Origin of the sequence: Bacillus sp. NMTD17, from assembly GCF_002998735.1 — a bacterium.
In the GTDB taxonomy this organism is placed as follows: domain Bacteria; phylum Bacillota; class Bacilli; order Bacillales; family Bacillaceae; genus Bacillus.
Genome location: NZ_PVRH01000001.1, coordinates 746,009 through 803,679 on the forward strand (window position 1 = coordinate 746,009; position 57,671 = coordinate 803,679).

The 57,671-nt window shown below is 42.2% G+C and carries 63 protein-coding genes and 2 riboswitches (2 of these 65 running past the window's edge); of the genes, 47 read left to right on the top strand and 16 right to left on the bottom strand.

What is annotated here, in order from left to right; translation table 11 throughout:
* From modB to C6347_RS03805, 4 genes are all read right to left on the bottom strand, one after another.
* Positions 1-474, bottom strand: the 5' portion of a protein-coding gene (gene modB, locus C6347_RS03790) for a molybdate ABC transporter permease subunit (RefSeq protein ID WP_066030416.1). The gene continues 192 nt to the left of window position 1, outside the view; 474 of the gene's 666 nt are visible here — the first part of the coding sequence; its start codon is at positions 472-474; its stop codon lies off the left edge, out of view.
* The gene (gene modA, locus C6347_RS03795; RefSeq protein ID WP_060597294.1) at positions 474-1,250 is read right to left on the bottom strand and encodes a molybdate ABC transporter substrate-binding protein; all 777 of its coding nucleotides are present in this window, start codon (positions 1,248-1,250) and stop codon (positions 474-476) included. The genes modB and modA overlap by 1 nt, the downstream gene beginning before the upstream one ends.
* A gap of 151 nt (positions 1,251-1,401) precedes the next feature.
* Positions 1,402-3,252, bottom strand: coding sequence for an LTA synthase family protein (locus C6347_RS03800; RefSeq protein ID WP_066030417.1), 1,851 nt, complete (start codon positions 3,250-3,252; stop codon positions 1,402-1,404).
* Positions 3,253-3,377: 125 nt separating this feature from the next.
* Positions 3,378-3,869 (bottom strand): metal-dependent hydrolase, encoded by a 492-nt coding sequence (locus C6347_RS03805; RefSeq protein ID WP_060597293.1) that lies wholly within the window; start codon positions 3,867-3,869, stop codon positions 3,378-3,380.
* Between the two features lie 171 nt (positions 3,870-4,040).
* On the opposite strand from C6347_RS03805, the gene C6347_RS03810 reads away from it, so the two are divergent.
* From C6347_RS03810 to C6347_RS03825, 3 genes are all read left to right on the top strand, one after another.
* Positions 4,041-4,469, top strand: a complete 429-nt coding sequence (locus C6347_RS03810; protein ID WP_034659971.1) for a MarR family winged helix-turn-helix transcriptional regulator — start codon at positions 4,041-4,043, stop codon at positions 4,467-4,469.
* An 82-nt stretch (positions 4,470-4,551) separates the two neighbouring features.
* On the top strand, positions 4,552-4,695 hold the full coding sequence (sspJ, locus tag C6347_RS03815; RefSeq protein WP_034659969.1) for a small acid-soluble spore protein SspJ: 144 nt from the start codon (positions 4,552-4,554) through the stop codon (positions 4,693-4,695).
* A 121-nt stretch (positions 4,696-4,816) separates the two neighbouring features.
* Positions 4,817-4,995: riboswitch (Lysine riboswitch) on the top strand.
* 192 nt (positions 4,996-5,187) lie between these two features.
* The gene (locus C6347_RS03825; RefSeq protein WP_060597291.1) at positions 5,188-6,594 is read left to right on the top strand and encodes an amino acid permease; all 1,407 of its coding nucleotides are present in this window, start codon (positions 5,188-5,190) and stop codon (positions 6,592-6,594) included.
* A gap of 36 nt (positions 6,595-6,630) precedes the next feature.
* Here the strand turns inward: C6347_RS03825 and C6347_RS03830 are convergent, their stop codons facing one another.
* On the bottom strand, positions 6,631-7,569 hold the full coding sequence (locus C6347_RS03830; protein WP_060597290.1) for an iron-hydroxamate ABC transporter substrate-binding protein: 939 nt from the start codon (positions 7,567-7,569) through the stop codon (positions 6,631-6,633).
* A 259-nt stretch (positions 7,570-7,828) separates the two neighbouring features.
* Here C6347_RS03830 and C6347_RS03835 point away from each other — a divergent pair, with 259 nt between their 5' ends.
* The 20 genes from C6347_RS03835 to liaR all read left to right on the top strand — a co-directional run bounded on the left by C6347_RS03835 (position 7,829) and on the right by liaR (position 29,351).
* Positions 7,829-8,881 (top strand): FecCD family ABC transporter permease, encoded by a 1,053-nt coding sequence (locus C6347_RS03835; RefSeq protein WP_060597289.1) that lies wholly within the window; start codon positions 7,829-7,831, stop codon positions 8,879-8,881.
* Positions 8,882-9,904 (top strand): FecCD family ABC transporter permease, encoded by a 1,023-nt coding sequence (locus C6347_RS03840; RefSeq protein ID WP_034659961.1) that lies wholly within the window; start codon positions 8,882-8,884, stop codon positions 9,902-9,904.
* Between the two features lie 19 nt (positions 9,905-9,923).
* The gene (locus tag C6347_RS03845) at positions 9,924-10,739 is read left to right on the top strand and encodes an ABC transporter ATP-binding protein (protein ID WP_060597288.1); all 816 of its coding nucleotides are present in this window, start codon (positions 9,924-9,926) and stop codon (positions 10,737-10,739) included.
* Positions 10,740-10,915: 176 nt separating this feature from the next.
* Positions 10,916-11,638, top strand: coding sequence for a response regulator transcription factor (locus C6347_RS03850; RefSeq protein WP_034659958.1), 723 nt, complete (start codon positions 10,916-10,918; stop codon positions 11,636-11,638).
* Positions 11,639-11,641: 3 nt separating this feature from the next.
* Positions 11,642-13,396, top strand: coding sequence for a HAMP domain-containing sensor histidine kinase (locus C6347_RS03855; RefSeq protein WP_066030418.1), 1,755 nt, complete (start codon positions 11,642-11,644; stop codon positions 13,394-13,396).
* Positions 13,397-13,533: 137 nt separating this feature from the next.
* Positions 13,534-14,970 (top strand): glucuronate isomerase, encoded by a 1,437-nt coding sequence (gene uxaC / locus C6347_RS03860; protein ID WP_106039084.1) that lies wholly within the window; start codon positions 13,534-13,536, stop codon positions 14,968-14,970.
* A 68-nt stretch (positions 14,971-15,038) separates the two neighbouring features.
* Entirely contained in the window at positions 15,039-16,049 is a 1,011-nt protein-coding gene (locus C6347_RS03865) for a LacI family DNA-binding transcriptional regulator (RefSeq protein ID WP_060597286.1), read from the top strand.
* 59 nt (positions 16,050-16,108) lie between these two features.
* A complete protein-coding gene (locus tag C6347_RS03870; protein WP_106071432.1) occupies positions 16,109-17,566 on the top strand; it encodes a tagaturonate reductase in 1,458 nt (485 codons plus the stop codon).
* Positions 17,563-19,056: a UxaA family hydrolase gene (locus tag C6347_RS03875; RefSeq protein ID WP_106039086.1), complete on the top strand. Its 1,494-nt coding sequence runs from the start codon at positions 17,563-17,565 to the stop codon at positions 19,054-19,056. Before C6347_RS03870 ends, C6347_RS03875 begins: the two co-directional genes overlap by 4 nt.
* Positions 19,057-19,076: 20 nt before the next feature.
* Complete coding sequence (locus C6347_RS03880) at positions 19,077-20,465, top strand: glycoside hydrolase family 28 protein (protein WP_034660694.1); 1,389 nt, start codon at positions 19,077-19,079, stop codon at positions 20,463-20,465.
* Between the two features lie 176 nt (positions 20,466-20,641).
* Positions 20,642-21,592, top strand: coding sequence for an ABC transporter substrate-binding protein (locus tag C6347_RS03885; protein WP_060597282.1), 951 nt, complete (start codon positions 20,642-20,644; stop codon positions 21,590-21,592).
* A complete protein-coding gene (locus C6347_RS03890) occupies positions 21,558-22,616 on the top strand; it encodes a FecCD family ABC transporter permease (RefSeq protein WP_060597281.1) in 1,059 nt (352 codons plus the stop codon). Before C6347_RS03885 ends, C6347_RS03890 begins: the two co-directional genes overlap by 35 nt.
* Positions 22,613-23,899 (top strand): heme ABC transporter ATP-binding protein, encoded by a 1,287-nt coding sequence (locus C6347_RS03895; protein WP_106071433.1) that lies wholly within the window; start codon positions 22,613-22,615, stop codon positions 23,897-23,899. The genes C6347_RS03890 and C6347_RS03895 overlap by 4 nt, the downstream gene beginning before the upstream one ends.
* Before the next feature lie 123 nt (positions 23,900-24,022).
* Entirely contained in the window at positions 24,023-24,595 is a 573-nt protein-coding gene (locus C6347_RS03900) for a cob(I)yrinic acid a,c-diamide adenosyltransferase (protein ID WP_106071434.1), read from the top strand.
* A gap of 216 nt (positions 24,596-24,811) precedes the next feature.
* Positions 24,812-25,204, top strand: coding sequence for a membrane protein (locus tag C6347_RS03905; protein ID WP_034659942.1), 393 nt, complete (start codon positions 24,812-24,814; stop codon positions 25,202-25,204).
* A gap of 15 nt (positions 25,205-25,219) precedes the next feature.
* Entirely contained in the window at positions 25,220-25,882 is a 663-nt protein-coding gene (gene liaH / locus C6347_RS03910; RefSeq protein WP_106071435.1) for a stress responsive protein LiaH, read from the top strand.
* Positions 25,883-25,993: 111 nt separating this feature from the next.
* Positions 25,994-26,863, top strand: a complete 870-nt coding sequence (liaG, locus tag C6347_RS03915; RefSeq protein WP_060597277.1) for a LiaG family protein — start codon at positions 25,994-25,996, stop codon at positions 26,861-26,863.
* Positions 26,864-26,866: 3 nt separating this feature from the next.
* Entirely contained in the window at positions 26,867-27,658 is a 792-nt protein-coding gene (gene liaF, locus C6347_RS03920; RefSeq protein ID WP_181185435.1) for a cell wall-active antibiotics response protein LiaF, read from the top strand.
* The gene (gene liaS, locus C6347_RS03925; RefSeq protein ID WP_034659938.1) at positions 27,655-28,719 is read left to right on the top strand and encodes a two-component system sensor histidine kinase LiaS; all 1,065 of its coding nucleotides are present in this window, start codon (positions 27,655-27,657) and stop codon (positions 28,717-28,719) included. Before liaF ends, liaS begins: the two co-directional genes overlap by 4 nt.
* Positions 28,716-29,351, top strand: coding sequence for a two-component system response regulator LiaR (liaR, locus tag C6347_RS03930; protein WP_034659937.1), 636 nt, complete (start codon positions 28,716-28,718; stop codon positions 29,349-29,351). The genes liaS and liaR overlap by 4 nt, the downstream gene beginning before the upstream one ends.
* Positions 29,352-29,398: 47 nt before the next feature.
* Here the strand turns inward: liaR and C6347_RS03935 are convergent, their stop codons facing one another.
* From C6347_RS03935 to C6347_RS03950, 4 genes are read right to left on the bottom strand one after another with little or no spacing between them, the layout of a single operon-like run.
* A complete protein-coding gene (locus tag C6347_RS03935) occupies positions 29,399-29,767 on the bottom strand; it encodes a hypothetical protein (protein WP_034659936.1) in 369 nt (122 codons plus the stop codon).
* Between the two features lie 40 nt (positions 29,768-29,807).
* Positions 29,808-30,926 carry a Ger(x)C family spore germination protein gene (locus tag C6347_RS03940; protein ID WP_106071436.1) on the bottom strand — a complete coding sequence of 373 codons (1,119 nt, stop codon included), beginning with the start codon at positions 30,924-30,926 and terminating at the stop codon, positions 29,808-29,810.
* A complete protein-coding gene (locus tag C6347_RS03945) occupies positions 30,923-32,017 on the bottom strand; it encodes a GerAB/ArcD/ProY family transporter (protein ID WP_060597275.1) in 1,095 nt (364 codons plus the stop codon). Before C6347_RS03945 ends, C6347_RS03940 begins: the two co-directional genes overlap by 4 nt.
* Positions 32,004-33,428: a spore germination protein gene (locus tag C6347_RS03950; RefSeq protein WP_106071437.1), complete on the bottom strand. Its 1,425-nt coding sequence runs from the start codon at positions 33,426-33,428 to the stop codon at positions 32,004-32,006. Before C6347_RS03950 ends, C6347_RS03945 begins: the two co-directional genes overlap by 14 nt.
* A 113-nt stretch (positions 33,429-33,541) precedes the next feature.
* On the opposite strand from C6347_RS03950, the gene C6347_RS03955 reads away from it, so the two are divergent.
* From C6347_RS03955 to C6347_RS03965, 3 genes are all read left to right on the top strand, one after another.
* On the top strand, positions 33,542-33,709 hold the full coding sequence (locus tag C6347_RS03955; RefSeq protein WP_003213147.1) for a YvzF family protein: 168 nt from the start codon (positions 33,542-33,544) through the stop codon (positions 33,707-33,709).
* A gap of 89 nt (positions 33,710-33,798) precedes the next feature.
* Positions 33,799-35,193: a class II fumarate hydratase gene (gene fumC, locus C6347_RS03960; protein WP_034659931.1), complete on the top strand. Its 1,395-nt coding sequence runs from the start codon at positions 33,799-33,801 to the stop codon at positions 35,191-35,193.
* 153 nt (positions 35,194-35,346) lie between these two features.
* A complete protein-coding gene (locus C6347_RS03965; RefSeq protein ID WP_223251427.1) occupies positions 35,347-35,652 on the top strand; it encodes a hypothetical protein in 306 nt (101 codons plus the stop codon).
* A gap of 21 nt (positions 35,653-35,673) precedes the next feature.
* On the opposite strand, the gene C6347_RS03970 is transcribed toward C6347_RS03965, so the two are convergent.
* Positions 35,674-36,552: a TetR/AcrR family transcriptional regulator gene (locus C6347_RS03970; RefSeq protein WP_060597273.1), complete on the bottom strand. Its 879-nt coding sequence runs from the start codon at positions 36,550-36,552 to the stop codon at positions 35,674-35,676.
* A 192-nt stretch (positions 36,553-36,744) separates the two neighbouring features.
* Between C6347_RS03970 and spxO the strand changes: the two genes are divergently transcribed.
* Positions 36,745-36,909: an anti-adapter protein SpxO gene (spxO, locus tag C6347_RS19180; protein WP_095285802.1), complete on the top strand. Its 165-nt coding sequence runs from the start codon at positions 36,745-36,747 to the stop codon at positions 36,907-36,909.
* Between the two features lie 20 nt (positions 36,910-36,929).
* Here the strand turns inward: spxO and C6347_RS03975 are convergent, their stop codons facing one another.
* Positions 36,930-38,261 (bottom strand): sensor histidine kinase, encoded by a 1,332-nt coding sequence (locus C6347_RS03975; protein WP_066030423.1) that lies wholly within the window; start codon positions 38,259-38,261, stop codon positions 36,930-36,932.
* The gene (locus C6347_RS03980) at positions 38,258-38,935 is read right to left on the bottom strand and encodes a response regulator transcription factor (RefSeq protein ID WP_066030424.1); all 678 of its coding nucleotides are present in this window, start codon (positions 38,933-38,935) and stop codon (positions 38,258-38,260) included. Before C6347_RS03980 ends, C6347_RS03975 begins: the two co-directional genes overlap by 4 nt.
* Positions 38,936-39,271: 336 nt before the next feature.
* Here C6347_RS03980 and C6347_RS03985 point away from each other — a divergent pair, with 336 nt between their 5' ends.
* Entirely contained in the window at positions 39,272-40,642 is a 1,371-nt protein-coding gene (locus C6347_RS03985) for a S1C family serine protease (protein WP_034659926.1), read from the top strand.
* Between the two features lie 45 nt (positions 40,643-40,687).
* Here the strand turns inward: C6347_RS03985 and C6347_RS03990 are convergent, their stop codons facing one another.
* Positions 40,688-41,533: an oxidoreductase gene (locus C6347_RS03990; RefSeq protein ID WP_060597271.1), complete on the bottom strand. Its 846-nt coding sequence runs from the start codon at positions 41,531-41,533 to the stop codon at positions 40,688-40,690.
* 110 nt (positions 41,534-41,643) lie between these two features.
* Here C6347_RS03990 and C6347_RS03995 point away from each other — a divergent pair, with 110 nt between their 5' ends.
* The 3 genes from C6347_RS03995 to C6347_RS04005 all read left to right on the top strand — a co-directional run bounded on the left by C6347_RS03995 (position 41,644) and on the right by C6347_RS04005 (position 43,393).
* The gene (locus C6347_RS03995; protein WP_181185436.1) at positions 41,644-42,090 is read left to right on the top strand and encodes a YusW family protein; all 447 of its coding nucleotides are present in this window, start codon (positions 41,644-41,646) and stop codon (positions 42,088-42,090) included.
* Between the two features lie 148 nt (positions 42,091-42,238).
* Positions 42,239-43,069 carry an ABC transporter ATP-binding protein gene (locus tag C6347_RS04000; protein ID WP_003213584.1) on the top strand — a complete coding sequence of 277 codons (831 nt, stop codon included), beginning with the start codon at positions 42,239-42,241 and terminating at the stop codon, positions 43,067-43,069.
* Between the two features lie 72 nt (positions 43,070-43,141).
* The gene (locus C6347_RS04005) at positions 43,142-43,393 is read left to right on the top strand and encodes a YusU family protein (RefSeq protein ID WP_066030425.1); all 252 of its coding nucleotides are present in this window, start codon (positions 43,142-43,144) and stop codon (positions 43,391-43,393) included.
* A gap of 32 nt (positions 43,394-43,425) precedes the next feature.
* Here C6347_RS04005 and C6347_RS04010 read toward each other — a convergent pair whose 3' ends face one another.
* From C6347_RS04010 to C6347_RS04020, 3 genes are read right to left on the bottom strand one after another with little or no spacing between them, the layout of a single operon-like run.
* Positions 43,426-43,773, bottom strand: a complete 348-nt coding sequence (locus C6347_RS04010) for a spore coat protein (RefSeq protein ID WP_034659918.1) — start codon at positions 43,771-43,773, stop codon at positions 43,426-43,428.
* An 11-nt stretch (positions 43,774-43,784) separates the two neighbouring features.
* The gene (locus C6347_RS04015) at positions 43,785-44,036 is read right to left on the bottom strand and encodes a hypothetical protein (RefSeq protein WP_223249598.1); all 252 of its coding nucleotides are present in this window, start codon (positions 44,034-44,036) and stop codon (positions 43,785-43,787) included.
* Between the two features lie 26 nt (positions 44,037-44,062).
* Positions 44,063-44,200: a YuzL family protein gene (locus C6347_RS04020; protein ID WP_003212904.1), complete on the bottom strand. Its 138-nt coding sequence runs from the start codon at positions 44,198-44,200 to the stop codon at positions 44,063-44,065.
* Between the two features lie 199 nt (positions 44,201-44,399).
* On the opposite strand from C6347_RS04020, the gene C6347_RS04025 reads away from it, so the two are divergent.
* The 16 genes from C6347_RS04025 to sufD all read left to right on the top strand — a co-directional run.
* Positions 44,400-46,787, top strand: coding sequence for a 3-hydroxyacyl-CoA dehydrogenase/enoyl-CoA hydratase family protein (locus C6347_RS04025; protein ID WP_106071439.1), 2,388 nt, complete (start codon positions 44,400-44,402; stop codon positions 46,785-46,787).
* 12 nt (positions 46,788-46,799) lie between these two features.
* Positions 46,800-47,975 (top strand): acetyl-CoA C-acetyltransferase, encoded by a 1,176-nt coding sequence (locus C6347_RS04030; protein ID WP_106071440.1) that lies wholly within the window; start codon positions 46,800-46,802, stop codon positions 47,973-47,975.
* Between the two features lie 14 nt (positions 47,976-47,989).
* Positions 47,990-49,771, top strand: coding sequence for an acyl-CoA dehydrogenase family protein (locus tag C6347_RS04035; RefSeq protein WP_106071441.1), 1,782 nt, complete (start codon positions 47,990-47,992; stop codon positions 49,769-49,771).
* A 110-nt stretch (positions 49,772-49,881) separates the two neighbouring features.
* The gene (locus tag C6347_RS04040) at positions 49,882-50,238 is read left to right on the top strand and encodes an arsenate reductase family protein (RefSeq protein ID WP_003213086.1); all 357 of its coding nucleotides are present in this window, start codon (positions 49,882-49,884) and stop codon (positions 50,236-50,238) included.
* 66 nt (positions 50,239-50,304) lie between these two features.
* Positions 50,305-50,688 (top strand): glycine cleavage system protein GcvH, encoded by a 384-nt coding sequence (gcvH, locus tag C6347_RS04045; RefSeq protein WP_003213614.1) that lies wholly within the window; start codon positions 50,305-50,307, stop codon positions 50,686-50,688.
* A gap of 45 nt (positions 50,689-50,733) precedes the next feature.
* On the top strand, positions 50,734-50,970 hold the full coding sequence (locus tag C6347_RS04050; protein ID WP_003212882.1) for a YusG family protein: 237 nt from the start codon (positions 50,734-50,736) through the stop codon (positions 50,968-50,970).
* A 128-nt stretch (positions 50,971-51,098) separates the two neighbouring features.
* Entirely contained in the window at positions 51,099-51,443 is a 345-nt protein-coding gene (locus C6347_RS04055) for a toprim domain-containing protein (RefSeq protein WP_003213068.1), read from the top strand.
* 12 nt (positions 51,444-51,455) lie between these two features.
* Entirely contained in the window at positions 51,456-51,758 is a 303-nt protein-coding gene (locus C6347_RS04060) for a thioredoxin family protein (RefSeq protein WP_003213095.1), read from the top strand.
* Between the two features lie 120 nt (positions 51,759-51,878).
* Positions 51,879-52,220 (top strand): SCP2 sterol-binding domain-containing protein, encoded by a 342-nt coding sequence (locus tag C6347_RS04065; protein ID WP_003212918.1) that lies wholly within the window; start codon positions 51,879-51,881, stop codon positions 52,218-52,220.
* Between the two features lie 102 nt (positions 52,221-52,322).
* A riboswitch (SAM riboswitch) is annotated at positions 52,323-52,431 on the top strand.
* Between the two features lie 155 nt (positions 52,432-52,586).
* On the top strand, positions 52,587-53,612 hold the full coding sequence (locus tag C6347_RS04070; protein ID WP_003213439.1) for a methionine ABC transporter ATP-binding protein: 1,026 nt from the start codon (positions 52,587-52,589) through the stop codon (positions 53,610-53,612).
* The gene (locus tag C6347_RS04075; protein WP_003213651.1) at positions 53,605-54,273 is read left to right on the top strand and encodes a methionine ABC transporter permease; all 669 of its coding nucleotides are present in this window, start codon (positions 53,605-53,607) and stop codon (positions 54,271-54,273) included. The genes C6347_RS04070 and C6347_RS04075 overlap by 8 nt, the downstream gene beginning before the upstream one ends.
* A 14-nt stretch (positions 54,274-54,287) precedes the next feature.
* Positions 54,288-55,109, top strand: a complete 822-nt coding sequence (gene metQ / locus C6347_RS04080; protein WP_003212678.1) for a methionine ABC transporter substrate-binding lipoprotein MetQ — start codon at positions 54,288-54,290, stop codon at positions 55,107-55,109.
* A gap of 104 nt (positions 55,110-55,213) precedes the next feature.
* Positions 55,214-55,582, top strand: coding sequence for a carboxymuconolactone decarboxylase family protein (locus C6347_RS04085; RefSeq protein ID WP_003212803.1), 369 nt, complete (start codon positions 55,214-55,216; stop codon positions 55,580-55,582).
* 215 nt (positions 55,583-55,797) lie between these two features.
* The gene (locus C6347_RS19185) at positions 55,798-55,935 is read left to right on the top strand and encodes a YuzK family famiily protein (protein WP_162839378.1); all 138 of its coding nucleotides are present in this window, start codon (positions 55,798-55,800) and stop codon (positions 55,933-55,935) included.
* A gap of 211 nt (positions 55,936-56,146) precedes the next feature.
* The gene (gene sufC, locus C6347_RS04090) at positions 56,147-56,932 is read left to right on the top strand and encodes a Fe-S cluster assembly ATPase SufC (RefSeq protein ID WP_003213654.1); all 786 of its coding nucleotides are present in this window, start codon (positions 56,147-56,149) and stop codon (positions 56,930-56,932) included.
* An 18-nt stretch (positions 56,933-56,950) separates the two neighbouring features.
* A protein-coding gene (gene sufD / locus C6347_RS04095; RefSeq protein WP_066030431.1) for a Fe-S cluster assembly protein SufD crosses the window boundary here: on the top strand, positions 56,951-57,671 show its 5' portion. It continues 593 nt past the right edge of the window; 721 of the gene's 1,314 nt are visible here — the first part of the coding sequence; it begins with the start codon at positions 56,951-56,953; its stop codon lies off the right edge, out of view.

Sequence of the window (57,671 nt, forward strand, 5' to 3'; positions counted from 1 at the left end):
AAAGCTGAGGACGCTGCCAGACAAGAGGGAAGGCAGGGCAAGAGGTACCGTAATATAGGCAAAGACTTGGAATGAATGAGCACCATCAACTTTTGCAGCCCCTTCAATATCTGACTCAATTGTAGAAAAGCCCGCCTTTGCTGATTGATACATGAGCGGAAATGCCACGACTGTCGAAGCAATGACCGCCGCCCACCATGTGAAAATGACCGGCTGATGGAAGATCCATTCAATCGCGCCCCCTATTACACTATGTTTTCCGAATACGACGAGCAATAAAAAGCCAACGACTGTTGGTGGGAGAACGAGCGGCATCATCAGGAACGTTTCCACAATCATTTTCCCTTTAAAAGTTGTTCGCGTCATCCAAAAGCCGACCGTTGTGCCAAAAACAGTGGCCAACAGTCCGCTGACGATGGCCACTTGAATGGACAGCCAAATGGGTGATAGAAATTCTTCAGTCAGCATAGCCATTACGACACTTGAAAGCCGTATTTCTTAAAAATGGATTTGGCTTTATCAGATTGAAGAAATTGAAAAAAGACCTTGGCTTCCGTTAGATGTTCTGTCCCTTTTACAATCCCTACTGGATACATAATCGGGGAGTGCATGTCCGGATTTGCCTCAGCTGCAATCTTTACTTTTTTGGAAACGAGGGCGTCTGTTTTATACACAACACCTGCTTCTACATTTCCTGTTTCGACGTAGCTTAGGACTTGCCGCACATCCTTGCCGTAGACAGCATTCTTTTTCACTTGGTCCCATATGTTCAGTTGTGTGAAGATCTCTTTGCCATATGTACCAGCAGGAACCGATTCAGGTGTGCCAAGAGCAATCTTTCCTTTTACGTGCCGGACGTCTTGAAAGCTTTTAATAGAGGAAGAGCCATCTTTTGGCACAATAAGGACTAGCTCGTTTTGTATAGCGTCCTTGATATAATCTTGATCAATGTCTCCAGATTGAACAAGTTCATCGAATGGCTCCTCAGCTGCTGAGAAAAAAAGATCCGCTTTTGCTCCTTGAGCGATTTGCTGCTTCAATGCGCCGGATGACCCGAAGTTATTCGTTAATGTCACATTCGGATGTTGCTTGTGAAAGGAGGCTTCAATTTCCTTTAGTGCATCCTGAAGACTTGCCGCTGCTGAAATCACAAGCTCTGTTTTTTTATTCGAATTAGATGGCATCATCTCTGTTTGGCATCCACTCAGGAGCAAACATATGGAGATGAAGGCTAAGAATGTATACTTCATGTTCACACCTCTTATCATTCAATATCATGTGGTTCCCTTTATTATAAGCAAACTTATTTGAGCATTCATAGGCTTTCAGTAAAAAGAGAAAAGAAAAAGCCGCCAAATGGCGACTTTCAGCGTGAAGATAAAAGGGATCGTTTTATCCTGTTTACTTCTGATAAAAACGCAGCAAATTCCCATTGATCACTTTGTCTGATAAGGAAAGCTCTTTATTGGCTTTTTCGATATAAGGCTGACACACCTCATCCTGTTCAACAGGTTCTTTTGTTTTTTGATCATAGCAGGTGTTCTTTGTATAGAGATAATCATCTGTAATAAAGTTCCCGTTTCTCAGTACAGCGAAAGGCGTACGTTCATTTGAAAATAAATCATTGCCGAATTGAATGGCATCCTTCGTTTCAATCCCAAGTAAGTGAAGAAGTGTCGGCTTTACGTCCATTTGACCAGCTGTTTCAGAAATGGTCTGCGGTGCTTGATCCGTGACACCTGGAATGTAAATCAAAAAGGGTACCCGCTGCAGTTTGACCGCATCAAACGGCGTGATTTCCTCTTTATTGAGCAGCTGTGCCATTGCCTCATGATGTGCCTCTGAGATGCCATAGTGGTCACCCATGAGGACAAACATCGTATTGTTATACAATCCTTCTTCTTTCATACGGTCAAAAAACATTTTAACCGCTTCATCTTGATAGCGGACGGTCGTCACATAGCGGTTTAAAATGGTACTGGACGAATCATATTCATCAATAAACTGATCCTTCGGGTCAATTTCAAATGGAAAATGATTGGTCAGTGTAATGAATGTGCTGTAATAAGGCTGCTTCAACTTTTTTAAATGATCAATGGATTGATCAAAGAAGTCGATATCTTTTAAGCCCCAGCCAGTTGAATTCCGTTCATTGACATGATATGAATCGACATCATAAAAACGATCAATTCCAAGCGATTCATACATCACATCACGATTCCAAAACGTTTTATTATTCGCATGAAATTGGACGGATTGATAGTTTTCCTTTTTCAACTGCTTGTATAACGTGTCATATTCGTTGTCACTCGCTGTGAAAAAGACAGCGCCGCTGCTAGAAGGGTAGAGGGAATTAGCGACAATAAACTCTGAATCCGACGTCTTCCCCTGCTCTGTCTGCTGATAAAATTCATCAAAATAAAAACTCTTTTTAGCCAGTTGATTTAAAAAGGGAGTGATGGATTGTCCATTCACCTTTTGATTCATGACAAATTGCTGCGTCGATTCAAGTGAAATGAACACAACGTTCTTGCCTTTAGCAAGTCCAAAATACTCTTCGTTTGGTGCGCTGTAATCAGCCTTTGTGTAGTTTGCTACAGTAGAAAGCGTATCTTCATCTGCAAAGGCCTTTTGTCCAATGCGTGCCGTTTGGGCAGCACCGTCATACAGATGAAATTGGAAAAGCCCGAGGTTTCTGACAATGACTTCACGATCATAAGAGCTTGTCAGAAATCGAGGGTGATCCATCATAGCTGAGCTGACATGAAACAATAAGAAGCTGCAGCAGACCGCATAATACGTTTTGATCGTCTTGAATGACGCTTTTGGGGCTAATGGTTTGCGCTTGAGCAGCCATGCCAGTACCACAAAATCAATGAGCATCAGCACAAAGAGCGGGTGGAATAATTCCGTCATACTGCTGCCCATATCTCCCATGTTCTTCGCTTGGAATAACACGGGAATGGTAATGAAATCAATATAAAAACCATAAAAGATCGTATTCGAGATGAGAATCGCCGTTAGAATAAAATTTGCGGTCAATAAAAAAACCTTTTGGTTGGTTTCATTTAAAAAAAGAGCAATCCCAAACAAAGGGAGCAAAAAGCTAAGTGGATTGATCAAAAGCAGCCATTCATGAAACAGATTGGCCGTTCGTATGTGAAATCCGAATTGATAAATGATGTATGTTTTCATCCACATGAAAAGGATGGAATACACTAAAAACCAGTGATTTTTGAAAAACGCTTTCATTTATGTATCTCCTCACCATTCTGTATTCAGCTGCAAGGCAAAAACACTTATCTTAAACCTACTAAAAAAATGAGGAATGATCAATTCATATCCTGTCTTTTTCGCAAAACTCTTTTTTTATTCTGTTAGAACTGGATTGGGATGGATATGCCGCAGATGACGGCGATGTAATAGCAGGTGACGACGGTGAGAGCAGCTAGTACGACTTGTTCTCCTGTGCTGCCTGTTTTGACATAGAAGGGGAGACGCACTTTAATGGAAGCTGGAAATAAAAATTTAATGCCGTTCACTGTTCCAGCATCAAGGATAAGGTGGCTCGCCATTCCAACGAGTAAACCGGTACTTAAGCTGTCATTTGGAATGTATGTTGTCGCGAGAAAATAAATGATCAGCAGAAATAATAAACTGTGTGTAAACGTGCGATGACCGAACACGCTGCTGATTAGTGTCGAGAGCAACGGGAATTTTCTGCCGATTTTACTTTTTGTATGGCAAAGATCGGGGATCAGAGCACCTGCTGATCCAGCTGCAGCCATGATGACTGGGTCGAGTCCGTAGTAGTAGGCGACGGCCGTTGAGGCGGCGATTCCGCCCATAATGTGTGTTTTTCCTGTCATGATGCGTACTCCTGTTCTATCTTTTGTTCAAGTACTCACTATATCAAGGGTGAATTCATTCAGCAAGGCTTATTTCTAAAGAAAAAGAGGACAAAAGGGTTGGCTGATTGGAAAAACATTCTATAATAAGGGGGAAGTCATGTTGATACTAACGATAAGGATGCGATTCGGATGAGTAATGCAGACATTTTAAAAGAAATTGTTCTCGTACATTATGAAGTCAGCCGTAAATTAAACCGCAAGTTACTTGAGTTAGAAAAAGACATCACGCCACCGCAGATATATGCTCTTTCTATTTTGATACAAGGCAAAGTATCACATGCCGAAGAGCTGAAACAAAGACTCTCCTTAAACCCAGGTGCAGCCTCCATTGCACTCAATAAATTATGTGAGCAGGGCTATATTCAGAGAGAACGTGACAAAGACGACCCCACGCTAGTCCGGTTAGAAGCTACGGAAAAAGGGGTAGCGATTTATGAAAAGCATACACGTCTTTTCGGAAAGGTGATTCAGCATATGATGTCAGACTTCACAAAGGAAGACTTAAAGACCTTTTTGACGTATTTGCAAAAAATGAGACAGACCTTCCATGATGATTGAGCCTTTCCACCTTGTATAATGAGGCGCACTGTAGCACAAATTAAACAGGCAACCGCATTTTATGAAAAGGGAGGAAACAGCGATGTCATTTTTCCAAAAGGATAAAAAGGCGAAAAGCGAGCAAGACCACAAGCAGGTTGATCAGCTGTTAGAAGAAGCAAGCAAAGAGCTAGCAGGCGATCCGCTTCAGGAAGCTGTACAAAAGAAGAAAAACAACGATCAATAAGCAGGTAATAGGCAGAGAAATGATTCTCTGCCTTTTTTCTATGTTTTTCCCTTTGACAGATGTGAGAATGTTTGATAACCTTCGTGTAGTAAAAATGAATAGAAATCCTCACGCTATGTCTCAGTGAGGTAGAGGTTGCGCGGATGATGAGTCACTCATGGGAGAGATGGAATCGAAGATCATGAGAAAAAAGGCATCAGCGCCGAAGTGTAGAGAGAGCTCCAACTTTCTTTATGCTGGGTCTGCATTGAATAAATGCAGGACTGCCACGTCTTTGAAGCGTGGAGGGCTATCCGGAGATCAAGGTGTATGTTTTGAAAAGCATGGACTGTTGTTCAGGCTTTTTTTTATGTTCTGAGTATCTAAGATAAGGGTATGCTGTTAAGAAAGTGACCCATGATGAACATAAAGAATACAAGTCATTGCTTCACGAATATATCAATGAAGATACTGCCGGGTCTGGTCCGAAGTGAATATAACGGAGGTACGGAAATGGAACAGACAAAAAAATGGGGTTTTTGGTTATTGACGGCTTTTGTCGTCGGAAATATGGTAGGGTCAGGCATCTTTATGCTGCCAAGTACACTTGCCCAGCATGCCAGTCCTTTAGGTGTGACGATGGCATGGCTTGTTACAGGTGGCGGTGTGCTGATGATTGCACTTGTTTTTGGGCATTTGTCCATTCATAAGCCGCAGCTGACGGCTGGACCACAAAGTTATGCAAGAGCGCTTTTTAACGATCCGAAAAAAGGGAAAGCGGCCGGTTTTACAATGGTTTGGGGATATTGGGTGGCAAGCTGGATTAGTAATGTCGCAATTATTACGAGTCTTGCCGGTTATTTAACGACATTTTTCCCTATTCTCACCGTGAAGACGGAGATTTTCACCTTTGGAAAAGAAGCGATCACACTTGGTCAGCTGACAACGTTTATTGTATGTACCATTCTTCTTTGGGGCACACATACGATCTTAATTACAAGCTTAAGTGCTGCAAGTAAATTAAACTTTATTACGACCTTTTCAAAGGTACTTGGATTCGTCCTTTTTATTGTTGCGGGATTATTTGCATTCCAAACGGCATTATTTGAACATTATTACTTCCCAGTTGCAGCAGAAGGCGAAGGAGTGCTCGGACTTGGAGGCCAAATTCATCATGCGGCCATTTCCACACTATGGGCATTTATTGGCATCGAATCAGCTGTGATTTTATCAGGGAGAGCATCCTCGCAGCGCGATGTGAAACGTGCAACGATTACAGGTCTTTTAATCGCACTTTCCATCTACATGATTATTACATTGATTACAATGGGCGTCCTGCCGCATGATCAGTTGCAAGGCTCAGATAAACCATTCGTTGACGTGCTTCAGCTCATTATTGGACCGGCTGGCGGAATAGTCATGGCACTGCTTGCGATCATTTGTTTATTTGGCTCGATGCTTGGCTGGATCTTACTTGGTTCAGAAGTACCGTATCAAGCAGCAAAGGCTGGCGATTTCCCAGCAGTATTTGCAAAAACAAACAAAAAAGGCAGTCCTGTTTTTGCTTTGACGGTTACAAATATCATGTCACAACTGTTTATTTTCTCCGTGATGTCCCGTACGATTAATGAAGCTTTTACCTTTTTAACGACATCAGCGACACTTGCGTATCTCATTCCGTATATTGTGTCTTCGATCTATAGCTTTAAGGTCATCATGCAAGGTGACACGTATGATCTTCAAAAAGGGAAGCGAACAAGAGACGGAATCATTGCGCTTGTTGCGATGGGGTATTCCGCTTGGGTCATTATTTCAGGCACAGCTGATTTGAAAACATTTGGACTTGGGATCGGTCTGTTCTTAGTAGGTATTTTGCTTTATCCATTCATGTCAAAAGGATTCGCCAAAGGAACAGAATAAGGTTAACGTTTCTCCAGAAATGGAGAAACGTTTTTTTTATGATGCGGATGTTAATCGGTCCACAATAAACTCAAGCTGTCCTTCTAGTGACACTGGGTCATTAAAGAAGTACCCGACAGGATCGATTTCAAATACGTGTTTATTTTGTACAGCAGGCAGTGATGTCCAAATGCTGCTTTCATACACTTGGTCTCCTTTACTTTTTGAACCACTCCATGGACTAGTGAAAATATAGTCGCCTGCGTATTCTGGCAGCTTTTCAAGGGAAATATTTGCATAGCCGACACCGCTGTCGATAGCGTCTTTTTTAACTGCCTTTGGCGCACGTAATTTCAGCTCGTCATAAATGATTTCGCCTCCGCGCGCAAAGGTGTTTCCAAAGATATAAATACCTTTATCAAAAGGCGACACGATTGAAACGGTTTTGCTGCCGACCGCTTTTGTTACTTTAGGCTTTACCTCAGCTATTTTTGTATCCCATTTTGTGATCCATTCTGCTGCTTTTTTCGGTGTACCTGTCATTTTACCGAATTCTTTTAGCTGATCTTTAAAGGAATATTGATTGTATTTAATTGCAACGGTTGGAGCAATTTTTTTGTATTGATCAAATTTCTCGTCTTCTCCCCAAGCGATAATCATATCTGGCTTCAAAGCCGCTACCTTTTCGACAGAAGGGGTTGGTCCAAGGTTTTTGACACCATCCGTTTTTCCCTTATAGAAAGGGTTTTTAAAGATGGGTGCAGTTGCAGCAATTGGCGTCTTGCCAAGTGTCACGAGGTCTCCATAGTAGCTTTCCGCCAGAAGCACAATTCGTTTCGGATCTTTAGGGAGTTTGACCTCACCTTTGACATCCTGATAGGTGATTGTGTCATTCTGGTTGGCGCCAGATTTTTTATTTGAAGTGCTGCCGCAAGCAGCTGTAAAAAGCATAAGAACGGCTAAGAAAATCAAAAGAAATCCCGATCGTTTTTTCACAAAGATTCTCTCCTATTCACTTTCTTTTGATAATGATTCTCAATTTCAATTATATCGTAACATGATGGGATGAAAAATGCATCGGCTATTTTAGGACCTAAAGAAAAATGGTAAGTTTCTCCCGGTTTTTTGATGAAAATAAAGAAAATGTTCAGAACAATGATTTCAAAAAGAAAAGAAAATGATATACTAGACTTCGAGATTGATAATCATTATCACTAATGAGGAATAGATATGAACGGAAAGGAAGAGACTGGTTTTGGGCTCACAATCGAATAAACAGCTGCCAGCCAAGGACGATGCAATGGATATTGTCACGAAACCCTTTGGAACAGCAGCTGTTGTCATCATAGGAATTATCGCTTTAGCATTTGGTCTTTTTTTATCGGTATCATTAGGAGCAGCAAATATTCATCTTCACACGGTATGGGAAGCCATTTTTCAATTTGATCCACAACAAACTTCACATCAAATCATTCGGGAATTGAGGCTGCCGCGTACAGTTGGGGCTGCACTCGTCGGTGCCTTTTTAGCTGTATCTGGTGCCATCATGCAAGGGATGACAAGAAATGCGCTTGCGTCTCCTGAAATTATGGGTGTGACAAATGGCTCTGCATTTGCGATTGCGATAGCATTTGCATTTTTCCCAGGTCAATCTTCTTTCACATTAATTCTTTGGTCATTTGCTGGAGCCGCACTCGGTGCATCTATTGTGTTTGGTGTCGGTACTCTGTCTAAGGGAGGACTGACCCCAGTGAAGCTCGCACTAGCAGGTACGGCGGTTGGGGCACTTTTAAGCTCCATCTCTTCAGCAATTGCCATCCGGTTTGATGTCGCTCAGGACATGAGCTTTTGGTATGCGGGCGGCGTTGCAGGTGTGAATTGGAGCAACATTCAGGTCATTATTCCAGTCGCTATTGCAGGACTTTTGATTGCGATGATCCTTGCTCGCTCGATCACTGTACTGAGCTTAGGTGATGAATTGGCTAAAGGGCTCGGGCAGTATACGAAAACGGTCAAGGTGCTAGGAATATTGGTCGTAATTCTTTTAACCGGTGCTGCTGTGTCGGTGGCAGGCTCAATTGGTTTTATCGGGCTTGTCATTCCCCATGTCACTAGATTCTTGGTCGGAGTGGACTATCGATGGATTATCCCTTGCTCAGCTATTTTAGGTGCCATTTTGTTAATTTATGCAGACATTGCTGCAAGGCTAGTCAATGCTCCATTTGAAACGCCAGTCGGTGCCATTACTGCGATTATAGGCGTTCCTTTCTTCTTATATTTAGCTAGACGTGAAAGGAGCGGAATTTAAATGGAAATGGTGCAGCAGGCAAAGAAAAAGAAATATAAACGAACGATGCTGATGATCTTTTTAGCCATCGTCGCGGTATTTCTGATTAGTTTAAATACCGGAGAAATTCGTATTTCTCCGATAGATACATTGAAAACATTTTTTGGATTCGGAAGTGAAATGGATGAGCTTGTGCTGTTCGAATTCAGACTTCCAAGAATGATCATCGCTTTACTTGTTGGTGCTTCCATCGCTGTATCAGGAGCTATCTGGCAAGGTGTTTCTCAAAACGGCTTGGCTGATCCCGGTATTCTTGGTGTGAATGCGGGCGCAGGATTTGCCGTTGTGCTCTTTATCTTTGCATTCCAAGGCACGATGTCGAACTTAGGTAATTTGACGATTTTTGTACTGCCGCTTTTCGCATTTGCAGGTGCAGGCTTTGCTGCATTTCTCATCTATGTGTTAGCGTGGAAAAAAGGCATCACACCTGTTCGATTGATTTTAACGGGAATTGGCGTTAATGCTGCGTTTTCAGCAGCGATTGTGGTCATCCAATTAAAAATGAGCCCAAATGACTTTAACCAAGCCATCGTGTGGTTATCAGGAAGCATTTGGGGCTCAAGCTGGACGTATGTCCTGTCTGTTCTGCCATGGATGCTCATTTTCCTTGTGTTAGCGCTTGTGAGAGCACGCTACCTAAATATCATGAATTTAGGTGACCAGCTGTCCTATGGCTTAGGGATCTCGGTTCATAAAGAAAGAAGCTTTCTGATGCTGATTGCCGTTGCATTAGCAGGTGCAAGTGTCGCTGTTGCAGGTAGTATCTCGTTCCTAGGGTTAGCCGCACCGCACTTGGCGAGAAAGCTTGTTGGGCCAAAGCATCAAGGAATGATACCGGCCTCCGCGTTGATTGGCGCACTGTTATTATTACTGGCAGATACACTTGGCCGCGTCATACTTGCACCATCAGAGGTGCCAGTTGGCCTTGTCGTTTCTGCTTTAGGCGCACCTTACTTCATTTACTTATTGATGAAAACGAACTAATGAGGAAGGAGAAAAACATATGAAATCGCTCGAAACAGAAAAGCTTTGTATCGGTTATCAGGACCGTTTGATTGTAGATGATTTAAATATCAGTATCCCAAAAGGCAAGGTGACAACACTGATCGGGCCGAATGGATGCGGGAAATCAACGATTTTAAAAACAATGTCCCGGATCATGAAGTCCCATCAAGGAGCTGTTTACTTAAATGGTCAGGCTATTCATCAAACGCCTACAAAAGAAATTTCAAAACAAATGGCGATCTTACCGCAAACGCCCGAAGCACCAAGCGGACTGACAGTGTATGAGCTTGTGTCATATGGACGTTTCCCACATCAAAATGGATTTGGTCGCTTATCAAATGAAGATAAACGAATCATCAGATGGGCACTTGAGGAAACGGGCATGATCGCTTTTCATGACCGGCCAATTGAAGCACTTTCCGGTGGACAGCGTCAGCGTGTATGGATTGCGATGGCACTTGCCCAGGAAACAGAACTGCTTCTATTAGATGAGCCAACGACGTATTTGGATCTTGCGCATCAGCTCGAGATTCTTCAGCTGTTAGAACGGTTAAACAGAGAGCAGGGACGAACTGTGTTGATGGTCATTCATGATTTGAATCATGCGGCACGTTTTTCTCATTACATGATTGCCCTCAATCAAGGAAAAGTCATCAAAGATGGGACGCCTCATGAGGTCATGACCAAAGAGGTGCTTGGTCAGGTATTCCACATTGATGCAGAAATTGTACTTGATCCTAGAACAAATAAGCCGATCTGTTTAACATATGACTTAATGAATCATGAAAGAAAGCTAGAAGCTGTGAATGGATAATAAAAGTAAAAGGAACTCGGTGGAATAGCCGAGTTTTTTTGCGTCTCTGAAACTTCCTAGTACTGCCATTTTCTCCAGTTGATATTTTTTCGCTTTTATGCAGAAAAGAGGTACTTTTTTACTTTAGACAATGGTAATATACGGTTAGAGATCATAGCTAGAAAGGAAAGAGATGCGTGGAAACAGCAAAAATATTGATTGCAGATGACGAAGAAGCAATTGTAAAAATGGTTGAACGCGTATTAAAAAAAGAAGGATTCAAGCATATTTATAAAGCCTACCATGCAGATGAAGCATTAGATGTTGTCAAAAACGAGGACATCCACCTCTTACTTCTAGATGTGATGATGCCCGGTAAGTCTGGCTTTGATGTTCTTCCTGAAATGAGAAAATATACGAAAGCACCCATTTTCTATTTAACTGCAAGAACGTCTGATGTAGATAAACTGACCGGCTTTGCGCAGGGGGCAGATGATTACATTACAAAGCCATTTAATCCGCTAGAGCTTGTGGCTAGAATTAAGGCTCACTTAAACCGAACATATATCTCCTTACAGGAAGAGCAAGAAGAGGCTCAAAACCAATATGAATATGCCCATTTCTCATATCATCCTCATTCAGCCGAACTGAAAGTGAGAGGAGAGATGACGGCATGCTCAGCTCAGCTTCTATCCTTGCTGAAGTACTTTTGTGATCATCCGAATGTGGTTCTTTCAAAAGATCAAATCTATGAGAAAGTATGGGGCGTCCCGTCGTATGGTGATAACAACACCGTCATGGTTCATATTCGAAAGCTGAGAGAAAAAATTGAATTAGATCCAAGTCAGCCTGAATATATTGTGACCATCCGTGGTATGGGATATAAATTTATTCCGCACCCTGTGAAGGTTCTTAATTAATTCATGAATTTACGAACAAAACTTTTCTTTCACTTTGTCGGACAGATGTTTATCGTCATTGCGATTCTGCTGATCGGGAATACGTTTACTGAGAATCTATATTATAAAAAATACTATGAGAATATGACCGAAACTGGTTTAACAAAGGCTGATGGGGACACACTCATGAGCTGGCTCTATTTTAACGAGGATGGCAAAATGGAAGCCGAAGATCAACTCAAGCAAGCAGTGAAAAAACGTGACGGCTGGCTGCAAGTGATTGATTCAAAAAAACATAACGTATATAGCTATCACCTTCCTAAAAATATTCCAACATCCTATCAAAAGGATGAAATGATCAAGATCTTTGAAAAAAGACAATTTAAAGATTACAAGATGTACTTCTGGCCAATTGAGATTGATCAAGAAAGCTTTATCGTGTTATATGGGTTCAAAACGAACAGCACAAAGGTAGCCAATTATCTTAAGCAGCATGAGAAAAATCTGGCTGCACTTTCTCAATATTCGCTTGAAACGATAGAATTCTTGAAAAGAATGAATGGATCGGTACACCTGTTTAATGAAGAAGGAAAATACTTAAAAGGCATTCGAGCCAAAAACGATTTGAAACATAACGTAACAGATGTTGAATTGCTTAAGTACCAATCGAAGCCTTGGGAGTTTAGAAGTGACCTATCTTATATCAGAGTGAATAAAAGTCTATATTTGATCGTTTCGGTACCAAACAAAGTATATAGCCCAGACGAATTGTATGATAAAGAGACAGATGCTTTAAATCAATATAGAACCATCTTGATTGCAGGTCTTGCACTCACTATTATTATCGTCATGACATTATGGTACTCGTATCGCTATGGTCTGCCGATCTATCACATTATCCGCTGGCTGATTTTCTTATCTAGAAATAAATTGCAGGAACCAACAAATAGAAAAGGAATTCCAATCAGTAAAAATAAAAAAGGTCGTATTAAGCGGGAATACCGATTATTTGAGGATATCCTAAAAACAATGGATCAGCTCACGCTTACATTAAAAGAGAATGAAGCAAACCGAAGAAAAATTCAAACCACAAGGGAAGAATGGATTGCAGGATTGTCTCATGATTTGAAAACACCTCTTAGTACGATTTACGGCTATGGGCTCATGCTTGAATCTGATCAATATCAATGGTCCAAGGAAGAAGTCATGGAAATGGGACAGGTGATTCGTGAGAAATCAGAATACATGTCGACCTTGATTGAGGATTTAAACCTCACGTACCGATTGAAAAATGGGGCCTTGCCTATTAATCGAAAGCCGGTCGAGCTGGGTGAATTTTTAGCCTCTATTATGGACGAGTTTTCAAGAAGCTCCTTTTCTGAGGATTTTTCATCCTCTTTTGAAGATCAAACAAACGGTGTCATGTTTGAGATCGACAAAGCCTGGTTCAGACGAGTGATTGAGAACCTGCTGGCGAATGCAGTCAAGCATAACCAAAAAGGCACTCATATTACAGCTGTTTTATCTGAAACAAATGAAGAAGTTCGGATCGAAATGAAAGACAACGGATGCGGAATGGCACAAGAAACGGTAGATCACTTATTTAACCGCTACTACAGAGGGACAAATACAAATGACCCAACGAATGGAACAGGACTTGGGCTGGCAATAGCAAAAGAGCTTGTCTTGCTGCATGACGGTGATATTCAAGTGGAAAGCGAACTAGGTGCTGGAACAACTATTGCGATTATCCTAAAAAAATCACCTTCTGTAAAATAGGCAAAAAACGATTTTCCTTTCTTAAGGAGATCGTTTTTTCCTGTTTTAGGATTGAAATCAACTTTGTAAACGATTACAATTAAATTGTTAACGTGAACAAATTATTTTTCATACGATAAGAGGGATGGGGGAATTTGATGAGAGCCTTTTTAGATGAGCAGTTTTTACTAAACAGTCCAACGGCGGAAAAGCTATACCATGAGTTTGCAAAGGACCTTCCAATTATAGATTACCATTGTCATTTAAGTCCTAAAGACATCTATGAAAATAAAACCTTCCAAAATATCACCGAAGCATGGCTTTATGGAGATCATTACAAATGGCGTGCCATGAGAACAAATGGCATCCCTGAAACGCACATTACGGGGGATGCATCAGATCATGAGAAATTTTTGGCGTGGGCGAAGACCGTACCCATGACCATTGGAAATCCACTCTATCACTGGACTCATCTAGAGCTAAGACGATATTTTGAAGTCGAAGACCTATTAAACGAAAAAAACGCAGACATTATTTGGAAGAAAGTCAATGAAAAGCTGCAAGGAGAGGGATTTGGTGCGAGGGACTTCATTGTGAAATCAAACGTTGAAACCGTTGTGACAACAGATGATCCGGTCGATTCGCTTCACTATCATCAAAAACTGCGGGAAGAGGAATTCTCTGTACAAGTGCTCCCAGGGTTTCGACCTGATAAAGCACTCGATATAGCGAATGATCTGTTTGCAAAATATGTTCACGAGCTGGCAGAGGTTTCAGCTACTCCAATACAATCCTACCAAGACTTCTTAAAAGCACTCCGTGCAAGAATTGATTTCTTCCATGAACACGGCTGTTTGATCTCAGATCATGCTATAAATGAAATGACATATGAAGAAACGTCAGAAGAAGAAGTGGAGACCATCTTTCATAAAAGAATGTCTGGTCATCCATTGACGGAAGAAGAGAAGATCAAGTTTAAAACAGAGACATTCATTATGCTAGGTCAGGCATACTGTGAGCGTGGCTGGGCGATGCAGCTTCATATCAATGCGCTTAGAAACAACAATACGAAAATGTTTGAGCGGCTCGGACCAGATACGGGGTATGATGCGATGAATGATGAGGACATTGCAAAGCCGCTTTGCCGAATATTAGATCGTTTAGAACAAGAAGATGCATTGCCAAACACCATTCTCTATTCCTTGAATCCTAGGGACAATGTGGTGATATCAACATTGGCTGGAAGCTTTCAAGACGGGAAGACACCGGGGAAGATGCAACACGGCACAGCCTGGTGGTTTAATGATACGAAGCAAGGAATGACAGAGCAGATGATGGCTCTTTCCAGTATTGGACTGATCAGCCGTTTCATCGGGATGCTGACTGATTCACGAAGCTTTTTGTCGTATACAAGGCATGAATATTTCCGAAGACTGCTTTGTGATATCATCGGAGATTGGGTAGAAAAAGGAGAAGTCCCCTATGACCTTGAGCTGTTAGGGGGGATCGTGAAAGGAATCAGCTATGAAAATGCCAAGCAATATTTTCAATTTGACCGGGCAAAGCAGCTCCAGCATCAAAGTAAAATCACATGAAGAAAAAGGTAAGAAAATGAAAGCGGTTTTATGATAAGATGGAAAAAAATCATAAAAGGCGGAATAGCATGACAGTCACAATTAAAGACATAGCAAAATTGGCAAACGTCTCTCATACTACGGTATCAAGGGCTTTGAATAACAGTCCTTTTATTAAAGAGAAGACAAAACAAAAGATTTTGTCGATTGCAAAACAGCTGAATTATTCACCGAATGTCCATGCCAGAGGCCTTGTATCACAAAAATCGTTTACAATCGGTCTGTTTTTTACGAGTTTAACAGAAGGCACATCTTCAAGCTTCTTTGTAGATGCGTTAAAGGGCGTTAATAGCGTGATGACTGAGCATTATAATCTGTTTGTAAGGGGAATTGACGACTTTCACGATTACACAACCATTCATAAACAGCGCTACGATGGCATTTTGCTTATGAGTCAAAGCGAGCACGATGAAGCGTTTATCCATCATGTCAAGAAACAGGGCATTCCAATCATTGTGCTGAATCGCCGTGTAGAAAGTAATGAAGTGATGAATATATTAGCAGATGATAGTCAAGGAGCATATCAGGCAGCGCACTATTTCATTCAGCAAGGCCATCATCAAATCGCCATCATTGAAGGAAAAGAAGGCTTTAAATCGACTCAGGAGAGAAAAGCCGGCTTTCTCCAAGCGTTAATTGATCACCATATTCCTATGAAGAAAGAATATATGATCACAGGTGACTACCACATGAAAAGCGGCTATGAATCAATGGAATCCCTGCTGACCCTTGATCATCCGCCAACAGCGCTTTTTTGCTCTAACGATGACATGGCCATTGGTGCGATGAATGCTTTATATGCAAAAGGCAAGACATGTCCAGGTGATATCTCTATTATCGGTTTTGATGACATAGCATTCTCATCCTACACCACGCCTGCACTGACAACGGTAAAAAAGCCTATCGAAAAAATGTGTGCACTTGGAGCAGAAGCCATCCTATCAGTCATAAACGGTGAAGAGCAGGAAGAAGATCAAATGGGAAAAATCTATGTCCACACAGAGCTGATGATCAGAGATTCAGTCAAAAAGGTGCAGTAATCAGCACCTTTTAAAGATAAATGTTCACGTGTGCATATCACGAAGAGAGGGGAATCCATTTGAAACGTTTATCAAAAGCCATGTACCCGGCGCCTGAGTATCCGGAAACGATTTTACAGATCGGTGAAGGGAATTTTATGCGAGGATTTATTAATTGGCACATCCAGAAGCTGAACGACTGCACAGATTTTAAAGGAAGAGCTGTTGTTGTTCCTCCGCGAAAAGGATCCGTTGCGGCTTTAAATGAACAAGATGGCTTATATACTTTATGTATACAGGGCTATCATGACCAGCAAGAAATGAATGAGCGCATGATCATTCAATCGATCAGCAGAGGAATCAGTACGTATACGGATTACGATGGTTTTTTATACGTAGCTGAAAACCCCGATCTCCGCTTTGTCTTCTCAAACACGACAGAGGCAGGACTTATGTTCAGAAAGGAGGATCGCTTGGAGGATCGACCGCAAGCCAGTTTTCCAGGAAAGCTGACAGCGTTCTTATATCACCGGTTTAAAGCATTTACTGGAGATGAACAAAAAGGGCTGATCATCCTTCCATGTGAACTGGTCGAACATAACGGTGACCGTTTGAAGGAATATGTGATAGACATGGCAGCTGAGTGGGACCTGCCGCCTGCGTTTATCACATGGATCAAAGAAGCCAACACGTTTTGTAATACGCTTGTGGATCGGATTGTTCCTGGGTTTTCTAAGGAAGCAGCTGAAATTGTCCAAAAGGAAGATGGGTATATCGACGAGTTGCTTGTCACGGCAGAATATTATCACCTCTTTGTTATTGAAGCACCTGCCTTCGTACAAAAAGAGCTTCCCTTTCAAAAAGCAGGATTAAATGTCCTTTTTGTAGAAGATATTGCGCCTTATCGCATGAGCAAGGTACGAATTTTAAATGGTGCACATACAGCAATGGTGCCAATCGCTTACTCATGTGGTATAGACACTGTAAAAGAAGCTGTGGATGACAAGCATGTTGGTCCGTTCATCCGGCGTATGCTGGAGGAGGAAGTACTGCCAGGGCTTGAGCTCTCTCAAGATGAGCTTCTTCTTTATACACAATCGGTTTGGGATCGTTTTTGCAATCCATTTGTGAAGCATCAATTGCTCGATATTGCGCTCAATGGTATATCCAAGTTCCGAACCCGAGTTCTTCCGTCATTGCTTGATTATGTTGAGCAAAAGAAACAGCTGCCAATGAATCTCGTGTTTTCACTCAGCAGTCTCATTTATTTTTACAGAGCATATGCAGAAAGGATAAAGGATGATGAGACTGTAGTGGCATTTATGGAGGAAGCCTGGGAAGGGGAGAACCAATCCAATGAAGCGATCGCAGCCAGGATTCTATCATGTGAGCCATTATGGGGGAGAAATTTAACGGATGTAGATGATTTGAGTCACGCTGTAGCTGATCAGCTTAACTTCATACAGGAGCAAGGGATGAGAGCGGCTGTTCAACGAATGCTGCATCATCAATATGAAAGTCAGGGGGAGAAGGCATGAAAGATTTTATTGTGATTCACCCTTCAGATAATGTCGGTATTGCATTAAAAGTACTTGAACAAGGGGAGGAGCTGCATCATCAAGATCACTCTGTTGTCTTAAAAGAGAACGTTCCCAAAGGTCATAAGTTTGCTTTGGCTGATATCAAGCAAAGAGAGAATATCATGAAATATGGCTACCCCATTGGGCATGCAACGACTACCATTTCTGCTGGAGAATGGGTGCATACGCATAATATCAAAACCAATCTATCAGGAAAGCTCGATTACGAATACGAGCCTTCATTCACAGACAACCCCTATGAAAAAACGAATCTTACATTTAAAGGATATAAACGAAAAAATGGGGAAAGCGGGATTCGCAATGAGCTTTGGATTGTCCCAACCGTTGGATGCGTGAATGGCATTGCCGATCAAATCATCCAAATATTCACCGCTGAAATGGGCGGAAACATCCATCCGTTTGAAACAGCTCTCGTATTAAAGCACAATTATGGATGCTCCCAGCTTGGGGACGATCATGAAAATACAAAAACCATTTTACAAAATGCCGTGAAGCATCCTAACGCTGGAGGGGTGCTCGTCCTTGGACTTGGTTGTGAAAATAATGATATTGAAGATTTTCAGTCCACATTAGGTGAATATGACCGTGAGAGAGTGAAATTTTTAAGAAGCCAAGAAGTAGGAGATGAGATTGAGACGGGAGTCGCTTTACTCAAGGAAATTTATGATGCGGCGAAAGAAGATCACCGTGAAGAGATCCCGTTATCTGAGCTGAAAATCGGCTTGAAGTGCGGAGGATCAGATGGATTCTCCGGCATTACCGCAAATCCGCTTTTAGGAAGGCTGTCCGATTTTATTGTTGCTCAAGGCGGCACGACAGTGTTAACAGAAGTGCCCGAAATGTTTGGAGCTGAAACGATTTTAATGGAGAGAGCGGAATCAGAAGCGACTTTCGACAATATTGTGCAAATGATCAATGACTTTAAACAATACTTCATGGATCATCGACAGCCAGTATATGAAAATCCTTCCCCGGGAAATAAAGCTGGTGGAATTTCGACATTAGAGGATAAATCTCTCGGCTGTACACAAAAAGCAGGGACTTCTGACATTCAAGATGTATTGAAATATGGGGAATTGCTGAAGCGAAAGGGCCTGAATTTATTAAGTGCGCCAGGTAATGATTTGGTTGCTTCATCCGCACTTGCTGCTTCCGGCTGTCAGTTGGTCCTTTTTACAACAGGAAGAGGGACACCATTTGGTACGTTTGTCCCTACAATGAAAGTCTCGACGAATACAGCCTTATATGAAACAAAAAAGCACTGGATTGACTTTAATGCGGGAGAACTGCTTGAAGATGTACCAGAAGATGTTGTATTAGAAAAATTCATTTCAACTGTCATTGATGTGGCGAGCGGAAAGCTATTAAATCATGAAAAAAACAATTTTAGAGAGCTGGCTATTTTCAAAACAGGTGTCACACTTTAAGGCGACTGGGGGATGAGAACGTGTTTAAAATGCGGGATTTGATGTATATCACAGCAGGAACGGTACTCACAGGAATCGGACTCACGCGTTTAGCAAGGCAAGAGAAGAAAGACAAAAAAGCAAACGGAATCGATCAAGTGTTAAAGCAGATAAAAGCGCCGCTGTTCCCTGATCGTGAATTTAATGTGGTTCATTATGGTGCAGATGGGAAAGGGATAGAGCTTTCAACAGATGCTATCCAGTCTGCGATTGATGATGCGCACCGTTTGAAAGGGGGACGTGTGCTTATTCCAGAAGGGACGTTTGTGACAGGTGCTCTAGAATTGAAGAGTCATGTAGAGCTGCATTTGCATGAGAAAGCCTATGTGGCATTCAGCCAAGATCCAAAGGATTATCTGCCGATTGTACTGACAAGATATGAAGGGATTGAGCTTTATAATTATTCACCTCTCATTTATGCACACCATGCAGAAAATATCGCCATCACAGGAGCTGGAACGCTTGATGGCAGAGGGGATGAACATCATTGGTGGCCTTGGAAGTATGGCACGAATGGCCAGCCGTCTCAGGACCGGGATCGGCAGCTTCTATTTGAAATGGCTGAAAAGAGGATACCAGTAGAAGAAAGAGTGTTTGGAGAAGGCCATTATTTAAGGTCAAGCTTTATCCAGCCCTACCAATGCCAGCAAGTTCTCATTGAAGGAGTGACAGTGAAGGATTCACCGATGTGGCAAATTCATCCTGTGCTAAGTGAAAATGTCATCGTCCGTGGAGTCCATATCATCGGGCATGGACCAAATACAGATGGTGTTAATCCGGAGTCTTGCCGGAATGTGCTCATTGAAGATTGTTATTTTGATAATGGAGACGATTGTATTGCCATCAAATCTGGCAGAAACGAGGACGGGCGGAGAATAGGGGTTTCATCTGAAAACATTGTCATTCGTAGAAATGAGATGCGTGATGGACACGGCGGAGTGACGATCGGGAGTGAAATCTCTGGCGGGGTCAGGTATGTATATGCAGAGAATAATGTAATGGATAGTCCGAACCTTGACCGGGCACTGCGTATTAAAACCAACTCTGTCAGAGGCGGTACCATTGAACATATTTACTTTAAAAACAACACAGTCAAAAGCTTAAAGCATGAAGTGGTCTGTATCGACATGATGTATGAGGAAGGGGATGCGGGTCCACATCGTCCTGTTGTGCGTCATATTGAAGTAGAAGGACTGAAAAGCAGCGGCGGACGATATGGTGTGAAAATAGCCGCCTACTCACATTCCCCCGTTACACACTTCAACATGAAAAATTGTGTCATAGATCATGTGACGTATCCACTTTCTTTGGAGCATGCAGTATCTCCTTCTTTTCAGAAAGTCGTCATCAATGGGGAACAAATCAATTGATAGATGAGTGAAAAACAGTCTTTTCGGAGGCTGTTTTTCTTTTAGTAAGAACGAAAAAGACGCTTTTAGAAATCACATATACAACCTATCTGCACTGTAGTATAATATTCCCGAAATTAGAAAAGAATTGACGGAAGAGATGACGTCAAGCAGTACATAAACCAGGGGGTTCATTCATGAAAAAGTTAACGGCCATTTGGCTATCGCTATTGCTTGTGATGGGTGTTTTAGCAGGATGTGCAGGTGCTGAGACAGACCATAAAGCAAAGAGTTCACAAAATAACGAAACAGCGGCTGCGGCATTTCCTGTCTCGATTAAAGATGCAGCTGGTAAAACAGTCGAAATCAAAGAGCAGCCTAAGCGTATTGTTTCATTAATTCCAAGTAATACAGAGGTTGCCTATGCGCTTGGTCTTGGCGATAAAATGGTTGGACGATCAGATTTTGACAATTATCCAAAGGAAGTTGAAAAGGTAGAGAAGATTGGCGGACTTGAATTCAATGTCGAGAAGGTCATTTCCTTAAAGCCTGATCTAGTATTAGCTCATGCATCGCAGATGGGATCAAAAGATGGATTTAAACAGCTTGAAGATGCAGGAATTCAAGTACTGACTGTAAATGATGCCACCTCCTTTAAGGATGTGTACAAATCGATCAATTTGATCGGTGAAGCAACAGGTGTAAAAGAAGCATCAACAAAGCTTGTAGATGAGATGAAAACAAAATTGAATGACATCAAGAAACAAGCAGAGGCGATCTCCAAAGACGAACAAAAAACAGTCTTTGTCGAAGTATCAGGTGCGCCTGAAATCTATACAACAGGTACAAATACATTTATGGACGAAATGCTTTCTGTTATCCATGCGAAAAATGCTGCTGGCGATCAAACTGGCTGGGTGCAAATGACAGAAGAAGCGATTATCAAACGAAATCCTGATGTGATCGTCACAATTGATGGTTCCAGCTTAGCTGATCTGAAAAAGAGAGACGGCTGGAATGCGATCAAAGCAGTGAAGGAAAAACAAGTCTTTCAATTGAATACGGATCTCGCATCAAGACCGGGACCGCGATTGGTTGAAGGAGTCGAGGCTCTTGCGAAAAGCATCTATCCTGACACGTTCAAATAAATTCATCATCGCATACACACTAAGTGTTTTACTTCTTGTGGTGAGCATTGGAATGGGAATCTCCTTTGGAAGCTTAGGGATTCCCATTCCTTCTATTCTCCGTATATTTGTTCATGAACTATTCGGGGTGCAGATTGGCACAATAGATTCAATTGATCGCAATATTATGATGAATATCCGGCTGCCGAGAGTGATATTAGCGGCACTAGTCGGAGCAGCGCTGGCGTTATCAGGTGCAGCCTTTCAAGGTTTATTAAAAAATCCTCTCGCTGACCCATATACGCTAGGTGTATCTCAAGGGGCATCAGTTGGAGCCGTCGCGACACTATTTTTCAGCTTGCAGCTCCCTTTGCTCGGCAGTTTCACACTGCCTTTTTTCAGTATGACAACAGCGCTTGTGACCCTATGTCTCGTCCTCTTTTTTGCGCGTCTTGTTCATCGGGGGATGAGCATCTCTTCTTTAATTTTAACAGGGGTGATTTTTAGCTCTTTTTTGAGTGCGCTTATATCATTGATGATTGCTTTAACAGGTGATGATCTAAAAGAGATTATTCATTGGCTTCTCGGCAGTGTGTCCATGAGGGGCTGGCGCTATATTGCGCTTTTCCTTCCTTTCTTTCTTGTGGGGACCTTTGCATTAATGCTGATGGGACGAGATTTGAATGTCATGACGTATGGCGAGGAGAAGGCACAGCTATTAGGTGTACATGTGAAAAGGAGCAAATATATAGTGCTGCTTGCTGGCTCAATTCTGACTGGTAGTGCGGTAGCGGTGTCAGGGACGATCGGATTTGTGGGACTTGTGATTCCGCATTTTATTCGCCTCTTAGCCATCACAGACCACCGGCACCTCCTGCCTTTGTCTATGCTGAACGGCGCTTCCTTTCTCGTTTTAGCAGATGTGTTATCCCGTACGATCATTGAACCGACTGAATTACCGATTGGCATCATTACTGCGTTAATTGGTGCCCCTGTATTCGGCATCATCCTCATCCGTAAATATAGAGGAGGGACACATCTATGATTCAAGTGAAGGAAATCAGAGGTGGATATGGAGAGAAAGAGGTCATACGTGGCATCAGCCTTGAGGTAAAGCAAGGAGATTTTCTCGGTATACTTGGTCCAAATGGAAGCGGGAAGTCGACCTTGCTTAAAATGATTTCTGGGATGCTGGCACCTGAGAGTGGCGAGGTACGCCTGAGCGGTCAATTGGTTCAATCCTACCGTCCAAAGGCGTTTGCGCAAAAAATGGCTGTTCTACCGCAGAAAACGGACCAAGCCTTCTCATTTACAGTGGAAGAAACGGTTCAATTCGGTCGTTACCCATATCAAAAAGGATGGCTGCAATCTGTTACTCGAGAAGATATGCAGGTCGTAAACAAAGTAATGGAACAAACGGATGTTGCACAATTTAAGGATCAATCCATTCATGAGTTGAGCGGGGGAGAACAGCAGCGTGTGTACTTGGCACAGGCATTAGCCCAGCAGCCTGAATATTTATTGCTGGATGAACCAACCAGTTTTCTTGATTTGGCCTATCAAAAAGACTTGCTTGATTTAATTAAAGAAGAGACCACTTCCTCTAGGCTAACGGTGATCGGCGTGTTTCATGATGTGAACATCGCCAGTTTATATTGTGACCGGCTGCTGCTGCTTGATGAAGGAAAGACGGAAATGATAGGACTGCCGCATCACGTCTTGACGCCTGAGCGAATCAACCGTGTGTATGAAACAGAGGTAACACCGCTCCAACACCCGCGAAGAGCAAACCCTCAGCTGATCATTGAGCCTGCGGGGGCTTCTATAGCATCAAATGCAAAGTTAGCGGATGGCTGGAAAACGTATGGCTCAGAAGGAATGACGTTTTCCCTCAAACAGCCGCTCCGCGTCCTTTCCTCACATCAGAAAAGGGGCGGCTTTTTTTGGGAAAGATCTCTCGGAACAGGAACTGAGATACTTCGTGACGAGCTGGATGATCGTGAAGGAATATTGTTTTACGACCAAACGAGTGGACCAAACCAATTTGCTGCTGAAGACACAGAAAACGACATGGTGCTTTACGGCATGCGTCATCAAAAAGAGCTGACCATTTGGCTTGTACTGAAAGAATCTTTATCAGACGGATCGTCTGTTCAGCTCATGGGGCAGCTTGTCCACATGATTAAACAGGAGACGAGCATGTCCATTCATCATCTTTGTATCGCTGCTGCGGGTATGCAGGAAACAGAAGATGATGAGCATTTACATGAAAGATTAAAACAGAAAGTGCACCGTCTTCTTTATACATTGAATGTCATTCAAAAATGAACCAAAGGGTTCGCTTTTTTGTTTATGATGCGATGAAAATCACAGTGCTTTAGTTAAACAAATACATCCTTTCCACTTCAGGTTATACTAAAAGGACAAAGCAATAGACAAGGAGGGACACCGATGAAACTTTATACAAAAACAGGGGATCAAGGCCAAACAGGCTTGATCGGCGGGAGAGCCGATAAAGATGATGTAAGAGTCGAGGCGTACGGCACGTTAGATGAGGCGAATAGCTTCATTGGACTCGCACATGCAAATTTACGTCAGCATGGCGAATTGTTTCAAGACATTTTGTCAGAGCTGATTGTGATACAGCACGAGCTCTTTGACTGCGGCGGTGATTTGGCAGCAGTCAAACCACGTAAAGAAGGCAAATTAACTGAAGCATCAGTGGCAGTCCTTGAACAAAGAATGGATATCTATGTAGAAGAAGCCACGCCTCTCACAAAGTTTATTTTACCGGGCGGCCAGGAAGGAGCAGCTCTCTTACATGTGGCGCGGACAGTCGTCAGAAGAGCAGAGAGGCATATTGTGACGCTTGCGAAGCAGGAGGAAATTCCAGCGGTTACACTCACCTATGTGAACCGTCTATCCGACTATTTATTTGCAGCCGCACGAGTCGTGAATCATCGGCTCGGTGAAGCTGATGTTGAATATGAACGAAGCGCAGACGTGTTTCGGTCTACACGCTGAAAAGAAGACAAAGGGCTAAAATAAAGATCATTTTAGCCCTTTGTCAACAATCTGAAGCACTCTTCGAATGAGAAGAGTGCTTTTTTATTGGGTTCTATCGCTTAGTCTGAGCGAAGTTACGACTCTGGTCGCAATGAAAGATCAATCTGCGACACGTTTTGCCAGCTCTCTTTTTTGACTAAAGTAAAAGCAAGGAGCAAGAAAGGAGGCATGAAGATGAAAATAACAAGTAAAACCATCATCGGTTCGATTTTAATGTTTGTCGGTCTATCCATCTTCTTCGGTGGTTCACTAGGAGGGCTGATCCCGATTCTGATTGGGGCGTGGCTCATCTATGTAGGTGTAAAGAAATATGAGAAAGGCAGTCAAACCTTCGGTGTCATTCTAGCGGTCATTGGTGTACTGATTGTTGTGCAATCTCTGCCGTTTATCCTTGGAATCGCATTGGCTGGGGGGCTTCTCTACTTCGGCTGGACGATGATCAATGGTGAACAGGCAAAAGAATCATCAAGCAGATCATATATGGAGCCAAACACGGCACCGAAAATGGAAGAACCTATTCACACGTCATTTGATCAAGAATGGGAAGACTTTTTAAAGAAAAAATAAGAGGAGGAATATCAAATGGTATTCAGAAGAGTAAGAGATATGTTTGTTGCAACGGTCAATGAAGGCTTAGATAAATTGGAGAATCCGCGTGTCATGCTGAATCAGTACGTTCGTGATATGGAGGACGATATTGCCAAAGCGAAACATGCGATCATCAAACAGCAAACGATTCAACAAGGCTTCCTGCACAAAGCAGAAGAGACAGAAGCATTTGCTGATAAAAGAAAGAAGCAGGCTGAGCTGGCATATCATGCGGGAGAAGAGGAACTTGCACGAAAAGCGCTCACAGAAATGAAGTATTTTGAAGAAAAGCACCAGGAATATCAGGAAGCTTATCAGCACTCTGTGAAACAATTGAAAGAGCTGAAAGAGCAATTGCAGCAGTTAGAAACGAAGCTGCGTGATATTAAAGACAAGAAGCAGGCTCTGATTGCAAGAGCAAATGCTGCACAGGCAAAGCAGCATATGAACGAATCCATGAACAAAGTAGACAGTGAAAGTGCATATAAGGAATTTCTTCGAATGGAGAACCGTATCGAAGAAATGGAGACAAAAGCGGGCAGCTATGCACAATTTGCCGATCAAGGAGCAGATGCTCATCTAGACTATGCGGATGAGGTTGAAAAAGAATGGCAGAAGCTCAAGCTGGAGAAGAAGCCTGAGCAGCAAGCAAACTAAGGAATCGATGTCAGATCGGAAGAAAAGCAGGATTTTTCTTCCGATATTTGATTTCTTTCTGTTTCGCTTTTACTTATAATGAAAAGGTCAGAAGATAAAAGGATGGTACGAATGAAGCGGTTAATCGGTCTAATTTGTATACTTGTAGGTGTCTTTTTAATGATTGGGATGCTTTTCAAAAATGAAGATCTCTTTCATTTGAGTTTCTCCCGTGAAAAAGCAGTCACAACAGCTTCAGCGAAAAAAGATGAAATTGATCAATTAGATATCTCTCTTTCTGGGTTTCGCGTGAAGGTAAAGCCTGAAAATCGTTCCGATATTTCCGTGATTGTCGTTAATGGAAAAGGGAAAATGTATGCGGACCAAACAGGCAGTACATTCAACGTCCGTGCTGAAAATAAAGGATTCTTGTTTTTCTCCTCATTTGAAAAAGGAGAACTCTTAGTCAAAATTCCAACAGATTATCATAAAAATGTGAAGATTACGGGTGGAAGCGGGGTCAGCGAGATGGATGGCGAAGGGAAGCTCTCTCTTCAAGATGTGACGCTCAAATCAACAAGCGGAAACCTCAAAGCCGAGAATTTCTCAGCAAAAAATGTAGAAATCAAAGCGACATCGGGCAGACTCTCCGTGTCTCACATCGATGCGAAAAATAGTGATATTGGGGCAACCTCGGGACGTGCCGATATTAAAGATGTCAAAGGGGAGCTGCAACTAGGCATGACAAGCGGTAGATTAACGGCAAGTTTTGATACCATTGCGTCACCTGTCTCCTTTCATATGACATCAGGCAGTGCCAAATTTAATTTACCGGATGAAGGAGATTTCAATGTCCGGGTGAAAAAAACAAGTGGAAGTGTCGATCACTCCTATCACTTTGATCAAGCGGATAGTGAAGGACGAGGCTTTACAGGCACGCGGGGAAAAGGAACACACTTAGTCGATATTGAAATGACAAGTGGAAACTTAAAGCTGCGGTAATGAATGGAAGAAAGGAAGGAGGCGAGTCAACTGCGTTTTTCAAGGAATCAAATTTTAGGCATCATTGTCGTGATTTTTGGTATTAATCTATTTCTCAAAATTATTGGGATCGGAGCCGATTTGTTTTGGCCTGTGTTTTTTGCGCTGGCTGGCTATTGGCTGCACTCAAGATCCAAACGTTGGCTCGGTTCAGTTTCCTATATTTTTGCCGGCTTTCTCTTTTTAAAATTTCTGCTCAATATTACATTTAGTCTCACAGGATATTTATTTGCGGCCTTTTTGATATATGCCGGCTATCGTTTATTGAAAAACAAACCCGTTTTTGATGTCGATAAAAAGGAAGCATCGGACGATGGAAAGCCTTCGCTGAAAGTCAATCTTGAAAAAGAGGGCGACCAAAAGAAAACAAAGAGCCAGACAAAGCCGCGCAAAGAGCATGACTTTTTTATCGGTGAGGTCAGGCTGATGAAAAAGCCGTTTCAATTAAGTGATTTGACGATTTCAGGGTTTATCGGGGATGTCAAAATCGACTTATCAAAGGCCATTATCGCAGAAGAAGAGAGCACGATCGTGATTAGCGGGCTCATCGGAGATGTGGATATTTACGTACCGCAGGATATTGAAGTATGTGTGAGTGCTTCAGCTGCAATTGGTGATATGAAAATTATCGATGAAAAAAGAAGCGGATTCGGCAGTAAAGTGTATGTGATGACCAACAATTACGATGAGAGCAAACGAAAAGTGAAAATCTCCATCTCTTTACTGATTGGAGATGTGGATGTGAGATACTTATGAGGAAACTCCATCTAGGTATCCAGTGGCAATCTATTCGTCTTGGAGTAGGGATCTCGCTTGGTGTTGTCATCATGACGATGCTGCCCATGTTTTTTTATTATCAGCTTGATCCGATGATTCTCCTCTCTACCCGCTGGTTCGGCATCCCGTTTTTTTGTATTTTACTGATCATTAGTCTTGTCATTGGGGTTTCTGCCTCGCATGTATTTGGCTATCAGCATAAGAAGCGTCTCGATCAGCTTGTAGAGTCGATTTTAAAGTTTGAAAATGGGAACTTTGCATACAGACTGCCGTCTCTTGGCGACGATGAAATTGGCTTAGCGGCAGATCAATTAAATGAAATGGCCAAACGAGTTGAAGGGCAAGTAGCTTCTTTGCAAAAGCTCTCGAATGAACGGGCTGAATGGCAGGTGCAAATGAAGAAATCCGTCGTTTCAGAAGAACGTCAGCGTCTAGCACGAGAACTGCATGATGCGGTCAGCCAGCAGTTGTTTGCGATTTCGATGATGACCTCTGCGATTCTTGAAGGCATGAAGGAAAAGGATGAAAAGATTTTAAAGCAAATGCGCCTAGTCGAACGAATGGCTGGCGATGCACAAAATGAAATGCGTGCGCTTTTGCTTCATCTAAGACCGATCACCCTTGAAGGAAAAGACTTGAAAAAAGGCTTGATTGAACTCCTAAATGAATTTCAAGCAAAGCAGCCGATTGATATTGATTGGGAAATAGAAGATGATGTTCCGCTGTCTAAAGGAGTAGAGGATCACCTCTTCCGAATTGTACAGGAAGCCCTATCAAATGTGTTCAGGCATGCAAAGGCGACAAAGGTGACGGTACGTCTGCTCATTCGAAATCGGCAGGTGCAGCTGAAGATTATCGACAATGGGATCGGTTTTCAAACAGATCATGTGAAGACAGCTTCCTACGGACTTGAATCGATTCGCGAAAGAACAAGTGAAGTAGGCGGTGTCGCAGAGATTATGTCATTTGAGGGAAAAGGAACACAAATCGATGTGAAGGTCCCCATTTTTGATGAAGGAAAAGGAGAGAACGTTCGATGATTCGAGTACTTTTAATCGACGATCACGAAATGGTGAGAATGGGGCTTGCTGCCTTTTTAGAGGCGCAGGCTGATATTGAAGTCATTGGTGAAGCGTCAGATGGACAAAAAGGTGTAGAGCTTGCGGTTGAATTAAAGCCAGATGTGATTTTAATGGATCTTGTCATGGAAGGAATGGATGGCATTGAAGCAACGAAAAGAATTTGTCAGGAAATTGAAGATGCTCGAATTATCGTTCTGACGAGCTTTATTGACGATGATAAAGTCTATCCAGTGATTGAGGCAGGTGCTTTAAGCTATTTATTAAAAACATCCAAGGCAGGAGAAATTGCGGATGCCATTCGGTCTGCAAGTATCGGCGAACCAAGACTTGAATCAAAAGTGGCTGGAAAGGTCATGAATAAACTCCGTCATTCCTCAAATGGATCGATCCTTCATGATGCATTAACAGCAAGAGAAATGGAAATCTTGAAGCTGATTGCTGATGGAAAATCGAATAAGGTCATTGCCGAGGAACTATTTATTACAATTAAAACAGTGAAGACACACATTACCAACATTCTTTCCAAACTCGATGTAGAAGACCGGACGCAAGCGGCTGTGTATGCGCATCGTCATAAGCTGATTCAATAAAATAAAAAAACAGCTTTCAAATGAAAGCTGCTAGAACATGCGTAAAATTAGTCCTTCTGTCCTGTGATCGGACGTTCGGATAGTTGATGGAGCTCAGGAACTGGAAAAGCCTCCTGCTCCTCGGCCGATTTGTCTTCTAGGGCTTTCTTCATCTCGGATAATAGCTGTACGCTCTCCTTTGCCACTGCTGCTTTTTTCTCCTGCAAACCAATGATCTGTGAAAGTCCGACGAATAAACCGCCTCCAATAAGAAGGAGCGCAGGGGTTTGTCCATAATAAATCACGATCAAAAATGTGCTCGAAAAGCTGTCGGCTTCAATGAAGAAATCTTCTTTTGATTGCATGAATACAACGACTAACAGGAGTATTCCTAGAATCAAAAATAGAATGCCGGCCGAAAGTAAAGCTCGTTTCATGATTGACACCCTTTTTTTCTTACCATTTTAACATACTCTATCAGGATTGTGTTGCGCCCTTAGTCCCGAAGTCACGGATTTTCACATTTGCTTTGTAACGAATATCTGATTCACTAAAAATCTCATCCCAATGTTTTGCTTCTTTTCGAAAGTCCTTTGGGTAGGCAATACTCGCCTTTTGATAAAACCCGCAAATATCTGCTTTAATCTCATGCTGTAATTCTCCGATGAAATCCTTTACGTTTTTCTCTAATCGACGCTTGACAACGCCTTCAATTTCTCTGAGATACTTTTCATTAAAAGCGTTTTCGCGTTCATTCCAATCCTCAGACAATCGCCCATCAAGATCCACTGACACATCAAATTGATATTTTCCACTGGCTGATTTATGGGTTTTGATATGGTGCTTGATTTTGAAAATCTCAAAAGAGTAGAGGCTGTGATCATATTCAAATTGTATGACTCCGCCTTCTCCGTCCCCAGTTAACAAATTGTATGACTCCACTGCTGACGGAGAGATATTGGTGAGAAATCGTCTATTCTTAATAATAGAGGCACCGTCGATCATTAATTTTCCTTGATCGACGCTGACTTTCGGAAGAGCAAAGGATACATTGTTTTGCATGGCAGAAGAAATATCTCCTAATGAGACCGTCTTGAACATGGAAATGGTCGTTTTTCTGTTTTCTGAAAGATCGTATAAGGTCGAAGAGGCTGGCTGTCCGTCGTCATTGATTTTCAGCATGTCCCCAGGTTTCTCAGAGGTCATAAAGACGAGGCTGCCTCTCCGCGTTTCATTGTCTCGAATGAATTGATTAATGACGAGGTCAAAATTATTCTCATTGATGAGCTCCTCAGAAAATAAATACACCCTTAGCTGCTGCGCAAAAATGCGGTGGCTTTTCAGCGCCGTTGTGCGGAAAATTTGATGCATAGAATCCCCGCTATTTTCAATGATTTTCGTAGGGTCTTTGATGCTTGCTTCCTGATCGATCTTTTGAGGAACGAGGACTTGCATAGACAGCTTTAATTTATGTCCTTGGTCCCCTTTATCTACTGCAAACCCAATCGCCATGTTGAGCTCCTCAATATTTGTACTATCCCAGCAACCACTTAATAGAACCAGCATCAAAAGAGCACAAGCTGCCTTCTTTTTCATGCTGTTTTCCGCCTCCTTTTGAAAAAAACGATTATAAATAAGAGAAACGGGAGAATGCCGAACAGCAGGAAAAAGAGGTTGTTCACATAGGTTAAATAATCTCGCACTGTATCGACATCCTTTGGGAAAATCGCTGCAAAGTAAATGACAATTCCCATTAGAGCGACGACTACCTTTTTAGGAAACTTGGTCAGTCTGGATACCCCGATTGCGGCAAAAAATGTATATCCGACAAAGCTTGTATACAGCTGAACCAGCCAAACGATAAGCAAAAATGATTCAATTCGTTCAATAAAAATCCCCTGAATATCAAACGATTGGAATAAGGCAATGGTCGGCCAAGTCAAAGTCGCCGTTTCTTTGACCGTCAGCGCACCTATCACAAGAATATAAGTGAAAATATAAATAATCGCAGGAATCAAAAAGCCGACTGTTCCATAAGCAAAAGTGTGTTTTTGCGTGTTCATATAAGCAGGCATAAACAGCATCATTTCAATGCCGACAAACGATATGGCTGATGCATTAAAGGAATTGAAGACAGGGGAGAACCCCTCTCCTAAAACGGGCCGGAGGTTATCTAACTTAAATTCTTGCAAGCTAAGTCCGTAAGCGACAAATAAGATGATGAGCGTCACAATCAAAATAAAAGGAAAAAGCCTGGCTAAATCACCAATCCCGCCAATCACAAGATAAAAACCAACTATAATAAAGCTGATCATTGTCACCGCTACAGGCGTGTTTTGAAGCAAAAAGAATTTCACCATTTCCGACATCGCTCGTACTTCATAGCTGGCGACGCCAAGAAAATAAATAATAATCAAGAGGTTGGCAAGAGCGCCAATCCATTTTCCAAGCCCCTCGTTCGTATAATCATAATAAGAGGAGAAGGGGACTTTTTTCATCATGAGGACATTTGCAAAAATAAACACAATGTAAATGACACTCATGAGTAAGAGTGCAATCCAGCCGTCAGGTGTAGCCGCAGCCTGAGCCATTGATCTTGGCAGAATCATCATACTTGCGCCTAGTGTTGTATTGGCAATAATGGCACTTGCCTGATAGCTGGTAATCGACTCTTTATGATTGACCATGTCGTTCTCCTTTCTGTTGATTTTTTAAAGGCAATCGAATAATGGAATTGTCTTCGTTTTTATAGCTGAACACAAAATCTGGTGAGAAATAAGGCGTGCCAAAACTTTTTTGTCGCGTGAGATGAGTAAGGAGTACAAGCATAAACAGCACAATCCCATATAAACCAAAGGTAGCCGCAGTAAACATGGACACAAAGCGGAGCACGCGAAAGGACATGCCCATCCCATATTGAGGAACAGTAAAGGATGCAAGTGCAATGACACTAACGATAATCACCATAATCGAGCTGACAATATGTGCCTGAACGGCAGCCTGTCCAATGACAACCCCGCCAACAAGTCCGATCGTTTGACCGAGCGGATTTGGCAGCCTTAAGCCAGCTTCCCGCAGCAGCTCAATGGTCATCTCCATGATGAGTGCCTCGACAATGGGTGAAAAGGGGACATTTTCCCTTGTGCTCGAGATTGTAATAGCCAAAGTGGTTGGCAAAAGACCTTGATGAAACGACACAAGCGCAATATAAATGGCTGATAGAAATAACGTCAGAAAGATCGAGGTAAACCGCAGCAAACGAATAAGAGAGGCGGCGATCCATCTTTCATAATAATCATCGGGTGATTGCATAATTGTCGCAAGGGATGCAGGTACAATTAACACAAAAGGTGAATGATCGACAAAGATGGCGACCCGGCCATTATTTAAAGCAGATGCCACTTTATCCGGCCGTTCTGTGTTTTGAATTTGCGGGAAAGGAGAATACACATTGTCTTCAATGAGCTCCTCAAGAACACCAGAGTCCTGTATATCATCAATGGTGACTTGCTTGAGCCGTTTTTTGACTTCCTTTAAAACAGGCACTTGAACGATACCGTCGATGTACATGATGGTCACCTGAGTGTATTTCTGTAGACCAATCTTCATATCGACGGTTTTGAGATCAGGATTTTTCAAGCGCTGTCTTACAAGCGCTAAATTCGTATTTAAATCTTCAATAAAGCCAATTTTTGGTCCTCTCACGACTGTTTCAGAGGTAGCATCCCCTAAACTGCGTTTCTTCGTTCCATGCGTTTCTAAAATATACGCATGCTGAAATCCATTAATGAGCACCACGCAATGCCCTTCAAAAATCGCATTGACCAATTGTTCAGAGGTCTTCACCGAACGTGTGGTCATCATCGATAAATTGGATTCCAGCTTCTCTTTTGTGAGAGACGTATGATCTTGGAGAAGCAGCTTCAAAAAGGTTTGAATCTCCATCTTTTCGTTCATTTCTTTTATGTATAAATAGTAAACGACCTGCCCGTGAGGCAGCGTTTTTTTCTCATGAACCAAATCGTCCATTTCCTTTAATTGCGGGAGAATGACGGAGAGATTATCGTATAAGTGCTCTTTCAATGGAGTCTGATTCAAAAGGATCACCCGCCTCAATAACTTTTTCTTAGCATTACCTGCTTGAAAAAACAATATTCTGTGTTACATTATTTTGTGGTAAAAGAAAGAATGAGGGTTTTGGAGGAAACAAGATGGCGCAAATTCGTTTAGCAGGAACAAAAGAGGAGATTGACCGTATTCTACAGTCGTTTGACAAGCATTATGAAGTGACATATACATCAAAGGATTACGGAAAAACGAACCCAAAATACAAATATTCGAAAGATGTCCGCGTTTATATTGAACTAAAATTAAAATAAAGATAAAATTTTAATTGAAAACGCTTAAAGGATTTTGGTTTTTTGTATAGAATAGAGTTGAGTGATGAGAAGCTATGGAGGGATACATAATGACGGAATTTAGAATCGAAAAAGATACAATGGGCGAAATCAAGGTGCCAAAGGACAAGTTCTGGGGTGCACAAACACAACGAAGCAAAGAAAATTTCAAAATCGGTTCTGAGAAAATGCCAAAGGAAGTTGTGAATGCGTTTGCAATTTTGAAACGTAGCACAGCGATTGCCAACGAACGTCTTGGCAACCTTGAGAGCGAAAAAGCAGAAGCAATTGCTGCTGTATGTGATGACATCATCAGCGGAAAGTATGACGAGCATTTCCCGCTTGTTGTATGGCAGACAGGCAGTGGAACACAAAGTAACATGAATATGAACGAAGTTGTTGCAAATAGAGCAACTGCTTACTTGAAAGATAAAAATAGTGAGTTCAGCATTCATCCGAATGATGATGTCAACCGCAGCCAAAGCTCAAACGACACATTCCCAACTGCTATGCACGTGGCAGCTGTTTTAGCTGTGTATAAAAAATTATTGCCGGCGATTGATCAATTAAGAGCCACTCTTGATGAGAAAGCAAAAGCGTATCAAGAGATTGTTAAAATCGGCCGTACGCACTTGCAAGACGCAACACCACTGACAGTAGGTCAAGAGATTAGCGGCTGGGTGTACATGCTGGATCGTTCAAAAGAAATGATCCTAGAATCAACTGAAAAAATGAGAGAGCTTGCGATTGGCGGAACAGCTGTTGGTACAGGGATTAACGCACATCCTGAGTTCGGACAATATGTCGCTGAGGAAATCAGCCAACTGACAGGTCAAACATTCAATTCTTCACCAAACAAATTCCATGCGCTGACAAGCCATGATGAAATTACGTATGCACACGGTGCCCTAAAAGCACTTGCAGCTGATTTAATGAAAATTGCCAATGATGTGAGATGGCTAGCAAGTGGTCCGCGCTGCGGAATTGGTGAATTGATCATTCCTGAAAATGAACCAGGAAGCTCAATTATGCCAGGTAAAGTCAACCCAACTCAAAGTGAAGCTTTAACAATGATTGCAGCACAAATCATGGGGAATGATGCAACAATCGGTTTTGCCGCTAGCCAAGGAAACTTTGAGCTGAACGTATTTAAGCCGGTCATCATTTATAACTTCTTACAATCAGTTGAATTACTTGCTGACGGCATGAACTCATTCCATGACAAGTGTGCAGTTGGAATTGAACCAAACCTAGAAACAATCGAGAAAAACTTGAACAATTCATTGATGCTTGTGACGGCACTCAACCCGCACATCGGATATGAAAATGCAGCGAAAATTGCAAAGCTTGCTCACAAAGAAGGTTTAACATTAAAAGAAGCAGCACTTCAATTAGAGCTCTTAACAGAAGAGCAGTTTGAAGAGTTTGTGAAACCAGAAGAAATGGTGACACCGAAAGCAAAATAAGAAACCAGGGGCAGCAGCCCCTGGTTTTTATATGGGAAAATATTGAGGAGAATAATTGTGAGAACGTTAAAGACAAGGTTTATTAGATGGTTGCGGACAAGTGATGTAGAATTTTTTCAAGTAATGTCGCAGGGGACGGAGGAGTCAGCCTTTTTGTTATATATTGATCAAAGACGACCTGAAGGTGGGAATCATATTGATATATTGTTGATTTCTCATTTTGAGCTATCAGAAGAGTCGTATGAAGATGTTTTAAGTTTCAATGACGATATGCTTGGCTTTAAACCAACCTGTTCGTATTGTATGGTCACACTGTCGGTAGAGGAAGAATTTGAATTTGATTTTCCTTGTGACATGCTTGCTGTTCAAAGATATGTAGATGACTTGCTAAAAAGAGTCCAAGCTAACAAACTTCCTGAACTGACATATAAAGATTTTGATTTTTTATCACAACAATAAACCCAGGGACTGCCCTGGGTTCTACAAATGATCCTCTTTCAAAATACGCAAAAGTGATTCAGAGTTGGTTTGGAGCGGTGCGTATAATTTTAATTGATACAGCATGCCTTTTACGATGACTTGTCTTGGTTTTTGTTTGTTTAATTCAATTTCTAAAATGCCAAGCGCTTCAAATAAATCTGGCTCATCTTTCACTTCATAGTGTGCTTCAGCCTGCTCTCTTAATTCTTTTAAAAGAGATTCTGTCAGCGGGTCGAATGACCGTTCGTAAATAGGACCAAACCAATCGCTCGCTTGATCTACAGAGATGAGCGGAAAATCATTTCGCTCCATCATACCGCCCATCAAATCATCGATACGGTGAATCATCGTTGCAGCTAGCTCCTCAGCCTCCAGCTGAAAATCATATAAAATCGCAAGCTCGAAATAAACGTGGCTCATGCCCTCAATCGTCAAACAAAGATCAGCCATATAAGGAATCGCTGCATCTCCATATACCTGCTTAATGTTATCAATGTGAAGCTGAATGGTGGCAAGTCTGATTTGTTTTGCGAGCAGCTGCGTTTCTTCATTCATTGGCAGTGCTCGATCGCTCAGCTGCATTTTAATAAAATCCTTTTGCTGTAAAATATTATCGTAGTAGACAGTGAGCTGCTTTCGGTAGGCTTCCTTTGGTGTGCCGCCCTCTGTTTGAACCTCGTGAATCCGGGTAAATACCTTATCATAATAGTAATGCAAGATTGAAATGAGCAGTGCTTCCTTTGATTTAAAATAAAGATAAAAAGCACCCTTTGACATGTGGCATTCATCCGCAATTTCCTGAACAGACGTTGTATTGTAGCCTTTGCTGGCAAACAATTTCATGCCGGCCTCAATGATCATTTTTTCTTTCTTTTTCAATATGAATGTCATCCTTTCTTACCGAGAGACAAATGTCTTAGGAAACGTGCGCAAAGAGATGTGACTTATCGGTCATAAACGACGAAAGTTTTCAAAAAATAATCAGATTGTAACTTGTTTTTTACAGTGTAATTCTTTATATTATAAAGTAAGGTGACCAACTGGTCAAAAAATGTGAAAGGATGATGTTCCATGAGAGAAATCGATGATATGATGAGACGCTTGCGAACAAAAGGAATACAAGTAGAAAAAGTCAAAATGCCGAAAGAGACAACCATTGAAAAGAAATGGATGTATCAAGCTGGCAAGAAAATCAAAGCCACATACCGTGATTTCAATGGGTATTCATTCATCTAAAAAAGACTGCGGTCAAAAACCTACAGTCTCTTCTTTGGAACCGTGATCGTATAACGTACACCTAGATCATCATTTTCAATTGATATAGACGCTTGATGCATGGAGAGAATTTTTTTGACAATGCTTAATCCAATACCGAATTCGCCCTTTTTTCCCTTACTAAAAGGTTCGTATAGGTTGGATAGCATATGTTCTTCAATGTGAGGACCGTCATTACGAATGACAATGCATATTTGATCCTCTTCCTGTTTCATTTGGATATCAATTTTACTTTTTGCGTAGCGGAGTTGATTTTCTAGTACATTCTCAAATAATTTGCTCCATTGTTCTGGATCGCCTTCAAGAGCAGCCTCATCATCTAAGTCCACGTTCCACTGCAATTCATTTTTCGACCAGCGTATTCGGTCGACCACTTCCAGCATCGTATTACTGAGTAGGAAGGAAGCATGTGCGGGGTGTTGTTTTGATAAATAATCAAGCTTTGTTAAGTACAGCAAATCCTTGATTTTCTTCTCAAGTTTTTCCGCTTCACCTTCAATGACTTCCACCGTTTGTTCAAGATCTCCCTTAGGAAAAATACCATCTTTAATCGACTGCGTATAGCCGCGGATGACCATGACAGGTGTCTTTAAGTCATGTGATATATTTTGCAAAAGAGTCCGTTCTGTTTCATCCTTTTGAATGAGCTTTTGTCTCATTTCTTCAATGGTATGACCAAGCTTCCCGATCTCATCTTGCCGGTCAACGATGACAGGGTCGTCCCAGTCCTCTTGCGCAATCCGCTTCACGTGCTTTTCAAACGCAACGATTGGACGGGATAAGTAGCGGGCAAGCCAAATCGATGGAATCCAGCTTAATAAAATAACGGTGCCCAGGATAAATATCAGCTGTTTAAACAGCGTAAAGGACAGGTCGTCTCGATAAGAGTCTGGTGCATAGGACAGAAGAATATATTGTGTATTGTCTGTTGATACTTTTTTGATGACAAAAAAGATGTGCTGGCCATTTACCTCTTCAGAATAGCGTTTCGTTGCGCTTTTTTGTTTTTTCACAAAGGCTTGGATTTTCTCAATAAAGGCGTGCGGGAAAAACTGCGCCATTTGGTTTAATTCATCTGACGGAATCAGAATGTGCTGCACCGAGCGGTTTTCCGGTGTCGACTTTGGCGAGCCGTCTCGGTTCAACGGATATTCTGTGAGCACCTGCTGTTCATTTTCTATATTTTTATAAATTTCATTCGTGAAAAAGTTTCGTAATGTATTGGAAAATAGGATGATCAGGACAATCGAGATCGTGAGCAAAATACCAGAGATGACGACCCAAATTTGAAAAGCGAGCGGTTTGTTCTTCATCCTTTTAGCATCCTATAGCCAAATCCATAGATGGTCTCGACCTTTAAGTCGGGCATTTTTTTGCGTAGCCGTCTGACAAGGTCATCGACCACACGATCTGTTCCGAAGTAATCGTGTCCCCAAATTTTGACGAGGATATCTTCACGAGAAAAAGCATGTCCCTGATGATGTGTAAATAAAAGCAGCAAGTCAAATTCCTTAGAAGTTAAGTTAATCAGCTGATCTCCTTCATACACCTCTCTTACATCCTCATGAATGACATAGGAGGAGACGGGTGTGACGCTTTTCTGCTGCGGAGTATCGCTATTTTTGTACACAAGCTCAAGCAGCTTTTGCACCCGAATGATCAGCTCGCGCGGAAGAAATGGCTTCGCAATATAATCACTGCTTCCCAGCTCTAAGCCGAGGACACGGTCGATATCTGCATCGCGTGCCGAAATGAAAATGACCGGTACGTCAGGTGATGCGGCTTTGATTTCTTTAATGAGTGTGTAGCCATCTGTATCAGGCAGCATGATATCTAAAATCCATAGATGCGGCGGCTTGTTCATTGCCCGGCGTGCCGCTTCTCCGGTTAAAAAAGAGGAGACATTCCAATTTTCACTTTCTAAATATTTGGTTAAAAGTTCGTTTAAGTTTTGTTCATCTTCCACTAAATAAATGGTGTACGACAAAGTCTTCCACATCCTCTCAACGTCATTATAACGGGATACAAAGGCGGCATGTCAACAATCACATGCTTTTTTCACAATTTCACATATTCTTCTCATCATTATCCCATAATGTTTGTTTATGATAAGCTCAAGGGAAAAAAGGGCATAGACAAAAGGTAGATCAATAGGTGCTTTTCACGAATGTGCGCACCTTGCTTTTTTTCTATCAATAAGTATTATATAATTTGACATATTGTCATGAAGTATCTTCAATGATATTGCCATTAAGAGGACATGAGTCCTATCTAAACATATGAATCAAGCAAGTCATGAACACGATGTAAAGGAGTGCAAGCGATGGATTTCCGAAGAGAAGATGAAGAGAAGAAGATGAATCATCAAGAAGATGTGCATCAAGAGAATGAGAAACAAATAGACGAACCAGAAAAAGAAAAGGAACTCGTTTATCAACCTCATGAAAACGAAGCATCTGCCACTCAGGAGAGTGTGACAAACCATTCTCCTCAAATGGAGGATGACCGTGCGTCGAAAAAGGAGAAAAAGCGGAAAGCGGCATGGCTCAGTCCGATCCTTGGAGGGATTATTGGCGGAGGCCTTGTGCTTGGCATTACACCGCTTTTGCCGCAGTCACAGGACACAGCTGCAAACACACAAACGCAAACAGCTTCAAGTGAGCCGGCAGCTTCTGATAATTTCTCAACAAAACAAATCACCAATGCCACGAATGTCGCTGATATGGTAGAAGATTTAGAGCCAACCATTGTAGGAGTCTCAAACTATCAATCTACACAAAATTCGTTTGGCCTTAGCGGTGACTCAACAGAAGCTGAAGCTGGAACGGGTTCTGGTGTCGTCTTTAAAAAAGATGGCAAAAAAGCGTACATTATTACAAATAACCACGTAGTCGAGGGTGCCAATAAACTGAAGGTCACACTTTATGATGGGAAAACAAAAGACGCAAAGCTGGTCGGCAATGATGTGATGACAGATTTAGCTGTTGTTGAAATCAATGCAGACGGCATTGATAAAGTGGCGAGCTTTGGTGATTCTTCTAAGCTCCGTGCTGGAGACAAAGTGATCGCAATTGGGAACCCGCTCGGTGCACAGTTCTCTGGTACTGTGACAGAAGGGATTATTAGTGGTCTTGATCGTACAGTTGAAGCGAACACATCATCTGGTACGGTGGAAATGAATGTACTGCAAACAGATGCAGCGATTAACCCCGGGAACAGCGGGGGACCGCTTATCAATACAGATGGTCAAGTGATTGGCATCAACAGTTTAAAAATTAGCGAAAGCGGTGTGGAATCACTTGGCTTTGCGATTCCAAGTAACGATGTCAAACCGATTGTAGATGAGCTGTTGAAAAATGGAAAGGTTGAACGTCCTTACCTTGGCGTACAAATGATTGACCTTGAGCAAGTGCCTGAAACGTATCAAGAAAATACGCTCGGCTTATTTGATAAACAAATCGGCAAAGGGATTTATGTAAAAGATGTATCAAAAGGATCACCTGCACAAAAAGCAGGCTTGAAATCTGGAGATGTCATCATCAAATTCAAAGGGAAAAACGTGGCAAACAGCTCTCAGCTGAAAGAAATTTTGTACAAAGAAACAAAAGTCGGCGATAAAACGACAATGACTGTCATTCGTGAAGGGAAAAATAAAAATCTAGACATTACCCTTGGACAGTCTGAAACCGAATAAATGAAAAAACAGGTGGACGTTAAAGGTCTACCTGTTTTTTTATGCTTATTTTTTTGAAGAGAGTGTACGTAATATGATCTTTTCCCACATGCTCCAAGGCAAGAGCTGCTTTGCTGTGAATGAAAGTCGCACCCCTTTCCCAATCGGATATCTCAACTTTTTCAGCCGTTTCTTCTCGGCTAATCGAATCACAAGCTCTGCGACTTCACGCGGGTCACCGTAGTTGGTTTTCTGGGCATTGATATAAACCATCATCTTTTGATAGATGCTTGTGTATTTCGATCCTTCCCCTGGCTGCAACATGTGCTCGTTCATAGACGTGTTCCAAATATTTGTTTGGAAAGAGCCTGGCTCGATCAAGGCTGCCTGTATACCGAACGAGGCCAGTTCAATGCGCAAGCTCTCTGTATAGCCCTCCAAAGCAAACTTGGAGGATACATATGGAGAAAGCGCGGGCATTCCCATTAATCCGCTGATGCTGCTCATATTGAATATCTTTGCACCATTTGTCATAAACGGAAGGACGGCTTGTGTCACTTCCATGACTCCGAAGACGTTTACATCAAATTGCTGGCGGTACGTGTCAACAGGAACTTCTTCAGCAAAACCCGCATAGGCTGTTCCCGCATTGTTGACAAGCAAGGTTATGGGGGCGTAAGCATGTAGCTTTTTCTGAAATGCTTGAATCGACTGCGTATCTGTCACATCTAATGCTTCAATATGTATCGCTTCGGATAAAGAGGCTTGCTTGATCTCTTCGGCAAGCTTTTTTGCATTGGCTTCCTGCCTGACCCCTGCAATCACTGTATAGCCTTGCTTGGCGAGACCTATCGTGATGAGCTTGCCGAAGCCGCTATTGGCACCAGTTACAATGGCTGTTCTTTTCATCATCTCGTTCTCCTTTTTGTTTCAATCTACCATAGTCCGCTGTTTTATTGAATAACGAAAAGCAGGATGGAGAAGAATAAAAAGCGATGATAAGAAATAGGAGGAAGCACATGATGTGTTGGAAGAAGGCGGGACAAATAGGAGTGCTGCTTTTTATGCTGTCTGGCTGCCAATCAATCGAACCGCTGCAACAAACAAAGGAAGCAGAAGCAGAGAGTCTCTCAGCGGTTCAAATGAAGGAACTTCCATTTGAGCATCTCCACCTGCATGTTCAATACGGGCAGAAAAGCGAATTATACGAAGCCACCTATCGTCAGGCGAAAGGCAAAGAAGAAGCACTTATCCGTGATCATATGAACGGTGTCCGCTATGAAGGTGAAGAAGCATTACGCGAGATGAAGATGAAGCTAAATGATATGTCTATTCCTAGTGAGAAGCTCAATGATGCGTATGTAAATGAGCTATTAGCCGCTTTTAATCTAGACGATGATTATCAGCGGATTCAGGTCGATATTAAGCTTGAAGATGGGACCAAACGTACATTCCAAAAGAAGAAGTAAAACGAGACTTTCTCATTTTTTAATTGAAAATGATTTTCAAGATCACTTAAATCTGATACACTAAATTGAGATAAGTGATCTTTTCCGTCTATACATAGACGATATTTCATATAAAAAATTTGCATGAGAAAAGGAGCGTTTGAGCGGAATGAGTGCCATTTCTACTGAAGGTTTAAGCTTAGGCTACGGAGAAACAATGATCATAGATGAACTAAATGTATCAATCCCTAAGGGTGAAATCACAGTATTTATTGGCAGCAATGGATGCGGTAAATCCACGCTACTTCGCTCTTTGGCCCGTCTCATGAAGCCAATGGGTGGTTCTGTCCTGCTTGAAGGTCATTCCATTGCCAAATTACCAACAAAGGAAGTAGCGAAACAGCTCGCCATTCTTCCGCAAGGACCAGAAGCGCCAGAAGGATTAACCGTGCATCAATTAGTGAAACAAGGCAGATATCCTTATCAAAATTGGCTGAAGCAGTGGTCGAAGCAAGACGAGGAAGCGGTGAATCGCGCACTGAAGTCAACAAAGATGGAAGACCTCGCTGATCGAACAGTCGATTCATTATCAGGTGGACAAAGGCAGCGTGCATGGATTGCGATGACGTTAGCACAGGAGACGGATATTATCTTGTTAGATGAGCCGACGACGTATTTAGACATGACGCATCAAATTGAAATTCTAGACCTTCTGTTTGACTTAAATGAAAAAGAGCAGCGCACGATTGTCATGGTTCTTCATGACCTGAATCTCGCATGCAGATATGCTCATCACCTTGTGGCGATTAAAGACAAGACGATTTATGCAGAAGGAAGACCAGAAACAGTCATTAATTGTGATCTTGTGAAAAATGTCTTTGATATGAACTGCCAAGTGACGACAGATCCTTTATTTGGAACACCATTATGCATTCCGCACGGTAGAGGACGCTGTATTGTACAGCAAGCGCAAGCGGAGACATTTCTTGCTGCAAGATAATCGTATGTCAAAAGCCTGACATCTGTTACGCACAGAGTCAGGCTTTTTTCTTAAAAAGGGAGCGGAAACTCAATGGGAAATGAATTAGATGAAAAGCTTGAGGGCTTGCTTGATAAATATACAGAGCTGCTGCTTGGTGAATCAACAGACGCACTGAAACAAGATGTGAAACAGTGGGTGATCTATTCTCATATTGCAAAAAGCATGCCGCCTCTAGCAAAGCACTTTAATGAAACGTATCCAGAGGCGAAGGAAGAAATCAAAGAAACAATTCAGCGGATCAAACAAATGAACGAAGCTCATCGAGCCAATCAAGACCGTTAAAAAACTGCCAGCACTACACTGGCAGTTTTTCTTTATGACATCTGTGATGGTCCGTATGGAGATTGATCTGTCAGTGTTTGCTGGAATTTCTGGTGTGCCTGCTGGAGCTTTTGCTGTTCAGCGGCTTCAACAGAATACCAGCCATATCGGAACATGACATCATATAAATGTCTTTGTGTTTTCTGAGTTTCCAGCGCAATTCGCTGAATATCCTGGTAAAGAGATTCATGACTGAATTCATTGAGCGCTGTGTTGTAACCGCTTGTCATATATTTTTCAGTCGACAAAAGGTCTGTGACAAAATCACGATCATTCATGTTTGTTGTCGTGGGAACCGGAGTTTGTGGATTCCCGATTTTTTGTTGGTTTTGTTGTTCCATGTTTTTTCCTCCTATTGCATAAAGCCAGTAGACTGGCCTTGCCCTGAGCTGCCTAAATGCTGAAGAATTTGTGTGTAATGCTGATGATGCATTTGGCCCACTTGATTTAATTCTTGTTTCAACGTCTGGTCTTGGCAGTGCTCGGCCATAAAGTGAGCCTTTTTCATAGCGATCAAGTTCCAATTCAGCATATCCTCTAAGTACAAGGAATCTTTCACTGAAATGACTTGCGGGGGCATATTCATTTGCTGATTGTTCAAGATGTGTTCCTCCTTACGATTTTGTTTCCTTACTGATTCTTTTTATATTGCTGATTTTGACTGGTCTTTTTACCGCCTAGGTCTGCTTCCTGTGATGGACCTGCGTTTCCTTTTACACTTGCAGCACTTACGCCTGCTTTCGATGGGTTTTTCTTCAAACGAGACATGTGGACATCACCTCCATTCTTACAATGCCCTCTCATCTTTAATTCATACGCCGCAAAGTAAGGCACATCAGAATGTGTAAATTTTTGAAATCCGCTCTTGAACTGTTTCGGAAAATCTTTTAAGATAAAGAAAGAGGCATTGCTTTTTTTTGGACAAAAAATGAATGACTGTTCATTCAAAATGTTTAGGGGGATATTTATGGGCAAACATATTCGCAAGGCGGCTGTCATTGGTTCAGGTGTCATGGGCTCAGGCATTGCTGCGCATCTAGCCAATATCGGGATACCAGTAACATTGCTAGATATTGTGCCAAACGAACTGACAAAGGAAGAAACGGCGAAAAAGAGAACGCTTGATCACCCTAGTGTTCGGAATAGATTAAGTCAAGAAGCGATGAAAAAATTGTTAAAGCAAAAGCCAGCACCTCTTACATCAGCAAAAAACCTATCATACATCACACCGGGAAATCTCACAGATCACCTTTCCTTATTACATGATGCTGACTGGATCATTGAAGTCGTCACTGAAAAACTCAGCATCAAACAACACGTATTCTCTCTCATCGACGAACACCGCAAAGAAGGCAGCATCGTATCAAGTAACACATCCGGTATTTCGGTTGAAAAAATGGCAGAAGGCCGATCAGATGATTTTAAACGCCACTTTTTAGGCACACACTTTTTTAACCCAGCCCGTTATTTAAAGCTTTTAGAAATCATTCCTATTCAAGAAACAGATCCAGAAGTACTCCAATTTATGAAAACGTTTGGCGAGGATGTACTTGGTAAAGGCGTCGTTGAAGCGAAAGATACGCCGAACTTTATTGCCAATCGTATTGGTACTTATGGACTCCTTGTGACAGTGCGTGAAATGCTTGAAAACAAATACACCATTGGAGAGGTGGATTCGGTCACAGGACCCCTCATTGGAAGACCGAAAAGTGCGACCTTCCGTACACTTGATGTCGTAGGGCTCGACACGTTTTCCCATGTAGCTCGCAACGTATATGACCAAGTAGAAGGAAAGGAAAAAGATATTTTCCAGCTGCCTGAGTTTATTGAAACAATGCTTGAAAAAGGATGGATTGGCAGCAAGGCAGGGCAAGGATTTTATCAAAAAAATGGAAAGGCCATTTTAGAACTTGATCCTGTGACGCTCACGTATGGAGAACGAACGAAGCTTAAAGATCCAGGCATTGAGATGGCGAAGCAGCAAAAAGGGACGAAAGCGAAATTGAAAGCGCTTATTTATCAAGATGGCCGTGCAGGACAATTGCTTTGGAACATGACGGCACCTGTGCTCCTTTATTCAGCTCAGTTAAAAGGCGAAATTGCGGATGATATTCAGTCGATCGATAACGCAATGAAATGGGGATTTGGCTGGCAGCACGGTCCATTTGAGCTGTGGGATGCAATCGGTGTGAAAAAAGCAGCCGAGCGCATGGAAGCAGAAGGTCACACCATCCCGCAGTGGGTGCAAGACATGCTGGCAGAAGGACACGATACATTCTATCAAGAGAATGCTGATGGAGAGCGTGCGTTTTATCATAATGGGACTTATGAACAGGAAAAAGGAAACGAAAAGAATATTTCCTTAGCGAGATTGAAAAAGAAGCAGGGCGTGATTTTTAAAAATTCTGGTGCGAGCTTAATTGATATCGGTGATGATGTCGCCTTGCTCGAATTTCACTCCAAAAGCAATGCCATTGGACTAGATGTCATTGACATGATCAATCGCGCTGTCGATGAGGTGGAACAGAATTATAGAGGGCTTGTCATCGGAAACCAAGGGAAGAACTTCTGTGTTGGTGCCAATCTTGCTCTGATTTTAATGGAAGCTCAGGACGATAATTTCTTTGAAATTGACTTTGTGATCCGCCGCTTCCAGCAGGCAATGATGAAGGTGAAATATAGCGACCGTCCAGTCGTTGCTGCACCGTTTGGCATGACACTCGGAGGCGGAACAGAGGTTTGTCTGCCGGCAGCAGCTATTCAAGCGTCTAGCGAATCATACATGGGTCTTGTCGAGGCTGGAGTTGGACTGATTCCGGGCGGTGGTGGAAACAAAGAATTATACCTTCGCCATCTGCAAGGGTCAGCTAAGCCGACACAGACCGCTATACAAGATGCCACGCTGAAAACATTTGAAACGATAGCAATGGCTAAAGTATCTACTTCGGCTGAGGAAGCGCGGGATATGAACATGCTCCGCGTGAGTGACCGAATCAGTATGAACGGGGACCACCTGATCTATGATGCGAAACAACTGGTGCTCTCTCTTGATGAAGCGGGTTATCGTGCACCGCTCAAGCAGAAGGTGCCCGTCATGGGAGAAACAGGCTATGCAGCAATGATATTGGCTGCTGAAAATATGAGACTGTCTGGATACATTTCAGAGCATGACATGACCATTGTCAAAAAATTAGCTCATGTCATTTCCGGCGGAAAACTGCCATTTGGAACAGAGGTAGAGGAGCAATACTTATTAGAGCTTGAAAGGGAAGCGTTTTTAAGTCTTGTAGGAGAAGTGAAATCACAAGCACGCATGCAGCACATGCTCGTCAAAGGAAAACCTTTACGTAACTAAGGGGGAGTCAAAATGAGAGAAGCAGTCATTGTCGCTGGCGCGAGAACACCAGTAGGGAAGGCGAAAAAAGGATCGTTAAAACATGTTCGGCCTGATGATATGGGCGCATTGTGTGTAAAAGAAACATTAAAGCGTGCCGGTAATTACGACGGACAGATAGATGATTTGATCATCGGGTGTGCAACACCAGAAGCAGAGCAGGGGTTAAATGTGGCTCGGAATATTGGGGCGTTAGCAGGGCTTCCGTATACAGTACCTGCCATCACCATCAACCGCTACTGCTCATCTGGTCTTCAGTCAATCGCTTATGCGGGTGAACGGATTATGCTCGGCCAGGCAGAAACGATCTTAGCCGGAGGAGTCGAATCGATGACACAGGTGCCGATGATGGGTCATTCCATTCGTCCGAATGCTCAATTGGCAGAGCAAGCGCCTGAATATTATATGAGCATGGGCCACACGGCAGAGCAAGTGGCGCAAAAATATCAGGTCACACGTCAAGATCAGGACGCCTTTGCGGTAAGAAGTCATCAAAAGGCAGCCAAAGCATTGCAGGAAGGGAAATTTTCAGATGAAATCGTATCCGTTGATGTAACAGAGCGGCGGGTAGGAGAGCAATATCAATTAGAAGAGCATTCATTCACCTTTTCACAGGATGAAGGCGTGAGAGCAGGGACAACGGAAGAGATTCTTTCTACTTTGCGTCCGGCTTTCTCGACAAAAGGCACGGTGACCGCAGGAAACTCTTCACAAACAAGTGACGGTGCTGCGTGTGTGATGATGATGGATCGTGAGAAAGCATCCTCACTTTCCCTTCAGCCGCTCGCCAAGTTTCGGGCGTTTGCTGTTGGCGGTGTACCGCCTGAGGTGATGGGAATCGGTCCAATTGAAGCCATTCCGCGTGCGCTGAAAATCGCTGGACTTGAGCTGAAGGATATCGGGCTGTTTGAATTAAACGAAGCGTTTGCCTCTCAGGCCATTCAAGTTATTCGTCATTTAGGGATTGATGAAGAGAAAGTGAATGTCAATGGCGGGGCAATCGCGCTAGGACATCCGCTCGGCTGTACAGGAACAAAACTGACACTGTCACTCATTCATGAAATGAAGCGGCGAAACGAGCAATTTGGCATCGTCACAATGTGTATCGGCGGGGGCATGGGAGCAGCAGGAATTTTTGAATTGATCTAAAGGGGGAAAACAGAATGAAAGCAATGGAAGAGGTAAAAAAGGGTGGAAGCTTCTTAATTGATGAGACGAATTATGAGCATATCTTTACACCAGAGGATTTCTCTGATGAGCATCAAATGATTGGAAAGACAACAGAGGATTATATTTTACAAGACGTTGTTCCATATATAGATCAAATTGAAAACCATGAATTTGAGCATTCTGTCAGGCTTCTCAAAAAGGCTGGAGAGCTTGGGCTGCTAGGAGCTGACGTGCCTGAAGAATTCGGCGGGCTCGGATTAGATAAAATCAGTTCAGCCATTATTACCGAGAAATTTTCCAGAGCAGGGAGCTTCTCGCTTTCCTATGGCGCCCATGTCGGCATTGGGTCTCTGCCAATCGTGCTGTTTGGAAATCAAGCGCAAAAGGAAACATATCTTCCTGGACTCGCTTCTGGAGAAACAATTGCAGCGTACGCCCTCACTGAGCCAGGATCAGGCTCTGACGCCCTTGGAGCAAAGACAACTGCGGTCTTAAATGAAGCCGGAACTCATTATGTGCTGAATGGGGGAAAACAGTGGATCACAAACTCCGCATTTGCCGACGTCTTTGTCGTATATGCGAAAATTGATGGTGAACACTTCTCTGCTTTTATCGTAGAAAAGGATTTTCCAGGTGTCAAAACGGGACCTGAAGAGAAAAAGATGGGCATTAAAGGTTCATCGACAAGAACGTTAATTCTCGAAGATGCTCAAGTGCCGAAGGAGAATTTACTAGGTGAGGCTGGCAGAGGTCATGTCATTGCCTTTAACATTTTGAATATCGGACGCTACAAGCTGGCTGTCGGAACAGTTGGTGCGTCAAAACGTGTCATTCAATTATCGGCAGAATATGCAAACCAACGTAAGCAATTCCAAACGCCAATTTCTCGATTTAGCTTAATTGGTGAAAAAGTAGCCAACATGTCGGCAAAGCTCTATGCGATGGAAAGTGCTGTTTACCGCACAGTCGGATTATTTGAACAGCGCATGGGTCTATTAAGTGAAGAAGAGCAAAAGGATGGCAAACAAATTGCCCAGTCCATTGCAGAATATGCGATTGAATGCTCTCTTTGTAAAGTACTTGGCTCTGAAACTTTAGACTATATAGCGGATGAGGGCGTGCAGATTCACGGCGGATATGGATTCATGCAAGAATACGAGGTCGAAAGAGCCTATCGTGACTCGCGGATTAACCGTATTTTTGAAGGGACTAACGAAATCAACCGTCTGCTTGTACCAGGCACATTCTTGAAGAAAGCGATGAAGGGAGAGCTTCCGCTGCTTCAAAAGGCGCAAACCTTACAGGAAGAGCTCATGATGATGATGCCGGAAGAGCCAGGTGATCAGCCGCTCGATCAAGAAAAATACTTGCTCGCCCATGCGAAAAAGATCGCCTTAATGGTATCTGGAATGGCGGCGATGAAGTATGGAAAAGCATTAGACAAAGAGCAAGAGATTCTTGTGAACATAGCGGATATCGTCAATGAAATTTTTGCTGCTGAATCGGCGATTCTGCGTACTGAAAAGGCAATCGCTGCATCAGGGCTAGATAAGAATACTCAAAAGCTTGCTTACACACAAATTTTCACGCAGGAAGCCTTCTTAAAAATTGAAGCTCATGCAAAAGAATCCTTGATCGCGATGGAAGAAGGAGATGCACTCCGCATGAGTCTGTCAGCTCTTCGCAAACTGACAAGATTCACCCCGATCAATGTCATCGCCAAAAAGCGCGAAGTGGCGAAACGAATCTTTGAAGCAGAGAAATATATCGTATAAGACGGCTGAAAAGGTGCGGGTATCACTCCGCACCTTTTTGTAAGCATACATTTAGGTTTTTAAAATATTTTGTGATAAAATGTTCTCACTACTTGCAGGAGGTGAAAATAGTGGCTTTAGATTTTTATGAATACCCATCTTGCGGTACATGCCGAAAAGCAAAAAAATGGCTGGAAGAACACAATAAAGATATCAACAGCATACATATCGTCGAAGAGACGCCTGATAAAGAAACATTAAAAGCGCTTTACGAAAAAAGTGGCTTAGAGCTGAAGAAGTTCTTTAATACAAGCGGACAGAAATACCGAGAGCTACAGCTGAAAGATCAACTTCCTGCAATGTCAGAAGGCGAGCAGCTAGAATTACTCGCATCTAACGGAATGCTGATCAAGCGCCCGATTACAACAGACGGTAAACGAGTCACAGTTGGATTTAATGAAGATACATTTAAAAGCGTCTGGAAATGATGTAACTTTCATTCAGATTGTGGTATCTTCAATATAGATTGAAAGAAAAGACTGGAGGGGTATTGAATGAGCACACCAAAAGATTTACGTTATTCAGAAGAACATGAATGGGTCAAAGTAGAAGGAGATAAGGTGCGTATCGGTATTACGCATTTTGCTCAATCTGAGCTAGGCGATATCGTGTTCGTTGAGCTTCCTGAAGTAGGAGACAAAATTACAGCGGACGAGCCTTTCGGAAGTGTAGAATCAGTGAAAACAGTTTCTGAGCTTTACGCACCGATCAACGGTACAATCGTCGAAGTGAACGATGAGCTGGATGACAGCCCTGAATTCGTCAACGACTCTCCATACGAAAAAGCATGGATGATCGTGGTAGAGCCAGCTGATACATCTGAAATTGAGAACTTGATGACTGCTGAGCAATATGAAGAAATGACAAAAGAAGACTAATTCACGTGAAATTGGACACTCTACCTTTATGGGGGGGTGTCCAATTTGTCTTTTCAAAAAGAACATGTGGATATAACAGATCATGTCACTGGACGATTCAAAGAAAGCGGCATGGTGCTGTATCATCAAAATGAAGAGATTGGCACGATGATTAGTGAAAACCAATATGAGTTAAAATCAGGTTATTCCTATGAGCAAAATCGTTTTTATCGTCTGACGGATACATTGACCCACGGAACAGAAAAATATGTAGACTGTGATGATGAAAATGGCTGGTGCTAATCACAGATGAGGCTGCAGTGAGCATAAGCTGCAGTCTTTTTAGTGCAAGCGCCCAATCTTTACAACCTGAATGAAAAATTGTAATCTAAGGGAGAAGTGAACAACGTCAAAAGGGCCGGGTGATCGTGATGAATGTAGAGGTAGAAAAGGTCATCATTGTAGAAGGTAAAACAGACAAACAAAAGCTAAAAGAAGTCATAAGTGAACCTGTTACCATCATTTGCACCAATGGCACGATCAGTACATCGAAGCTGGATCAGCTCGTAGACGAATTATTGGGGAAAGACGTTTACATATTAGCAGACAGTGACGATGCAGGCGACAAACTGCGGAAGCAATTTCGAAAAGAATTCCCTGAAGCATTTCATCTTTTTGTCGACAGAACGTACCGCGAAGTGGCCGCTTCACCGTCAGCCCACATTGCATCTATCCTATTAGCTGCAAACATTGATGTTCATTCGAAATATTTATGAGGGTGGACGTATATGAAAGAGATTGAAGAACACGAATTCAAGGAGATAAAGGACGATTTATTTCTTTTATACTTATATACACCGTTTTGCGGAACATGTCAGCTGGCAAAGAAAATGCTGGCTGTCGTAGACACCATGCAGCCGGATGTACCTTTTTATGAAAATAACTTAAACTACTCACCAGGCTTTGCGAAGGCTTTTGAGATCGAAAGCGTTCCTTGCTTTCTACTGTTTAAAAAAGGTGAGCTGGTGCAAAAAGGCTATGCCTTTCACTCCGTACCATATCTTCATGAAATGATTGAAACCGCTAAATAAAGCGGTTTTTTGTCATATTTCAAGCAATTCATCTGAAAATTTGTCGAGTTATTTATAAAGGACAAGCGAATGTTTGTAGAGAAATGTTATGTATAACCAAATGACAGGGAGGTTATACATGTGGAAAAAGTGAAAACCCATGGAAACACAGGGCAGCGATTATTGCTAAAACCGCTGCTCTCATCATCATCCTTGAAGATTACATTTGAGGCGGAAACTGACTCTTGTACATTGATTGTGGATGAGCGTGGTGAAGTGAAGAAACTACCTGCAATTGAGTTATCGGATCTCATCTTTTATGGTGAGAGAAAAGAAATACTTCAATTATTAGATGGAGATATGTCCTTACAGCAGTTAATTAGCAGGGGACAAGTGAAAGTAAAAGGGTCATTCCGTGCGCTCCTAAGACTAGAGGCGGTACTTTGGCTGACGAACGGTTTTTTTCGAAAAATGATAACTTAGTCGTTTACTTGGAAATTAGCGATTTACAGCGTTGACATATCTCGGGTGGCATGATATTCTACGTTAGTAAAAACATGAACATCACATAAAACAACATATTTTCTCTTATTAAGAGAGGTGGAGGGACGTGCCCTATGAAACCCGGCAACCGTCAGCATAGCTGAAATTGGTGCCAATTCACTCAAAGTCGCAACGCTTTGAAAGATGAGAGAAAGGCGTATTTGAAATAAAAGGCCTTTCTGCTTGCGTTGCAGTTAGGTCTTTTTTACTGATCTGGCAACAGGCTAGAGTCATGACAGCACGAAGAATAAATGAACGTATGTGATGGCAACCTATAGATTCAGCAAGAAAGCAGGTGAGCAGACTGTGATCCATTTACAGAATGTATCAAAAACGTACTACTCAAAAAGTGGAAATGTTGACGCAGTAAAAGACGTCAACTTAGATATTGATAAAGGTGAAATATTCGGAATTATCGGGTATAGCGGTGCCGGAAAAAGCTCGCTTATTCGCCTATTAAACGGTCTGGAGCTGCCAACAGAAGGAATTGTTGAAGTGGCAGGCAACCGGATCAATGAAGTATCGAATGCGAAACTTCGGAAAGCAAGACAAGAAATCAGCATGATTTTCCAGCACTTTAACCTACTTTGGTCAAGAACAGTGAGACAAAATATTATGTTCCCGCTTGAGATCGCAGGTGTACCTACATCGAAACGGAGAGAGCGTGCGAATGAACTGATTAAATTAGTCGGTTTAGAAGGAAAAGAAAATGCGTATCCGTCTCAGCTTAGCGGCGGACAAAAGCAGCGTGTGGGGATTGCGAGAGCATTAGCAAATGATCCAAAGGTTCTTCTTTGTGACGAAGCAACATCAGCGCTTGATCCGCAAACAACGGATTCTATCCTTGATCTTTTAGCGGATATCAATAAACGTTTAGGGCTGACAATTGTGCTCATCACACACGAAATGCACGTCATTCGCAAAATTTGTCATCGCGTCGCGGTCATGGAAAATGGACGCATTGTCGAAGAAGGCGAAGTATTACGCGTCTTCAGACAGCCGAAGGAAGAGATGACGAAGCGATTTGTACAGCAGCTTGCTGAACCAGAGGAAGCGAAAGAAACAATCGAACACGTCTTAGAGCGAGTAAAAGAAGGTCAGGTCGTACGGTTGTCCTTTATTGGCGATTCTGCCGAGCAACCGCTCATCACTGAAATCATTCGATCCTTCAAGGTCGATGTAAACATCCTTCAAGGAAAGATTTCTCAAACGCAGGAAGGCGCGTTTGGAACACTCTTTATCCATATTAATGGAGAAGAGACCGAGGTTGAAAAAGCCATCGCCTATATCCAAAGTAAACAGGTTGAAATTGAGGTGATGACACATGTTTGAGAAATGGTTTCCGAACGTTGACCTAGATGTGATTTGGAATGCAACGGGTGAAACGGTGTACATGACACTCATTTCATTGGCATTTGCTTTTGCAATCGGGATTATCCTAGGACTCCTGCTCTTCCTTACAGGAAAAGGCGGTCTTTGGGAAAATAAACCGATCAATGCTGTCATCGGTGCAGTCGTCAACATTTTCAGATCGATTCCTTTTATCATCTTAATTATTCTTTTATTAGGGTTCACGAAATTCTTAATGCATACAATTCTAGGTCCAAATGCAGCACTCCCTGCCCTTGTCATTGGGTCAGCTCCATTCTATGCACGTCTTGTCGAAATTGCACTGCGTGAGGTAGACAAAGGAGTCATTGAAGCAGCACGGTCAATGGGAGCGAAAACGTCGACCATCATTTTCAAAGTATTGCTGCCAGAATCATTGCCAGCCCTCATTTCAGGTATTACCGTAACAGCGATTGCTTTAATTGGCTCAACTGCGATTGCAGGTGCAATTGGAGCAGGCGGACTTGGTGACCTTGCTTATGTGGAAGGATACCAATCTGGTAATACAGATGTCACACTTGTAGCTACTGTGTTTATTCTCATCATCGTCTTTATTATTCAAATAATCGGTGATTTGATTACAAATAAAATTGATAAACGTTAAGGGAGGATTTATTCATGAAGAAATTGATTTTAAGTGCACTATTTCTAGCATTTGCAGGCATCTTAGCTGCATGCGGTTCATCTAATAACGCAAGTGATAGCAAAACCATTACGGTTGCCGCTTCAAAAACACCACATGCCGAAATTCTTGAAGAAGCAAAACCACTTCTAAAAGAAAAAGGCTACGATCTAAAAGTGAAAGTACTTAGTGATTATAAAATGTACAACAAAGCGTTAGCTGAAAAAGAAGTGGATGCAAACTTTTTCCAACATATCCCTTACTTAAATGAAGAAAATAAATCAAACAAAGATTACAACCTAGTTAGTGCTGGTGCGGTTCACCTTGAGCCTTTCGGTATCTACTCTAAGAAATACAAATCAGTAAAAGATATTCCAAACGGCGGAACGATCATCATGACAAACAACGTAGCTGAACAAGGCCGTATGCTTGCACTATTGCAAAATGCTGGTGTCATTAAGATTGATCCTAAAGTTGATACAATCAACGCAACAGTAAAGAACATCAAAGAAAACCCGAAGAACCTAAAGTTCAAAAAAATCGCTCCTGAACTAACAGCGAAAGCTTATGAAAACAGTGAAGGCGATGCTGTGTTTATTAACGTCAACTATGCGATTCAAAATAAATTGAATCCGAAAAAAGATTCAATTGAACTTGAGCAAACAAAGAACAACCCATATGCAAACATCGTGGCGGTTCGCAAAGGTGAAGAAAAATCAGATAAGATCAAGACATTAATGGAAGTTCTTCACTCTGATAAAATCAAAGAATTCATCGACAAAAAATATGACGGTGCTGTACTACCGGTATCTGAATAACAATGTGTTAACCTCGCTTTCATCAAAGCGAGGTTTTTTTGTGTATTTTTTCAAATCTCGCTCATAATAAAAATGTACAAATGACCTGAAGGGATGGAATGAAGATGAATGAACAGCATATGAGCGGATCCATGCAGCAATCACTGACTGATTATAAAACGGCAATGGGTGAATTTCAGAAGAAAATGCCGGTGTTTGGGAAGAAATTCAATGAATTTACGGAGCAATGCTTTCAGAGCGATTCATTAACGCAAAAGGAAAAGCAAATGATTGCCCTTGGCATCAGTATTCATGCACAGGATGAATACTGCATGATTTATCATACAAAGGGAGCGCTCGATCAAGGCGCGACAGAAGAGAATTTGCTGGAGGTTGTCAGCGTGGCGGCAGCATTTGGCGGCGGGGCAGCACTGAGTCAAGGGATTACTGTCGTTCAGCAATGTATTGATGAATTTGGAGGACAGACGCATTAAGGGAAGGATAAGACGGTATTTTTCCATATCAGGGAGTTGAGTCGTTCTCAGCCGATTGTGTGAGAAAATATGCCAGCATAGAACGTCATATCCCTTTTGAGTGAAGCCGCATGTCTTTGATATAATAAAGCTACACTCAAAGAAGGGAATGGTTTATTATTTGTTCGGACCATAGTACACTGGGATTGGATTATACCGCCGAGATGGAAAAGGCCATGCATAAAGCTCACGGCATGAGCTATGCAGAGTACGAAAGAGACCATGACTTACGGATGAAAGTGGAATATAAACGAGAGCAGTCCTATCGAGATGAGAAAAGACAGCTCGCAAAAATGAATATACGAGGCTATTAAATAGCTCAGGGACGGGGAGAACAGTTTCCCGTCCTTTCTTTATGAAAACAGTCTTTTCGACATAAATCCTTTTATCTACCGGCTTTTTTTGTTAGAATTTTGAGAGCATCCTCTCACGTATATCGTGAATGTGTTGTATTCACTTTTAATTTGTTATAAAATTAGAATGAGAATAAATTGAGAATAATGATTATTTTGGAGGTATCGATATATGACTGCTTCGACATTAACAATTAAGGACTTGCACGTTGAGATTGAAGGGAAAGAAATCTTAAAGGGTGTAAACCTCGAGATAAAAGGTGGAGAATTCCACGCAGTAATGGGACCAAACGGTACAGGTAAATCAACTTTATCTGCTGCAATTATGGGACACCCTAAATATGAAGTAACAAAAGGCAGCATTTTGCTAGATGGCGAAGATGTACTTGAAATGGAAGTAGATGAGCGCGCTCAAGCAGGTCTTTTCCTTGCGATGCAATACCCATCTGAAATTAGTGGTGTCACAAATGCGGACTTCCTTCGTTCTGCTATTAACGCTCGCAGAGAAGAAGGCGATGAAATCTCTCTGATGAAATTCATCCGCAAAATGGACGAAAACATGGAGTTCCTTGAAATGGACCCAGACATGGCGCAGCGCTACCTAAACGAAGGTTTCTCAGGCGGGGAGAAAAAACGCAATGAAATTCTTCAATTAATGATGATTGAACCAAAGATTGCGATTCTTGACGAAATCGATTCTGGTCTTGATATCGATGCTTTGAAAGTGGTTTCTAAAGGAATTAACAGAATGCGCGGCGAAAGCTTCGGCTGCTTAATGATCACTCACTATCAGCGTCTACTGAACTACATCACACCAGATCATGTTCATGTCATGATGCAAGGACGTATCGTGAAATCTGGCGGACCAGAGCTCGCGCAGCGTTTAGAAGCAGAAGGCTATGACTGGATTAAAAAAGAGTTAGGAATTGAAGACGAAACTGTTGGTCAAGAAGCGTAAGCGTTAGGAGGATTATTGATGACATTAGAAACGAAATTATCAGTAGATCAAGATTATGTCAAAAGCTTCTCCGAGAAGCATCAGGAACCGGCATGGATGAGCTCCCTTCGCTTACAGGCTCTTGAAAAAGCAGAAGACCTTCCAATGCCAAAGCCTGACAAAACGAATATTTCTAAATGGAATTTAACCAATTTCAAACAGCATACAGTCGAAAGTGCGCCATTTGGATCATTAGAAGAGCTTCCTGAAGAAGTGAAATCTCTCATTGATTTAGAGGACACGGATAAGACAGTCTACATTCAGCGTGATCAAACGCCAGCATACTTGTCTCTTTCAACGGAAGCGAAAGACAAAGGTGTGATCTTCACTGACCTTCATACAGCGATCCGCGAACATGGAGATCTAGTGCAGAAATACTTCATGACTGATGCAGTAAAAGTAGATGAGCATAAACTAACAGCTTTACATGCTGCTTTAGTCAATGGTGGAGCTTTCCTCTATGTACCGAAAAATGTAGAACTTGAAGCACCAATTCAAGCCGTCTACCTGCATGAAAATGACGACACGACTTTGTTCAACCATGTCATCGTCGTAGCAGACGACCATAGTGCTGTGACATATGTAGAAAACTACATCAGTACGGCAAAGCCGGAAGAAGCGATCTTCAATATCGTGTCTGAAGTGTTTACAGGAGCTAATGCCCGCGTCACTTACGGTGCAGTAGATAACCTTGCAGAAG

Coding starts and splice junctions, on each gene's coding strand:
- modA (WP_060597294.1), bottom strand. CDS start 1,250: ATGAAGTATACATTCTTAGCCTTCATCTCCATATGTTTGCTCCTGAGT.
- C6347_RS03800 (WP_066030417.1), bottom strand. CDS start 3,252: ATGAAAGCGTTTTTCAAAAATCACTGGTTTTTAGTGTATTCCATCCTT.
- C6347_RS03805 (WP_060597293.1), bottom strand. CDS start 3,869: ATGACAGGAAAAACACACATTATGGGCGGAATCGCCGCCTCAACGGCC.
- C6347_RS03810 (WP_034659971.1), top strand. CDS start 4,041: ATGAGTAATGCAGACATTTTAAAAGAAATTGTTCTCGTACATTATGAA.
- sspJ (WP_034659969.1), top strand. CDS start 4,552: ATGTCATTTTTCCAAAAGGATAAAAAGGCGAAAAGCGAGCAAGACCAC.
- C6347_RS03825 (WP_060597291.1), top strand. CDS start 5,188: ATGGAACAGACAAAAAAATGGGGTTTTTGGTTATTGACGGCTTTTGTC.
- C6347_RS03840 (WP_034659961.1), top strand. CDS start 8,882: ATGGAAATGGTGCAGCAGGCAAAGAAAAAGAAATATAAACGAACGATG.
- C6347_RS03845 (WP_060597288.1), top strand. CDS start 9,924: ATGAAATCGCTCGAAACAGAAAAGCTTTGTATCGGTTATCAGGACCGT.
- C6347_RS03855 (WP_066030418.1), top strand. CDS start 11,642: ATGAATTTACGAACAAAACTTTTCTTTCACTTTGTCGGACAGATGTTT.
- uxaC (WP_106039084.1), top strand. CDS start 13,534: ATGAGAGCCTTTTTAGATGAGCAGTTTTTACTAAACAGTCCAACGGCG.
- C6347_RS03865 (WP_060597286.1), top strand. CDS start 15,039: ATGACAGTCACAATTAAAGACATAGCAAAATTGGCAAACGTCTCTCAT.
- C6347_RS03875 (WP_106039086.1), top strand. CDS start 17,563: ATGAAAGATTTTATTGTGATTCACCCTTCAGATAATGTCGGTATTGCA.
- C6347_RS03885 (WP_060597282.1), top strand. CDS start 20,642: ATGAAAAAGTTAACGGCCATTTGGCTATCGCTATTGCTTGTGATGGGT.
- C6347_RS03895 (WP_106071433.1), top strand. CDS start 22,613: ATGATTCAAGTGAAGGAAATCAGAGGTGGATATGGAGAGAAAGAGGTC.
- C6347_RS03900 (WP_106071434.1), top strand. CDS start 24,023: ATGAAACTTTATACAAAAACAGGGGATCAAGGCCAAACAGGCTTGATC.
- C6347_RS03905 (WP_034659942.1), top strand. CDS start 24,812: ATGAAAATAACAAGTAAAACCATCATCGGTTCGATTTTAATGTTTGTC.
- liaH (WP_106071435.1), top strand. CDS start 25,220: ATGGTATTCAGAAGAGTAAGAGATATGTTTGTTGCAACGGTCAATGAA.
- liaG (WP_060597277.1), top strand. CDS start 25,994: ATGAAGCGGTTAATCGGTCTAATTTGTATACTTGTAGGTGTCTTTTTA.
- liaF (WP_181185435.1), top strand. CDS start 26,867: ATGGAAGAAAGGAAGGAGGCGAGTCAACTGCGTTTTTCAAGGAATCAA.
- liaS (WP_034659938.1), top strand. CDS start 27,655: ATGAGGAAACTCCATCTAGGTATCCAGTGGCAATCTATTCGTCTTGGA.
- liaR (WP_034659937.1), top strand. CDS start 28,716: ATGATTCGAGTACTTTTAATCGACGATCACGAAATGGTGAGAATGGGG.
- C6347_RS03935 (WP_034659936.1), bottom strand. CDS start 29,767: ATGAAACGAGCTTTACTTTCGGCCGGCATTCTATTTTTGATTCTAGGA.
- C6347_RS03940 (WP_106071436.1), bottom strand. CDS start 30,926: ATGAAAAAGAAGGCAGCTTGTGCTCTTTTGATGCTGGTTCTATTAAGT.
- C6347_RS03945 (WP_060597275.1), bottom strand. CDS start 32,017: ATGGTCAATCATAAAGAGTCGATTACCAGCTATCAGGCAAGTGCCATT.
- C6347_RS03955 (WP_003213147.1), top strand. CDS start 33,542: ATGGCGCAAATTCGTTTAGCAGGAACAAAAGAGGAGATTGACCGTATT.
- fumC (WP_034659931.1), top strand. CDS start 33,799: ATGACGGAATTTAGAATCGAAAAAGATACAATGGGCGAAATCAAGGTG.
- spxO (WP_095285802.1), top strand. CDS start 36,745: ATGAGAGAAATCGATGATATGATGAGACGCTTGCGAACAAAAGGAATA.
- C6347_RS03975 (WP_066030423.1), bottom strand. CDS start 38,261: ATGAAGAACAAACCGCTCGCTTTTCAAATTTGGGTCGTCATCTCTGGT.
- C6347_RS03985 (WP_034659926.1), top strand. CDS start 39,272: ATGGATTTCCGAAGAGAAGATGAAGAGAAGAAGATGAATCATCAAGAA.
- C6347_RS03990 (WP_060597271.1), bottom strand. CDS start 41,533: ATGATGAAAAGAACAGCCATTGTAACTGGTGCCAATAGCGGCTTCGGC.
- C6347_RS03995 (WP_181185436.1), top strand. CDS start 41,644: ATGTGTTGGAAGAAGGCGGGACAAATAGGAGTGCTGCTTTTTATGCTG.
- C6347_RS04000 (WP_003213584.1), top strand. CDS start 42,239: ATGAGTGCCATTTCTACTGAAGGTTTAAGCTTAGGCTACGGAGAAACA.
- C6347_RS04005 (WP_066030425.1), top strand. CDS start 43,142: ATGGGAAATGAATTAGATGAAAAGCTTGAGGGCTTGCTTGATAAATAT.
- C6347_RS04010 (WP_034659918.1), bottom strand. CDS start 43,773: ATGGAACAACAAAACCAACAAAAAATCGGGAATCCACAAACTCCGGTT.
- C6347_RS04020 (WP_003212904.1), bottom strand. CDS start 44,200: ATGTCTCGTTTGAAGAAAAACCCATCGAAAGCAGGCGTAAGTGCTGCA.
- C6347_RS04025 (WP_106071439.1), top strand. CDS start 44,400: ATGGGCAAACATATTCGCAAGGCGGCTGTCATTGGTTCAGGTGTCATG.
- C6347_RS04030 (WP_106071440.1), top strand. CDS start 46,800: ATGAGAGAAGCAGTCATTGTCGCTGGCGCGAGAACACCAGTAGGGAAG.
- C6347_RS04035 (WP_106071441.1), top strand. CDS start 47,990: ATGAAAGCAATGGAAGAGGTAAAAAAGGGTGGAAGCTTCTTAATTGAT.
- gcvH (WP_003213614.1), top strand. CDS start 50,305: ATGAGCACACCAAAAGATTTACGTTATTCAGAAGAACATGAATGGGTC.
- C6347_RS04055 (WP_003213068.1), top strand. CDS start 51,099: ATGAATGTAGAGGTAGAAAAGGTCATCATTGTAGAAGGTAAAACAGAC.
- C6347_RS04060 (WP_003213095.1), top strand. CDS start 51,456: ATGAAAGAGATTGAAGAACACGAATTCAAGGAGATAAAGGACGATTTA.
- C6347_RS04075 (WP_003213651.1), top strand. CDS start 53,605: ATGTTTGAGAAATGGTTTCCGAACGTTGACCTAGATGTGATTTGGAAT.
- metQ (WP_003212678.1), top strand. CDS start 54,288: ATGAAGAAATTGATTTTAAGTGCACTATTTCTAGCATTTGCAGGCATC.
- C6347_RS04085 (WP_003212803.1), top strand. CDS start 55,214: ATGAATGAACAGCATATGAGCGGATCCATGCAGCAATCACTGACTGAT.
- C6347_RS19185 (WP_162839378.1), top strand. CDS start 55,798: ATGCATAAAGCTCACGGCATGAGCTATGCAGAGTACGAAAGAGACCAT.
- sufC (WP_003213654.1), top strand. CDS start 56,147: ATGACTGCTTCGACATTAACAATTAAGGACTTGCACGTTGAGATTGAA.